This is a genomic window from Streptomyces sp. NPDC022552, from assembly GCF_055561875.1.
Window position 1 is genome coordinate 113,290 of the sequence record NZ_JBVHGJ010000011.1, and the last position, 56,693, is coordinate 169,982.

Sequence of the window (56,693 nt, forward strand, 5' to 3'; positions counted from 1 at the left end):
CGCGGGCATCGAGGCCGAACGGGAGTTCTTCGGCGGCCTCACGGTCTATCTGCGCGGCCTCGGCGACTGACCGGCCCCCGCCCTCTTGCGCGACGCGGGACAATGGAAGACGGCCCGGGTGTCCGGGCCGCGTGTGTGCGAGGAGGAGAAGGACGATGGCGGAATCCGCGGAGCGCAACGAGCAACGGCGGCTCCGGCCGGCACCGCTGATCTTCGAGCCCGCCGAGGCGACCGCCGACCCGGAGCACTTCTTCGACCTGGAGTCGATCGAGGACCCGCGTGAGCTGCTGGCGCGCGCGACCGAGCTGACGCTCGCGTTCCGCGCGGCGACGGACCGGGCCATCGAGTACCAGGCGATGGCGGCGGCCCAGCTCGCCGACCCGCGGCGCTTCGACCGCCTGACGGCTGCGGACGTCGCCGAGCGGGCGGAGTGGACGGAGGACTACGCACGCCGCATGATCGACTTCGGCCGCGATCTCCTCCGCACGACCAGCACCCAGACGGACGACTAGCTCCAACGGCGGAACACGGACCCGGCGGACGACGAGGCGCGACATCGGCCCGCCGGGGGAATGCCCGTTCCGCGGACGGCAAGGCCGGGGACGGCTCACCCCGCCGGACGAACCCCAGCCCCATGAACGACAGCGCACGCCGGACGCCCTGCCCCGGGGGTCAACCAGGTCCGGAGTCGCCCGGCCATGCGGACGACGACCCGCGAACGACTCACCCCGGCACACCCGGGGCGCATTGGAGCCCCAGGGGCGCCTTGGAGCTCGCGGGGCGCGGCGGCGTTCGCGGCGCGCCGGGGCCCGGGCCCATGCCCCGCGCCCCCCTTCGCGCCATGCGCCCCCGCCACCCGCGCCTGGCATATGCCGGGGCGAAAGATACTCCCCTCGCACCACCCTTGTCCGGGTTTCCGGCAACACGCGGAAACGGGATCGTCACTGCCGGTAGATCTGACGTCATGAGTGCATGGCTGCGAGACGAGACACCCCTGAGCCCCGCCCAGAGCGACACCGACGAGCGGCGGACCGACGACGTCTTCCGGTTCCTCCGGGACACCGACGACCGCCGCCATCACTCCGCGCACGTCACCGCCGACGGCGCCGACTGGCTCGCCTCCGCCACCGCGTACCCGCGCTCCACGCTCGCGCTCTGGGAGTCCCGCCCCGCCGCCCCCGCCGTCCTCCCCTGCGGGACGGTCTTCGACGTCGTGAACGTGGAACCGATCTTCGGGCGCCGGATGCTCGACCGGCTCTGGGCGGAGGGTCCGGGTTCCGGGCCCGTCGCCGTCCACCGCGGCCGGATGCTGCTCTTCGCCGCGCCCGGCACCGCCCAGCGTTTACCGGCCCTGCTGCACTGGGAGGAGTGGGGTGACACCGTCCCGCCGCCGCTCTGCCACGGCACCGGCGACGCCGTGACCATCCCCCCGCTGACACCGCAGAACCCGGCCGGCCCCCGCTGGGTCGTCGCCCCCGACACCCGTCACCCCTGGCTGCCGGGCCCCGAGGTCATGCTCTGGGCCTGCGTCCGGGCGGCCCGCACCACCTCCGCCGCCGACGTGCGGATATCGATTTTTCCTCCCGCCGATCAGGATGCTAAGGTCTACGACGTCAGCAGGCGCCGCTAGCTCAGTTGGTTAGAGCAGCTGACTCTTAATCAGCGGGTCCGGGGTTCGAGTCCCTGGCGGCGCACAGACGGAGAAAGCCCCTCGCGAGAGCGAGGGGCTTTTTCGTTGCGACGGCAGCGAGCGTGCGAGCGACGGCTAGAGCGACGGCGGAGGCACCGTCACCTTCACCGTCCACGCCCCCGTCGGCGTCCGGTCCGCGACCTCCACCCGCGTGCCGTCCCCCGGCACCGTGAACGTCTCGCCCACGCGCAGCGGCGCGTCCGCCAGCGGCGGGTACACCGAGCGGTCCCAGCAGGCCTCGGTCCGCGGATGGGTGTCCACGACCTCGATCGGCCCCTCGCCGGACGCCGCCTCGTTCCGTACGCGGTAGATCAGCACACCCTCCTTGCAGGTGTCCTGGTCGTTGCCGGTCGAGCCGCGCGCCTCGATCGCGAGCGCCGTGCCGGGACCCGTCCGTACGACCGCGAGCCGGTTGCCGAGCGTGCCGCCGGCCACCGGCGCCGCCGCCAGCGGCTCCAGGCTGAACAGGCGGGAGCCCGGCCCCTGTACGCATATCACCTGGCGCCGCTCAAGCCAGCCCAGCTTCCACTTGTGCCAGCCGAAGGGCTCGGGGGCGAGGCCGAACTGGCTGCCCATGACGTCCCAGTCCCCCACATGGGTGTCCCAGTCGCCCTTGCCGTCCATCGGCCGGTGGTAGAGGTCCGGCAGGTCGAAGACGTGCCCGGTCTCGTGGGCCAGCACGTTCCGGTCCGGCGGGTGCCGCTCGAAGACCGTGACGACCCGCTTGATCTCGTTGCCGTCGACCGTGACCGGATGCTCCAGGTTGACGACCTTGGTGGCGTCGGAGTCCACGCCCGGCGCGTCGGGGTCTGCGACCAGATAGACGATGTCGTACCGCGAGAAGTCGACCTTCCCGTCGGCCGCCTGGAGCGCGTCGCGCAGATACGCCGTCCGCTTCGCCGCGTCCCAGTCACGCCGTATGGCGTACGACGTCGAGTCCTTCGGCATCGCGGTCCACTCCGGCTGCGTGTCGGCGCGCAGCGCGAAGCGGCCGTACGAGGCGCGCCGGAAGAAGTCGCTGGTGCCGGGGAAGTGGTCGGCGGCCAGGTCAGCGGGTGCGGTCAGCGGGGTGGAGTCCGGGAACGACAGGAAGATCATGACCGCGTCGAGCGAGCGGACGGGCTGCGGGTACGCGCCGTTCCAGGTGTCCAGGCCGAGGGAGTGGTGTGCGGCGGTACGGGGCAGGGCGCACGGCCCCGCCGACGGGGCGCCCACCGCGGGGCCCGCGACGAGCCCGGTCGCGGCGAGTGCCACGAGCGAGGTGAAGGCCGCGGCGGAGGCGCGAAGCCGCGCGCGCTCCACTCCCCCGGGTGGCTGCTGACCCCTCACATGGACCTCCGGCTGCCGAATGCGGGACACCCCACCCACCTTGTGATGGTTTGCGGTATTTCGCACGTTTCCGCTGCCCCAGTCGGGTGAGCGCGCGACATGGCGACGACACGACACGAGCGCGCAACGGTTCACGGAACGTCACAATCGGTCAGGCCCCCTCCGTCCCGCGTCAGACCCGCGCAGAAACGATCGGCCTGATGATGCCGGGGGCAGGCTCACGGCCTCCGCTGGACCGGAGGGCGCCCATGAAGCTGGAATGGCCCTGGGGCCAGCCTCTATGATCGGCACACTTTCCTTGGCCGACCCATCCCGACCACGTCTCTTACGGCCCGACTGCACTACGGGAGCGAGCGGTGAGCGGAACCCCCGAAGGACCGGTGCACACCCAGCTCTCGCCCACACGGGAGCCCGCGCCTCCGATCACGGAGCGTCACGACGAGCTTCCGGTCGACGCAGAAGTCGCAGAAGCCGCAACACCCGGAGCACCCGCGGAGACCGCAAAGCCCGCAGCACCCGCAGAGCCCGCAGCACCCGCGGAGGCCGCCGCGCCCGCAACGCCCACCGCGCCCGCGGACGTCGCGGCGGTCGCCGAGCTCCGTGACCACCGCGCCGCCTTCCGCGTCGCCCAGCTCGCCATGGCCGTCGTCGACCAGGACGGGCTCGTCGTCTCCGCGAACGACGCCCTCGGCTCCCTCTTCGGCACCGAGGCCGGCGCCCTGCGCGAGCAGGCCGCCGCCGACCTCGTCGACCTCGCCTCCGACGGCCGCACCTGGCACGCGTACCGCGAGGTCCTGCGCGGCCGCCGCTCCCGCTTCCGCTGCACGCGCCGGCTCAAGCACCCCGACGGGCGCTCGCTGTGGGCCGAGGTCACCGTCGCTCCCGTGCCCGACAGCCCCCGAGTCCTGCTCTCCGTCGCGGACATCAGCGACCGGCGCGAGCTGCAGGCCCGTCTGCGCCACCTCCAGATGCACGACCCGGTCACCCGGCTGCCCAACCGCACGCTGTTCTTCGAGCGGCTCTCGGCGGCCCTGGAGGCGGCGGCCTGCCTGGACGAGGAGTCGGCGGAGTTCCACGTGCACCCGTCCCACCCGTCGTACGAGTCCTACGAGTCCTACGAATCACACCAGTCGTACAGGGATGGCGGAACAGGGCGGATCGGTCTCTGCTACCTCGATCTCGACGGCTTCAAGGCGGTCAACGACACGCTCGGACACCGGGTCGGCGACCGGCTTCTCGCCGCCGTGGCCGCCCGGCTGACGGAGTGTGCGGACAACGACGGGTACACCAGGAGCGGCGGACACCTGGTCGCGCGGCTCGGCGGCGACGAGTTCGCCATCCTCGTCGAGGACTCCACCGGCACGGAACAGCTCGCGGATCTGGCGCAGTCCGTCCTCTGCGCGCTCCAGCGGCCCTTCGACCTCGCCGGGCAGCGGCTCTCCGTCTCCGCCTCGATCGGAGTGGTGGAGCGCGGTGCCCGCGGGACGACAGCGACGGGTCTGATGCAGGCCGCCGACACCACGCTGTACTGGGCGAAGGCCGACGGCAAGGCGCGCTGGACGCTCTTCGACCCCGAGCGCAACGCCCACCGGATGACCCGGCAGGCGCTCTCCTCCACCCTCCGCCCGGCCGTGGAGCGCGGGGAGTTCGCGCTGGAGTACCAGCCGCTCGTCGGGCTCGCGGACGGCGCGGTGCACGGGGTGGAGGCGCTGGTGCGCTGGAACCATCCGCAGTTCGGCACGCTTCCGCCGAATCGGTTCGTCGGGATCGCAGAGGAGGACGGCTCGATCGTCGAGCTGGGGCGGTGGGTGCTGCGCACGGCGTGCACGCAGGCCCGGCAGTGGCAGAAGGACCATCCGCGCGAGCGGCCGCTGTTCGTGAGCGTCAATGTGGCCGTACGGCAGGTCTGGGACTCCGACCTGGTGGCGGACGTCGCGGGGATCCTGGCGGAGACCGGTCTCGCGCCGCATCTGCTCCAGTTGGAACTGACCGAGTCCGCGGTGATGGGCTCGGCGGGCCGCCCGCTCCAGGCGCTCCAGGCTCTGAGCGACATGGGTGTACGGATCGCCATCGACGACTTCGGCACGGGGTACTCGAACCTGGCGTATCTGAGCCGGCTCCCGGTGTCGGTCCTGAAGCTCGACGGATCGTTCGTCCGCGGCTTCCAGGACGAGGCGCACGCCAACCCGGCGGACGAGCTGATCGTGGAGGCCCTGGTGCAGTTGGCCCACCGGCTGGGTCTGACGGTCACCGCCGAGTGCGTGGAGACCTCGGGTCAGGCGACCCGGCTGCGGCGCATCGGCTGCGACACCGGGCAGGGCTGGCTGTACTCCCGCGCGGTGGCCGCGGACCGTATCGCGGAGTTGATCGGGACCTCGCCGCTCGCGGTCTGAGCCTCACCCGTCGACCGGCATGGAACTGCCCCCGGCCGGAGGGACGTTCCGGGCGGGGGCAGTGGTCATGTGGTGCTCAGCGGGGTACGGACGGGCACCCCACTGAGCGGTCGGGGGTGGCTAGCAGGCGCCCTGGTCCTTCCAGACGCCCCACTCGCCGGTCGTGCCCGGCGTCTCGTTCTGGGTCCACCACTGGGCGAGCCACTTGCGGCCGTTGTGGGAGACGACCGTGCCGCCGTTGTAGACCGTGCCGGCCACGTACGCCGGGACCGAGCCGCAGCCCGTGGGCGGGGTGGTCGGCGGAGTCGTGGGCGGGGTGGTCGGAGGCGTCGTGGGCGGGGTGGTGGGCGGCGTGGTCGGCGGGACGGTGGTGCCGCCGAGGGCGTCGCTGATCTGGTTCAGCAGCGTGATGTTGTTGTCCAGACCGAGGAGCGAGTACATCATCGCCCCGGCCAGGCCGCGCTGCTTGCCGTAGTCCACCCGGGCCTGGATGGACCTCTGGTTCAGGCCGGTGAAGAACTCGCCGTCCTTGTAGAAGTACGAGGACTTGGCCTGGTCGTCCCAGAAGGTGGTCGCCGCGTTGTCGACGATGCCGCCGAGCTCCTTGTAGTGGGCGATACCGGCCTGCTGGCTGAGCGGACGGGCGGCCGAGCCGCCGGTCGCGGACTGGGCGAGGCCGTTGGCGCTGCCGGCCGGGACGCCCTTCCAGCCGCGGTAGTAGAACTCGTAGCCGAGCGTCAGCTTGTTGGCGGGGAAGCCGCCGGCGATGCCGTAGGCCGGCTTGCCGTCGATCCAGGAGTCGATCGCGTTGTCGATCGAGTACTTCTCGGTGCCCGGCGCGATGGGGTCGGTCGGGTCGTTGGAGCCGGAGTGGAGCGGGGACTGGTGGTACGTCGGCCCGTCGCCGTCCCAGGCGCCGTGCATGTCGTACGTCATGATGTTCGCGTAGTCGAGGTACGCGCCGATCTTGTCCGTCTCGATGTGCTTGATCTTGTCCTGGCCGGCCGGGAGGGCCGCGGTCAGCATGTACTTCTTGCCGCCGTTGGCCGCGCCGTACTCGTCGAGCTGCTTGCGGAACTCGGCGAGGAGGAGAGTGAAGTTCTGCTTGTCCTCGGGGCCGTAGTGGTTGCCGAGGTGGCCGCCCTCGGAGCCGGGGTACTCCCAGTCGATGTCGATGCCGTCGAAGATGCCCGCGGCGGTACCGGCGCCGCCGAAGCCGCCCTCGACCGGGAGGTTGCCCTTGAGGTACTGGTCGATACAGGACGAGACGAGCTTCTTGCGGCTGGCGTCCGTCTTCGCGGCGTCGTGGAAGAACTTGGAGTAGGTCCAGCCACCGAGCGAGATGTTGATCTTCAGGTGGGGGTACTTCGCCTTCAGCTCCTTGAACTGGTTGAAGACGCCCACGATCGGCTGGTTCCACGTGTCGGCCACGCCGTCCACGCTGTCGGCCGCGCTGAAGGACTTCTGGTAGTCGGCGTACGAGTCGCCCGCACCGTCGCCCGCGTTGGGGTTGTTGTCGTCACCTGCGGCCTTGTTGGCCATGAAACAGGTGAGGTTGGTGGGGTGGATGTTGCCGAACGAGTAGTTGATGACGTCCAGTTTGCTCGCGATGCCCCGGGTGTCGAGGTGCTTGGGATAGAAGGCGTTCCCGTACACGCTCCACTGGTCGTAGTACGCGATGCGCACGTTGCCGTCGGCGGCTGCGGCGGTGGTCACGGTGTCGGCCGCCTGGGCGGAGCCGAGGCCGACGGTCGCGGCGAGCGCGCCTGCGGCGAGGGCCGTGCTCACGAGCGCGGCGATCAATGGCTTACGGGGGTGCACGTTCGGCCTCCGAGGGGGTGACGCGAGACGGGAGTTGGTGAAGTGATAGCCCGTGTGTGAACAGCACGTCAATGGTCTGAACCAGATCGAGGACTAGACCAATTAGCCGATGAAACCCCTTGTCAGAGCGGTGCAGCACAAAACCGAACCGCCCGCCACCACGGGTGACGAGCGGTTTAAGGTTCACTTAGGGGTGCCGGAGCCTGGTGTTCCGGACTGAACCAACCCCCGACTTTCTCAGCCGAGTTCGGGCAGGCGGTAGGCGTCCGCGATCAACTCGTAGCTGCGCAGCCGGACATCGCCGCCGTGCGCGTTGGCCGTGATCATCAGCTCGTCGGCGCCGGTGCGCTTGCGCAGATCGTCCAGACCTGTCCGGACCTCGTCCGCCGTCCCGTGGACGATGTTCGCGAGCCAGCTCTCGACGAAGTCCCGCTCCGTCGGACTGAAGGGGTACGCCTCCGCCTCCTCGGGCGTCGGGATCAGGCCGGGCCGGCCCATGCGCAGCCGCAGCATCGACAGCGCGCCGGTCATGACCTGACGGCGGGCCTCCTTCGGGTCGTCGGCGGCGAGCGCGGCCACACCGATGAGCGCGTAGGGCGCGTCGAGGACCTCCGAGGGCCGGAAGGAGTCCCGGTAGAGGTCGAGCGCGGGGATCGTGTTCTGGGCGGAGAAGTGGTGGGCGAAGGCGAAGGGCAGGCCGAGCATCCCGGCGAGGCGGGCACTGAAGCCGGAGGAGCCGAGCAGCCAGATCGGCGGGCGCCCGGAAGGCCCCTGGACCGGGCCGGGCACGGCATGGATCCGGGCGTACGGGTGCCCGTCCGGGAAGTCGTCGTCCAGGAACCGGGTCAGCTCGGCGAGCTGCTGCGGGAAGTCGTCCGCGCCCTCGTTCAGGGTCTGCGTCCGGCGCAGGGCCGCGGCCGTGGCACCGTCCGTGCCGGGGGCGCGGCCGAGGCCGAGGTCGACGCGGCCGGGGGCGAAGGCCTCCAGCGTGCCGAACTGCTCGGCGATCACCAGCGGGGCGTGGTTGGGCAGCATCACACCGCCCGAGCCGAGCCGGATGCGGCGGGTGTGGGCGGCGAGATGGGCCAGGATCACGGCGGGCGAGGACGAGGCGACGCCGGGCATGGAGTGGTGCTCGGCCACCCAGTGGCGGTGGTAGCCGCGCCGCTCGGCGAGCTTGCTGATCTCGACGCTGGTGGCCAGCGCCTGGCTCGCGGTCCGCCCGCTGCCGACGGTCACCAGGTCCAGTACGGACAGCGGTACGGGCGAGTCCCCGTGTGCCGTGCCCCGAATCGCGTCGCTCACCGTTGACGACCCTTCTGCCCATAGACGTACGTACGGGAAGTGAGAACAGGAGGCGGTCTCCGGTTATTCCGCGGGCCTTCTGCCGGATCAGGAGGAATGAGCCGTTCGGCTTCGGGTAGCCGCGCGCCCATGCCTCGAACTACGAACCAGATACGGCGGCGGTCGGTGCTGTGGGGGACCGCCGCCGCCGCCGGTGCGGCGGCGGTCGGCGCGTCCGGCTGCGCCCGTGTCGCCTCGGGCGACACGCTCGGCCGGCTCAGATCCCAGGGCACCGTCCGCCTCGGCATCGCGGGCGAGGTGCCGTACGGATACGTCGACGAGCAGGGCGCCTTCACCGGCGAGGCCCCCGAGCTCGCCCGGGTGATCTTCGGGCGGCTCGGCGTGCGTGACGTCCAGCCCGTGGCCACCGACTTCGCCTCTCTGATACCCGGGCTCGGCTCCCAGCAGTTCGACGCCGTCTCGGCCGGGATGTACATCAACAAGGACCGCTGCGCGCAGGTCCTCTTCGCCGATCCCGAGTACCAGATGCTCGACTCCTTCGTCGTCCCCAGGGGCAACCCGAAGAACCTCCGCTCGTACGACGACGTGGTGCGCTCCAAGGCGCGCTTCGCGACCGGCGGCGGATGGGCCCAGATCGCGCACGCGGTGGCCGCCGGGTACCCGGAGAAGGACATCGTGATCCTCCAGGACCAGGTCGCCGGCCTGAACGCGGTCGAGTCCGGCCGTGTCGACGTCTTCGCCGGCACCGCCCTGACCGCCCGCCTGGTGGTCCGCAAGTCCGCCAAGGCCGAGGCCATCGAGCCCTTCGCCGCCGTCGTCGACGGGAAGCGGAAGGTCGACGGCGGCGGCTTCGCCTTCCGCCCCACCGACACCGCCCTGCGGGACGCCTTCAACACCGAGCTGCACCGTATGAAGAAGAGCGGCGAACTCTTCCGGATCCTGCGGCGCTTCGGCTTCACCGAGGCCGAGATGACCACCTTGACCGCCGAGGAGCTGTGCCGATGACCGCGGGACTCTGGCAGAACTGGGTCCTGCCCGGCATCTGGATCACCCTCCAGCTCCTGGTCGCCTCCGCCGCGCTCGCCGCGCTGGTCGCGTTCGCCGTCGGGACCGCCCGCACCCACCGCTCCCCCGTGGTCCGCTTCCTGGCCGGTCTGTACACCGAGGTCTTCCGTGGCACGTCCGCGCTGATCCTCATGTTCTGGCTGTTCTTCGTGCTGCCGCCGCTGGCCGGCTGGCAGCTCGTGCCGATGTGGGCGGCGATTCTCGCGCTCGGCCTGTCCTACGGGGCGTACGGCGCCGAGATCGTGCGGGGCGCCCTGAACGCCGTACCGAAGGCGCAGCGCGAGGCGGGGGTCGCGCTCAGCCTCACGCCCTGGCAGCGGCTGCGGCTCGTCCTCCTCCCCCAGGCCGTGCCCGAGATGATCCCGTCCTTCTGCAATCTCCTCGTCGAGCTGCTCAAGGGCACCGCCCTGGTGTCGCTGCTCGGCGTCGGTGACGTGTCGTTCGCCGCCTATCTGGTGCGGCTCGCGACCCAGGAGAGTGGCGGGATCTACACCGTGACCCTGGTCGTGTACTTCGTGATCGCGCTGGTGATCACCCGCTCGATGAAGGCGCTGGAACGGCGCGCCAAGGCGAACCTGGGGGTGGTGGCCAAGTGAACTGGGACTGGTCCGCGGTGGCGGACTTCCTTCCGCGCTTCTGGGACGGCGTGCTCCTCACCCTCCAGGTGCTGGCGCTCGGCTCGCTGATCTCGTTCACGCTCGGCCTGGTCTGGGCGCTGGGCTTCCGGGCCCCCAGCCGGCTCGTGCGCTGGCCGGTGCACGCCGTCACCGAGTTCATCCGCACGACTCCCCTGCTCGTGCAGCTCTTCTTCCTCTTCTTCGTGCTGCCGGAGTGGGGCTTGAAGCTCTCCGCCCTGGCCACCGGCACGCTCGCGATCGGGCTGCACTACTCGACGTACACCGCGCAGGTCTACCGGGCCGGCATCGACGCCGTGCCGGTCGGGCAGTGGGAGGCGGCGAAGGCGCTCAGCCTGCCGCGCCACCGGACCTGGCTGACGGTGATCCTGCCGCAGGCCCTGCGCCGGATCACCCCCGCGCTCGGCAACTACGTCATCGCGATGCTGAAGGACACCCCGATCCTGGCCGGAATCGGTGTGCTGGAACTGCTCCAGCAGTCGCGGCTCGAGTCCGCGGCCACCTTCCAGTACACCGAGCCGCTCACGGTGGTCGGCGTGGCCTTTGTCCTGATCGCGTATCCCGCTTCTCTTCTCCTCCGCACTCTGGAGCGCCGCCTTGCCCACTGACCAGCTCATCCGATTCGAGAACGTCACCAAGCGCTTCGGGGACCAGACCGTCCTCGACGATCTCAGCTTCTCGGTCCGTCCGGGCAAGCACGTCACCCTGATCGGACCCTCCGGTTCCGGCAAGACGACGATCCTGCGGCTCCTGATGACCTTGGAGAAGCCCGACGCGGGGACCATCCGGGTCAACGGCGGAAAGCTGTACCCGGCGGACGAGAAGCACCGGCGCGAGGTGCGGCGGAAGATCGGGATGGTCTTCCAGCACTTCAACCTCTTCCCCCACATGTCTGTCCTGCGCAACATCACCGAGGCGCCGGTCCGGACGCTGGGGAAGAGCCGGGAGGAGGCCGAGGCGCGCGGGCGCGAGCTGCTCGACATGGTCGGCCTCGCCGACAAGTGCGAGGCCAGGCCCGCACAGTTGTCCGGTGGGCAGCAGCAGCGGGTCGCGATCGCGCGGGCGCTCGCCATGGAGCCGAAGGTGCTCCTGCTCGACGAGGTGACCTCCGCGCTCGACCCGGAGCTCGTCGCGGGCGTCCTGGACCTGCTCCGGGAGATCGCGGCGACGACGGACATCACCATGATCTGTGTGACGCACGAGATGAACTTCGCCCGTGACATCTCGGACGAGGTCCTGATGTTCGACGCGGGACAGGTGATCGAGTCCGGTTCTCCGGAAAAAATCTTCTCGGATCCCGAGCACGCGCGTACTCGCGAGTTTCTCGGCGCGGTGCTCTGACCTCAGACTCTCTTAAGGTGCTGTGACCTTGGCATATGCCAGGGTGGTGCGCCCCAGCGTATGAGGCTGGGGCGCCGCATCAATCTCGCCAACAGCCGCCCCGAAAAGGGAGCTTGACGGCTATCGTGGTACGGAAGCTTGCGGTCACAACCTGGTAGGGGGAAACCGTGGCGCTGAAGCCCGAGCCCACTGCGCCGTTCCACTCGGTGCAATACGCCCTGCGCGTCCTTGAGACGGTCTCACGGCACGGTGGCGGGGTGACGGACGTCCAGATCGCTCGTGAGACCGGTCTGCCCGTCGCCCATCTGTCGTCCCTGCTGCTGATGCTCCGCCGCGAGGGGTACGTCGAGCAGGTCGCCGACGGCGCCTATGTGATCGGCGATTCCCTGGTCCTGCTGGGCTCCGGGCTGACCCGGCGCGAGGCCCTGGAGGGCAAGCTCCAGGAGACGCTGACCGAGCTGCGCGACTCCGTCGGGGCGGCGGTCTACATCAGCCGGTACATCGACGGCGAGGTGAAGATCACCCAGTTCGCCGCGGGCCCCCGCACGCCCGCGGTCAACGAGTGGGTGGACTTCCGCTCCGCGGCCCACGCGAGCGCGGTCGGCAAGTGCCTGCTGACCCAGCTGGACCAGAACGGCCGCCGGGACCATCTCTCGCGCCACAAGATCGCCCGGCTGACCTCCCGGACGATCACCAACGAGAAGGTGCTCTTCTCCAAGCTGGACAGCCAGCCGCCGACCGTCCCGGTCCTCGACCTCCAGGAGTACGCGGTGGGCACGGTCTGCGCGGCGGTGCCGCTGACGGCCGGCGCGGCCGTGGGCTGCCTGGCACTCTCGCTGCCGATCGAGCACGCGCACCGGCTGCGCTCGGCGGCCGACACGCTGAACCGCAGGGCGGCTCCGGTGGTGCTGTCGCTGGCGATCTGACGGAGATCGGAGCCGATCAGGGCCGATCGGGGCTGTGATCCAGTCCTCAGGGGTGGCGGTCGGACCACCCCCGGGGACCATGTAGTATTTTCTCTGTCAGCAGGCGCCGCTAGCTCAGTTGGTTAGAGCAGCTGACTCTTAATCAGCGGGTCCGGGGTTCGAGTCCCTGGCGGCGCACAGACGGAAGAAGCCCCTCGCGGAAGCGGGGGGCTTCTTCGTGCGCCGCCGTCGTCTGCCGCCTTCGTGTCACGCCCGGAGGTAGGTGAGCACGGCCAGAACCCGACGGTGGGTCTCCTCCGCGGGCGGCAGGTCCAGCTTCCCCAGGATGTTCCCGATGTGCTTGCCGACGGCCGCCTCGGTGACGACCAGCCGGCGCGCGATCTCCCCGTTCGAATGCCCCTCGGCGACGAGCCCCAGGACCTCCCGCTCCCGCGGGGTCAGCGCCTCCAGCGGATCGCGGCGGCGGCGCAGCAGCTGCCGGACGACCTCGGGGTCCACGACCGTGCCGCCGTCGGCGACCCGGATGAGGGCGTCCAGGAACTCCTCGACCTGGCCGACCCGGTCCTTGAGGAGATAGCCGACGCCGGTGCCGTCGCCCGCGTCCAGGAGATCGGCGGCGTAGGTCCGCTGCACGTACTGGCTGAGGACGAGGACGGGCAGCCGCGGGCGCTCCGCCCGCAGCGCCACGGCGGCGCGCAGTCCCTCGTCCTGGAAGCCGGGCGGCATCCGCACGTCGGTGACGACGATGTCCGGATCGTGCTCGGCGACCGCCGCGCGCAGTGCGTCCGCGTCGCCGACGGCCGCCACCACCTCGTGCCCGAACCGGGCGAGGAGACCGATCAGGCCCTCGCGGAGGAGGACGCTGTCCTCGGCGAGGACGACGCGGAGAGCTCGGACAGCGGTCGGCACGGGATCTCCACTCCTAGAACGGTCGGCCCGCCCGGCGGGCTCATGATCGTCAGTGTGCCATCGAGGACGGCGAGCCGGTCGGCGAGTCCGGTGAGCCCGGAGCCGCGGACCGGGTCGGCCCCGCCGCGCCCGTCGTCCTCGACGACGAGACGGAGCCGCCGATCCCGGTGGCGGGCGGTGACACGGGCCTGGGTGGCGCCGCTGTGCTTGCCGATGTTGGCCAGGGCCTCGCAGACGGCGAAGTACCCGGCGCTCTCGACGGCGGTGGGCAGCCGGGGCAGGTCGATGTCGGTGTCGACGGGGACGGCGGAGCGGTCGGCGGCGTCGGCGAGGGCCGCGCCGAGGCCGTAGTCCGCGAGCACCTGCGGGTGGATGCCGTGGATGAGTTCGCGCAGCTCGGTCAGGACCCGGCCGGCCTCCGCGTGGGCCTCGGTGAGCCGGTCGGCGAGCGGGCCGGGCGGGGCGTCGAGCCGGGCGAGCCCGAGGGTCATGGTGAGGGCGACCAGGCGCTGTTGGGCGCCGTCGTGGAGATCGCGCTCGATCCGTCGCCGCTCGGCCTCGAAGGCGTCGACGAGCCGGGCCCTGGAGGCGGTGACCTCGCCGATCCGCTCGCGCAGTTCGGCCTCGCGGGGTGCGAGCAGGGCGCGGCTGAGCGCGGCCCGGGCGCCGGCGAGCGCGGCCAGCGGGTAGAGCAGGGCGACGAGAAGGACGGCCCCGAGGAGGGCGGCGGCGAACGCCTGCGGATAGGAGGTGACCAGGTACGCCTTGACGACCTTGGCCTCCTCGCCGTCGACGGCGAGCTGGAGAGGGGTGCTGATCAGGGCGGCGGGCAGTCCGAGGGCGACGGCGAGGACGATCAGGTCGAGCGGCCAGAGGACGGTGGCGTGCAGGACGGCGTACGCGAGCTCCCGCCAGGTGGCCTGCTCCCGGACGCGGACCCTGAGCCAGGCGGCCAGGCCGGGCGCGTCCGGGACGCGGTGCGGGTCGGCGGCGGGGTCGAGGTCGACGAGCCGGAGCCGGCGGCGTTCGATGCCGCCGAGGGCGACGCCGGTGAGGAGGAGCAGCGGGAGCCCGACGAGCACGAGCGAGAAGACGACGAGCAGCAGCAGGACGAGCAGCGCGGGCACGCCGGTGAGCACCCCGGTCGCCAGATACCCGGCGGACCGCCAGGGCCAGACGGTCCGCGGATACCGGGCCCGGGTGAGGGCCTGCCAGGGGGTTGGGGGCGACATGGGGTTCACCGTAGGCGGCGGTCGCGGGGCGGGGCCATCGGTCTGGTGGGTGTACGGAGGTAGGCCTGGCCCTACCCCGGCGGTGCGGGGCCTGGGACTACCCGGGGCCCGCGCCAGGGCCTCGGGGTGAGCGGTCGTGCGCGGCGTACGCGGCCCGGAGGCCGGCGAGGGTGTCCGGGGTCAGGGGCTCGTACGGGCTCCCCGCCGCCGGGCGCCACCAGACCGGGTCCTCGCAGAGGAAGGACTCCCGGCGCAGGGCCACGCGGTGGATCTTGTTCGTGGCGGTCAGCGGAAGCCTCGGGACGACCCGTACGAACCGCGGGGGCATCTTGGTGCCCAGGTCCGGCTGGGCGGCGAGGAACTCCTCGAAGGCGGCCGGGTCGAAGGCGGTGTCCTCGCGCAGGGCGATCGCCGTCATCACCTGGTCCCCGGCGACCGGGTCGGGTATCGCGTACACCGCGACGCCCGCCGCGCGCTCCCAGCGGGAGAGGATCTGCTCGATCACCGCCGCCGCGAGGTTCTCGCTGTCGACGCGCAGCCGGTCGTCGTCCCTCCCCGCGAACCAGAGGAAGCCGTCGGCGTCCCGGTAGAAGAGGTCACCGGTCCAGTACCAGCCTCCGCGCAGCCGGGCGGCCTCGGCCTCGGGGTTGCGCCAGTAGCCCTCGAAGGGGTTCCGGCCGCGGTTGACGAGTTCGCCGATCGCCGCGGAGGCGTTGAGGAGCCGGCCGTCGGGCGAGAGGACGGCGGGCGCGCACTCCTTGCCGGTCGCCGGGTCCACCACGGCCAGGTCGTCCCCCGGCGCGGCCCGCCCGATGGCGCCGGTCGGGGTGTCCGGGGTCCGCTGGATCGCCGCGCCGCCCTCCGAGGAGCCGTAGCCCTCCACGAGCCGGGCGCCGAACCGCGCCTCGAAGCGGGCCGCGTCCACGGCCCCCGCCTCCGTGCCGAAGCCGAGCCGCAGCCGGTGCGCGCGGTCGTCCGGGCGCGGTGGAGTGGCCAGCAGGTACTGGACCGCCCTGCCGACGTAGGTGAAGTAGGTCGCGCCGAACTCCTGGACGTCCGACAGGAAGCGGGAGGCCGAGAACCGGTCGCGCAGCGCCACGCCCGCCCCGGCGGCGAGGGCCGGTGCCCAGTCCGCGATGACGGCGTTGCCGTGGAACATCGGCATGCAGATGTAGTGGACGTCCTCGGGCCGTACGCCGAAGTGGTCGACGAGCGAGCGGCCCGCCGCGGCGAGCCGGCCCTGACTGCAGATCGCCGCCTTGGGGGCGCCCGTCGAGCCGGAGGTGAAGTAGAGGAGCATCCGGCTGTCGGGGCGTACCGGACGGGCCCTGGCCTCCCCCGGCTTCGCGCCCTCGAAGGGGCCGAGCAGGTCCTTGTAGGCGTCGGTGTCGGTCACGAGGACGCGTATGCCCGGCAGGGGGAGCCCGTCGAGCAGGGGAAGGTACGCGCGCTGGGTGACAAGGACACGGCAGTCGGTGTGGACGATGTCACGGGCCAGCTCGGCGCCGCGCCGGGTGGGGTTGATGCCCGCGACGGCGGCCCCGGCGAGGGCCGCCGCGCTCAGCCAGAGCGGGAATTCCGGCGTGTTGTCGAGCAGTACCCCGAGGTGCGGCTCGGCACCCCGGGGCAGCAGATCGACGAGAAGCGCCGCCCGTGCGGCGGCTCCGGCGGCGACCTGGTGATGGGTGAGGACCGTGTCCTCCGTCCTCAGCCCGACCCTGTGGTCGCCCCATTGCCGACGCACGAGCTCCGCCACGGTGGGTTCGGTCATGCACCGGACGGTAACTGACGCTACGTCAGAACTGAACATCCGAGCACGCGTAGAACGCGTTCCCGGTGTCCGCGATCGTCCAGACCGCCAGGATGAGATGCCGTCCGGACTTGCCCGCCGGGATGGCCCCGGAGTGCGAGAGCGTGGCCGGGGGCTGCGCGTTGTTGTAGGGGACGGTAAGAAACGGCTGGGGATCGAGCGAGGCCCTGGTGAGCTTCTGGCTGCCGTTCCAGCCGTTCTTGGTGATGTAGTACTTGAAGTCGGTGGTGCTGTGGCGGGCGGTGAACTGCCAGCGGAAGGTGTGGCTCTGGCCCGCGGTGAGCCGCGTGGTGGGCCAGGCGCCGCCCCGGGGGTCGTCGAGCTGGGAGAACCGGGAGTTCCCGCCGGCACAGATCGTGCCGTCGGCGGGTCCGGCGCCCGGGAAGCCCTTGAGGCCCTCGACCGACTGCGGCTCCCACTGGATGTCGCCGCAGTTGGTCACGGTGCCGTTGGCGCAGAGCTTCTGACGACTGATCGGGGAGTCGGTGTACCCGTGGCTGCTGGCGCTGCTCGTGGCGAAGAGGGAGGCGCCGGCGACGCCGAGCGCCACCGCCGCCACGCCTATCTTTTTGCGCATGCTGTCGCTCCTGATGAACGTGGGGGAGTTCGATGAGCCGTGCTGCACGCGTGCGGGTGGTTCTTGTCGTGCGGGTGGTGCTGTGCGCGCGGTTGGTGAGCTGTTGCGCTTGTGCGGTAGTGCCTATTCCGGTCTAGACCAAGTACCAAGGTATTGACGGAAGTTGAGCATGTCCATACCAGTCACGCGCCTTCCGCGGGCCCGGTGCGGCCGGTGTAGAACGCCACTGTCAGGTCCTTGACCAGCGCCTTGCGCTCGTAGTCGTCCAGCTCGACGAGACCACGCGTGGTCAGCCGGTGGACCACGTCGTCCACGGCATCGATGACGGAGGTCAGCACACTGTCGCGGTGCTTGGCGTCGATCGCGGCGATCCGGCGGCGCTGCATCGCCGCCGCGATCTCGGGGGCGTACTCGATACGGGTCGGCTGCGCCGAGAACACGTCGATCCCCACCGGGGCGCACTCCGCCGAGATCATCCGGGTCAGGGCCTCGCCGACGGCCTCCGCGTCGCGCAGGGTCGGGGCGTCCTCGTGGAAGGCGTCGGCCGGGAGCTGGGACAGGACCCGGGCCATCGCCGCCTCGACCTGCTCGCGCAGGTACTCCTCGTGGCCGTCGACGCCGAGGGCGGCGCGGACGGTGTCGCGGATGCGCCAGACGACGAGGACGACGACGTTGAGCGCGGTGCCCTTGGCGTCGACCGCGGAGAGCGGCTCGCTGCGCCAGTGACGGAGGCGGATGTCCACGCGGCGGCGCAGGAGGAGGGGGCTGACCCAGACGAGGCCGGTACGGCGGACGGTGCCGCGGTAGTCGCCGAAGAGCGTGAGGACCCAGGCGTAGCCGACACGGCCGCGGCCGAGACCGCCGAGGGAGAAGAGGACGGCCAGCACCCCGAGGGCGAGCAGGGCCCACTGGCCGAGGTGGATGCCGTTGTACGGACGCGGGGGCAGCCGGAGCATCTGTGTGAGCTGGTCCGGCACTGCCCCGACCCACCACAGGATCGCGGCGCACCCGGTGAGCGAGAGCGCCCCGGCGACGACCCCGATCCACCCGGGGAGCACGGCCCCGGCCCGCTCGACGAGCTTGGGGTCGGCGGTGGGGGCGGGGCGGGAGGGCTCGGGTCGGGTGGGGGCGGGGATGACGGCCTTGGGGGCGGGGGCGGGGGCGACGGGAGCGACGGTGGCGGGCATGGCGACGGTGGCCGGCCCGCCGTCGTCGTCGGCGTCGGGCTCCTCGCGGAAGAGCAGGTGTACGGGGATGGATCCGGTGGTCTCGGCCCCGATCACGTTCTTCCGCCGCCCCCCGGGCCGCACGGCCACGCGGGTCTCGGCGACGACGGGCACGGCGAGAACCCCGACGTCGCCACGGACGATCCGCCGGGGATCGATCGGCGCCTGACCGGGACGGGCCGCGGACGCCTCCTCGGAGGCGGGTGCGCCGGGGGCGCCGGGTTCGGTGCGGGCGGGGGTGCCGGGGGCGGGGGTGCCGGGCGGGCGGAAGCCGGTCGCCGGAGCGCCGGGCGTGCGGGCTCCGTTCGCCGGAGTGCCCGAGGCGCCCGACGGACCGGCCGTACCGCCGGGGGAAGCCTTCCCAGCCGGGGCACCGGGGACGGCCCCCGCTCCCTCCGTACGGCTCCCTGTCGCGGAAGCACCCGAGGCGCCGGACGGATGAGGCGCCGCGCCGGAAGCACCCGCCACCGACAGGCGGTCGGCGGCGGGACCGGTCGCGCCGCCCGCCGCGCCCGGCGCCACCGGGCGGTCGGCAGAAGCCGTGGCACGGGAGGCGCCTGACGTCGGCGTGCCGCTCGTCGCAGCACCCGGGGCGCTCGACGGACCGGTCGCACCGGCGGAGGAGGCCTTGGTCCCGACACTGGCCGGGGTACCGGGGCCGACCGCAGCCCCCGGCGCGTCCATGTGGGAATCACCGGCAGCCGGCGTACGGGGCCCGGCGTCCGGGTCCGACGGAACGGCCGCGCCGCCCGCCGTATGCGGCGCCGCCGGTCGCCCGGTGGAAGCACTCGCGCCGGGGGCGGAGCCCTCCACGCCGTTCGGGGCGCCGGAAGCAGTCGTCGTACGCGGCGTGCCGTCCGATCCCCCGGGCGCACCCGGCGACGGCGGGCCGGCCGACGCACCCTCAGAAGCCTTCGCGGCAAGGGCGCCTGGGGCGCTCGACGGACCACCGGAAGCAACCGGCGCCGTGCCGAGGCCATCCCGCACGGCGTCCGGGCGGGGCTCCGAAGTGTCCGCGCTCGGGGCGGCAACCGCCCCAGGCGTGACCGAGCCGGGCTCGCCGGTCCCGGCCGTCGGTGCCGAACCACCCACAGGCGCAGTTCCAGGCGTGACCGGTCCTCCGGCGGCCGGCGCCGAACCGTCCAGAGGCGCTGCCCCCGGCGTGACCGGTCCTCCAGCGACCGGCCCCCCGGCGACCGGCACCGGTGCCGTCGCCGCACCGGCCGACGGTGCCGCACCCTGGGCGACCTGGGCTCCGGTGTCCGTCCCCGGTGCCGTCGCCGGACCGGCCGAAGCAGCCGTGCCCGTCGGGGCCGACCCCCCGACGCCGGGCGCCGGACCGGACGTGGCGGCCGCGCCCTGCGGGGCCGGGCCGCTCGTGCCGGCGGGCTCGGTGGCCGTGCCCGACGCCGCGCCGGCCTCGCCCGTCGCCTCCGGCGGGCGGGCCGACGGTCTCGGGCCGCGCGGCTCCGCCGTCAGGCGGCGTGCCGTGCGGGCCGCGTCACGGCTGGCCGCCGCGCCCGAGTCGGGATGTGGCGTCGATGCGGTCATGGAGTCCACCTCATGCTCTCGGGGTCATCGGAACAAGCGCCGCCAGGTCTCCGGGCCCGGATAGCCGTCGGCCGCGCCGCCGCGCCATCCCTGTGCCCGCTGGAACGCCTCGACATTGCGACGGTCCGCCTCGCTCCAGCGCGGACCGGGACCCGACAGGTAGTGCTTGCCGTAGCCCCGCTTCACCAGCTGTTTGCCCAGCTTCTCCACATATGCGTTGGATTGGCCCGGACGGAAGTAGCCACGCCCGGGGAACCCCGCCACATTCGCGCTCGAACCCCCCGAACCACTCGAACCGCCGATGCTCCGGCCCTTGCCCGTCACCAGCAGGCGCCAGGTGTGCGGCCCGGGCATACCGTCCGCCTCCTTGCCCTTCCAGCCCTGCGCCCGCTGGAACGCCGCCGTCGCCCGGCGGTCCGCCTCGCCCCAGCGCGGGCCCGGGCCCTGGCGGTAGTACGTCTTGGCGCCGCGCTCCAGGAGCAGCCGCCCGAGCCGGGTGACATGCGCGTTGTTCGCGCCGGGTCCGAACATCGCCGTACCCGGATACGCCGTCGCCGTCGCCGTCGAACCACCGGCGCCACCGGCAGCACCGGAGCCGGAGCCGGCGCTGACGCCGCTGATCACGCCCTTGTAGCGGTAGGCGACATAGCGGTCGGAGTTCTTCCAGTACGCCAGCGGTGTCGCCTGCCGCCTCGTGCGCGGCTTGGTCTGCTCGTACGCGATGTACGACGTGTGTGTGTAGTCCGTCCAGCCTCCGAAGACCGTGACGTGCGAGCCCTTCGTCGGATTGGCCGGGTTGTGGAAGAGCAGGATGTCGCCGGCCTGGAGCTCGCTGCGGTCGATCCGCACCCCGAAGCGGTCCAGGCTGCCGGTCCACTCGTTGGCGCGCAGGTTCCACACCATCGAGACGTAGCCCGAGCAGTCCTGGCGGTAGCCGTCGGACCAGTACCGCTCCATCGAGTACGGGACCTGGGCGTTCACCCATCGCTTGGCACGGTTGACGATCTGGGCGCGGGTGGTCTTCCGCAGGGACTGGGTGGTGATCTGACTGCTCGTCGGGGTCGCGTCGGGCGACGGCTGCGGGCCCGGCCCGGGCGGCGCTCCGTGCAGTGGCCCCGCGCTGCCCTGCGGCGTGTCGGGCCCCGGCGCGGCGGCGCCCCCCGACTCCTCCGCCACGCCCGCCGGAGTGAGGGGCATGGTGGAGTCGGGGTGCTGGGCGAGCGCGCTCGCTCCCCCGCCGCCGAGGACCACCCCCGCCGCGGTCACCAGAACCAGCGCGCGGCGCGCTCCGTGCGCCGCCGGGTGACCGCCTGCCCGGACGGGCAGGCCAAGGGCGAGATCGCGCCGCTGCTGGGCACAGCCCGCGCAGCCGCAGTCGGCCGCGGGCTCGAATTCTTCGAAGACCGGCACGCTCATGCGATTCCCCTCCACACTCGTCAAGATCTCTTGGCGCTGGTGCACGGGCGCCAGTGTCTCAACTGTCCGGACATATCGCATTTTGACGGATCGAAGGCCTGATACGACCATCCGACAGGCCGGAAGGACCGGCATTGGTCAGGAGCACCCTCGGACGTCGGGTAGAGTTATGCAGGTCAGCAGGCGCCGCTAGCTCAGTTGGTTAGAGCAGCTGACTCTTAATCAGCGGGTCCGGGGTTCGAGTCCCTGGCGGCGCACGCAGAGTCAAGGCCCCCTCACCGATGGTGAGGGGGCCTTGATCGTTCCCGGGTGCTCCCCCACCCCCAACCATCCGCCGCAGGTGCCGGGTTGGACCGTGCGCACGCCTCCCCGGACCGTACGGAACCGGTCGATCTCCACCTGTCCCCGAGGTTTTCCGGACCCCGGCCGGGTGCCCGTTCTAGAGTTGCGGAACCCGAACCTCCCGCGGCGGCGCCGGGCTTCTCCCGCAGCCCGTGCGCCCGCGGTCGAGGACCGGCCCGGCCGCCGGGCGCGTGGTCCGCCAGACGGACCCGACGATTCAGTTGCCCGTCGGCCGGGCCCGGGCCGAGCCCTCCCCCGACGGCGGCCACGCCCGGACGATCACGCCCGAACCGTCATGCTCCAGCCAACCCCGTCACGCCCCGGCCGCCCCCGTCGCCCCCGTGAGGTACGCGGACACGACCACGTTCGCCGTGTACGTACCGGACTCGCGGTCGAAGGTCCCGCCGCACGTGATCAGGCGCAGTTCCGCCCGGTCCGCCTCGCGCTGCCCGTACACCTTCCGCGCGTCGAAGCGCTCCCGGGGGAAGACCTGCACGTCGTCCACCGTGAACACGGCGACCGAGCCGTCCGTACGGGTCACCTTGACCGTGGCACCCGGGCGCGCCGAGCTCAGGCCGTAGAAGACGGCGGGCGTGGTCTGCGTGTCGACATGGCCGACGAAGAGCGCCGCGCCCTCCGCGCCGGGCCGGGTGCCGGTGCGGAACCAGCCGACCGAGTGGGGCATCTCGTACGGCGGCGGGTCCACCGCTCCCGTACCGTCCAGGCCGCGCCCGACGACCGGCGCCGCGATCCCGAGCGACGGGATCTCGACCCGTCGCGGCTCGGCGGGCTTCAGGGGCCGGTGTGCCGGGGGCAGGGCCGCACCGGCCGGGCGGCCGACCGCGGCTATGTCGCCGGCGGTGGGGGCGGAGGTGCCACCCGGCCCCTCGGTGATCTCGCGGCCCCAGAGCCAGAGTCCGAGCAACAGGACCGCCCAGGCCACTCCGGTCAGCATCCTCCCGTTGCCGGACCCGGCGGACCCGGCGGACACCTCAGTCGCCCGCCCTGCGGCGCCGCGCGCTGCGGACGGCGACGGCCACCGAGGCGATCCCGGCCAGCACGAGGCCGACCAGGGTGTACGGGGTGCCGAGACCGTTCGCGCTGGTGGTCTGGGCGACACCCGGGGCCACGGGGGGTACGGCCGGGCCCGCCACGGCCGCGCCGCCGCCACCGGCCCGGACCGGGGCGTACGGGCTCGGGTGGTGCGTGGGCTCGTGGGTCGGCTCGTACGTGGGCTCGTGGGTGGGACGGTGGGTGGGCTGCGGCTTGTGCTTCTCGACGTGGACCACGCCGACGTCACGGTGCTCACGGCCGTCGCAGGTCACGCTGACCTTGTAGGCGCCGCTCGCCAGTCCCGACCTGATCGTGGTGTCGCCGTGGAGGGCGTGGGCGCTTCCGTCACGGCCCGTGAGATCGGCGTCCGCCACGAAGGCCTTGGACGCGGCGGCGCCGGTGGTGCCCTTGCAGCCCTGGACGCGGACCTCGACATCGGCGCCGGGCTTGGCGGTGGACGGGGTGACGGTGGCCTTGACGCCGTCCCCGGCGAAGGCGGTACCGGCCGCGGGCGCCAGCACCAGGATGGCGGCCGCCCCTGCGGCACGGAGAGCAATGGGACCTGAACGCATCGTGACCTCCTGATACAGGCAGGGTCACCCGGTTCGGCCGCGCTCGCATCCGCAGGGGCCCGGTCGGGCGTCCGACCAGCGGCTTCTCAGCCCTACACCCGGTCCACGAGGTCGGCGATCGACTTGACGATCTTGGAGGGGCGGAAGGGGTAGCGGTCCACCTCCGCCTGCGACGTCAGACCGGTGAGGACCAGGAAGGTCTGCATCCCCGCTTCCAGACCCGCCAGGATGTCGGTGTCCATCCGGTCGCCGATCATGGCGCTGGTCTCGGAGTGGGCCCCGATGGCGTTCAGGCCGGTGCGCATCATCAGCGGGTTCGGCTTGCCCGCGAAGTACGGGTCCTTGCCCGTGGCCTTGGTGATCAGCGCGGCGACGGAGCCGGTGGCCGGCAGCGGGCCCTGGAGGGAGGGGCCGGTCTCGTCGGGGTTGGTGCAGATGAAGCGGGCGCCGGCGTTGATGAGCCGGACGGCCTTGGTCATGGCCTCGAAGGAGTACGTCCGGGTCTCGCCGAGGACCACGTAGTCCGGGTCGTGGTCGGTGAGGACGTAGCCGATGTCGTGCAGCGCGGTGGTCAGGCCGGCCTCGCCGATGACGTAGGCGGTGCCCCCGGGGCGCTGGTCGTCGAGGAACTTGGCGGTGGCGAGCGCCGAGGTCCAGATGTTCTCCACCGGCACCTCCAGGCCCATGCGGGCGAGGCGGGCGTGCAGGTCGCGGGCGGTGTAGATCGAGTTGTTCGTGAGGACCAGGAAGGGCTTCCCGGTCTCCCGCAGCTTCTTGATGAACGCATCGGCGCCGGGGATCGGGACACCCTCGTGGATGAGGACTCCGTCCATGTCGGTGAGCCAGGATTCGATCGGCTTGCGCTCTGCCATGTGCGGGGACTCCTGCCGTACAGAAATCGTGCGGTGTGCTGGGGGCGCCGCGACAGCGCTGTGGCGACGCCCCCAGCCTAGGCCCTGCCCGCCCGCGCCGGCCGGGCCCAGCCGGCGCGGGTGGGGAGGGGCTGAATCAAGAGGTCGTGACCTTGACCCCGTCGATCACCCAGTACCAGTTGTTGGACCCGGTGTAGCGGAACCGGAAGCTCACACTGGACGCTCCGGAGGGGACGGTCACGGTGAGCGACTGCGGCTGGGAGATCACGTCGGCGGTGTAGCTCTTGACGACGGTCGGCGTGCCGCCGTTGAAGACCGCCTGGACCTGGGCGGTCTGGCTGCCTTCCTGGCGGTAGAAGGTGGTGAAGTCCAGGGTCGCCCGCGTCCTGCCGGAGACGTTGTACGCGGGAGTGACCAGCGTCGAGTCGTACGTACCGGAGAAGGTCTTGTCGGACCACTCGTCGGAGTCGGCGACGGCGAAGACGCCACGGGAGCGGATGTTGAGCTCGCGGGACTGGTCGCGCTGGGTCCGGGACCAGAACTCGTCGGTGGCGAAGGCCCAGCCGCGCCACTCCGTCATGCCGCCGGTGCCCATGGCGTTGCTGATGACCGACCAGCCGCTCGGCGCGGTGTGGGTGAAGCCGAGGACTCCGGCCGGGATGCCGGTCTCGTCGACACGGCCCGAGAGGGACGGGTGCAGTGCGTCGAAGGGGTCGGTGGAGCGCTGCTGGATCGGCTTGCCGTCCAGGCCCCAGGCGGGGTCGGGGGCGATGCCGAGCTGGTGGAAGACGGTCGCGGCGACGTCGACGAGCCGGGTGTCGACGGGGCGGGCGCCCGCGGCGATGCCGGGGCCCTGGGCGAGGACGAACGTACGCCGCTCCTCGATGGCGGAGCCGCCGTGGCCGCCGCCGTCGGTGTGGCCGTGGTCGGTGGTGACGATGACCGTCCAGCGCTCGGTGGCGTAGGAGGGGCGGGCCTTGATCGCGGCGAGGAGGCGGCCGAGGTAGCCGTCCTGGACGTCGATGGCGTCCAGGTACTTCTGGCTGGCGGCGCCGTAGGAGTGGCCCATCTCGTCGGTCTCGCCGAAGTAGACGAAGAGGACGTCCGGGTTCTGGTTCCGGAGGATGTCCTCGGTGGCGTCCGTGATGATCTTGTCGTTGACGGCGTAGTCGTTGTTGTGGACCAGCTTGGCGTCGGCGCCGGGGGTGACCGTGCCGTGCGTGTCGAGCTCGGGCCAGTCGACGGCCGCGAAGAGCGAGAGGCCGGGGCGGACCTGGTTCAGCCGGGCAAGGAAGCCGGGGTACTTGGCGTAGTTCTTGCCGGCGAAGGTGTTGTCCCTCACCCCGTGCTTGTCGGGCCACACACCGGTCGAGACGGTCGACCAGCCAGGGCCGGAGGAGGTGGCGGCCATCGGGTTGGCGTAGAGCAGCGACAGGCCGTACGTGCCGTTCGCCATCAGGGACTTGAGGGTCGGGGCCTTGGCCGCGTCGATCCGGTCGTGGCGCAGGCCGTCCATGCCGACGACGAGCACCTTGTCCTTGCTGGTGCCGTTCGGGAGCGTGGGCGCGGCGGTGGCGGCGTGGGCGGCGGGCGCGGTGGCCGCGCCTGCGGCGGCAAGAGCCGCGGTCGCGCCGGCGGCGGCGAGCACGGTGCGGCGGGGGACGCCGGTGGACAGGGCCGTGGACATGCCGGTGATCGGCATCTGGATCCTCCGTAGAAGGGGGCGAGGAGGGTGCGAGGACACGCCAACGCCCCCGATTCCTCGGGGGCGTTGGTCCGTACCCGTTATCCTTCCGCTACATGCGAAGGGATTCCAGGGGCCGTGCGGTGAACTCTTGGAAGCCCGCGGTTAGCTTCCGGTGGCCGTCTTCCAGGCGTCGACGTACGTGGTCAGGTTCTTGTCGATGTCGGCCCAGTCCGGCTCGAAGATCTCGACGCCTTCGATCAGCTTGGCCAGCTCGATCGCGTTGGCGTCGGTCGCCTTGATGTCCTTACGGGCCGGGAAGCCTCCGCCGATCGAGCTGACCTCGCGCTGGGCCTGCTCGCCGAGCATGAAGTCGAGCAGCTTCTTGCCGTTCTCGGTGTGCGGGGCCTTGGCCACCAGACCTGCGGCGTACGGCAGGGCGAAGGTGGTCGGCTCGGCGCCGTCCTTGGCCGGGAACCAGATGCCGAGGTTCGGCATGGACTTCGACTGGGCGAAGTTCATCTGGACGTCGCCGTTGGCGACGAGGATCTCGCCCTTGTCGACCTTCGGGGCGAGCTTGGAGGTGGAGGAGGACGGGCCGACGTTGTTGGCCTGGAGCTTCTTCAGGTACTCCATCGCCGGCTCCTGGCCGCCGAAGTCGTTCATCGCCTTGATGACGACGGCCGTGCCGTCACCCGCGACGCCGGGGGTCGAGTACTGGAGCTTGTTCTCGTACGTCGCGTCGAGGAGCTCCTCCCAGGTCCTGGGGGCCTCCTTCAGCTGCTGCTTGTTGTAGACGAAGCCGAAGTAGTTGTTGACGACGGAGGTCCACTTGCCGTCGTCGGCCTTGTCGGCGCCGCTGACCTGCTCGGAGCCCTTCGGGGTGTACGCCTGGAGCAGCCCCTTGGAGTCGGCCTGCTGGATGAAGGGCGGCAGGGTCACGATGACATCGGCCTGCGTGTTGTTCTTCTCGCGGACGGCGCGCTGCACCATCTCGCCGGAACCGCCCTCGACGTACTTGACCTTGATGCCGGTCTCCTTCTCGAAGTCGGCGAAGACCTTGTCGTACCAGCCGTCGCCCTTCTCGCCCTTGAGGCCGTCCGCGCTGTAGACGGTGACGACCTTCTCGTCGGAGGCGGTGGAGGAACCGCCGCAGGCGGTGAGGCCGGCGGCGAGGGCGAGGCAGCCGGTGAGGGCGGCGATCGGCTTGATGATCGTGGACGAGGTACGCATAACGTCGTTCTCTCCTGGGTGACTCAGCGGTAGGACGCCTTGGTACGGATACGGGAGACGGCGAGCAGGACGAGCAGGGTCGTGACCATGAGGACCACGGCGAGCGCCGAGCCGGTGAAGAGGGAGCCGCGGTCGGTGGCGGTGAAGATCAGCACCGGCAGCGGCAGCCAGTCCGGCGGGTAGAGCATCATGGTGGCGCTCAACTCGCCCATGGACAGGGCGAAGCAGAGCCCGGCGGCCGCGTTGAGCGACGGCAGCAGGAGCGGCAGTTTCACCCGGAGCAGGACGTACGCGGGGCGGGCGCCGAGGCCGGCCGCCGCCTGCTCGTACATCGGGTCGAGACGGAGGATGGCCGCCGAGACCGACTGATGGGCGAACGCCGTGACAAGAACGGTGTGCGCGAGGATCACGATCCAGCGCGTGCCGTTCAGAAGCACGGGCGGCTGGGAGAAGGCGACCAGGACGGCCAGGCCGACGACGACCGAGGGCACGGCGACCGGCAGCATGAACAGCGCGTCGAGGAAGCGACGGCCGTTCTTCCGCAGGGAGTCGGCGGCGAGCGCCGCCCAGGTGCCGAGGGTCAGCGCGAGCAGGCTGGCGGTGACGGCGGTGACCAGGCTGGTGGTCAGCGCCTGGAGCGACTCGCCGCGCACGGCGGCCGTGTAGTGCTCCGCGGTCGGCCCGGAGGGAAAGGCCCCGGACCAGTTCGTGGAGAACGACGCGGCGACGATCACCAGGAGCGGGAGCGCGAAGAGCGGGACGAAGAGGACCGCGAAGAGGGTCCAGGCCGTCCACTTTCCGGTACGGCTATGCACCAGCACGACGACTCACCACCCGGTAGAGGCCGTAGAGGCCCACGGAGATCGCGACGTTGACGACGGCGACGACACAGGCGGCGGCGTAGTCCGATTCGAGGATGGCCTTGCCGTAGACGAGCATCGGGAGGGTCGTGACGCCCTTGGCGCCGGTGAAGAGGACGATCCCGAACTCGTTCAGGCACATGACCAGGACGAGACTTCCGCCGGCGGCGAGCGTGGGCAGCGCCTCGGGCAGGATCACCTGCCGGACGATCCGCAGCGGCTTCGCCCCGAGGGAGGAGGCGACCTCCAGCTGAGCGGTCTCCATCTGCGAGAACGCGGCGAGGAGCGGGCGCATCACGAAGGGCGTGAAGTACGTGATCTCGGCGAGGAGGACACCCCACGGCGTGGTCAGGAACTGGAAGGGCCCCGACTCGGCGCCCGTGACGTCCGTCCACAGCCCGTTGGCCACGCCGACCGTGCCGTACAGGAAGAGCAGCGCGAGGGTGATGAGGAAGGAGGGGAAGGAGAGGAAGACGTCGATGAACTTCGACACCGCCTTCCCCCCGGGGAACGGCACGAACGCGATGACGAGCGCGAGCACGAACCCGAGGACGAGGCACCCGACGGTGGCCCCGACGGCCAGCCACACGGTGGTGACGAGCGCGTCCCGGAAGGCCTGCGACCCGAAGACATCGGCGTAGGCACCGGGGGCGAGGGACTCCTGGACGACGAGAGCCAGGGGATACAGGAACACGAGCGCGAGCACGGCGACGGGAGGCAGGGCCCAGACCCAGGCGGGTACTTTCCGGGAAGCCATTGTGGGCATGCGTTCCGCCGGGGCGGAAGGAGTGGGCACGACACCGCGGTCCCGCTCGGCGGTCATGACCGGCGCGCCGGGGCTACCCATCGGACACCCCGGCCCCCAGCAGCACCCCGTCCTCGGGCGCGAAGTGCAGCGTGACCTCGTCCCCGAGCGCCGGCGTCTCCCGGAGTTCCCGCACGTCCGCCTTGAGGCGGTGCCCCTCCACATCCACGTACAGCCGGTGCGTCGACCCCCGCCACTGCACCTCGGCGATCCGCCCCCGCAGCGCGTTCGGGCCCTCGCCCAGGCCGACGAGGTGCGGCCGTACGCAGAGCGTGGCGCCCACGCCCGGGGCGACACCGTCCGTGGCGACCTTCAGCTCGGTGCCGCCGAACACCACCCCGCCCGCACCCACCGTCACCGGCAGCAGGTTCGCGTTGCCGACGAACGACGCCGTGAACTCCGTACGCGGACGGCGGTACAGGTCCTGCGGCGTGCCGCAGTCCTGGAGCCGGGCCTTGTCCATGACGGCGATCCGGTCGGCGAGGGTCAGCGCCTCGACCTGGTCGTGAGTGACGTACAGGATCGACACGTCGGGCAACTCCCGGTGCAGTCGCGCCAGTTCCGCGAGCATCCCGGAGCGCAGCTGCGCGTCGAGCGCGGACAGCGGCTCGTCGAGGAGCAGGACGTTCGGCCGGATGGCGAGCGCCCGCGCGATCGCGACACGCTGCTGCTGTCCGCCGGACAGCTCGCGCGGGTAGCGCTTGGCGTAGGCCGCCATCCCGGTCATCTCCAGGGCCTCGGCGACCCGCCCCGGTACCTCGGCCTTCGGCTCCTTCTGCGCCTTCAGGCCGAAGGCCACGTTGTCCTCGACCCGCATGTGCGGGAAGAGGGCGTACTGCTGGACGACCATCCCGATCCCCCGCCTGTGCGGCGGGAGGGCCGTGACGTCACGGTCGCCGATGAACACCCGGCCGGAGGCCGGCTGCACGAACCCGGCGACGGCACGCAGCGCGGTGGTCTTGCCGGAGCCGGAGGGCCCGAGGAGGGCCATGACCTCGCCGGGCTCGACGGTCAGGTCGAGGGAGTCGAGGACGGTGTTGCCGCCGTAGGCGACGGAGACGGAGTCGAAGCGGATCCCGCTACGGGTGTGCCCCCCACCGGCCGCCGCGGTGGCGCGCGCCGTCACCGGTCCGCCTCCGCCCGTGCTATCGCCGCCGGCAGATCCGCGACCGACGCGAGGACGTGCGTGGCGCCGTGCCCCTTGAGCGCGGCCTCGTCGTGCGCCCCCGTCAGCACGCCCGCCACGATCCCGGCGCCCGAGCGGACCCCGCTGAGCATGTCGTACGAGGTGTCGCCCGCGACCGCGATCTGCCGGACGTCGTCGACGACACCCGTGCGGAGGAAGGCGCCCAGGACCATGTCCGGGTACGGGCGCCCCCGGCCGCCCGCGTCCGCCGGGCAGAGGGTCAGCTCGACCAGGTCCCGCCAGCCGAGCGCGTCGAGGATGGAGTCCTGGGTGACGCGTGCGAAGCCTGTGGTCAGGACGACCGTCCTGCCCTCCGCCCTCAGCCGGTCGATGGCCTCGGCCGCGCCGGGGACCGGGGCGATCAGGCCGCCGGCGACCAGCTCGCCGTACGCCTCCTCGAAGGCGACGTTGGCCTGCTGGGCGCGGGTCTCGTCGCCGCCGAAGAGGTGGCGGAAGACGGAGATCTTGGATTCGCCCATGGTGGCGCGGACGTAGTCGATCATCGTGGCCGGGTCCTCGCCGAGGCGCTCGGCGGCGGCGCCGAACGCCCGCTCGACGAGGCCGCCGTCGGCGACGGTGGTACCGGCCATGTCCAGTACGACGAGGTTGTGCTTGTGGTTCTCGGTCATGGTGTTCACCAGCCCAGTTCGTCGGCGGTCGTCTCGGCGATGGCGGGCGAGCACGTCATGCCGCGTCCGCCGGGGCCCGTCACCAGCCACACGCCTTCGCGGACCTTCTGGCGGTGCACGACCCGGCTGGTGTCCGTGCACTGCGCGTACACGCCCGCCCAGCGCCGCCGGATCGTCGGGAGCGGGCGGCCGAGGAAGGACTCGACGACGCGGACGAGGTGCTCGTAGGGGTCTTCGAGGGTGTCGAAGGCGAAGGGGTGCTCGTACTCGTGGGTGTCGCCGATGGTCAGTCCGCCGTCGAGGCGCTGCACCATCAGGAGCTGCATCTTGTGCGCCGCAGCGGTCGGGTCCTGTGCCTGGCCCTCGTCCAGGGCGTCCAGGGCGTCCGACGCGTACGCCGGGTAGTAGCGGAAGGAGTCGGCGTCGGCGACGGACGTGGTCAGCGGCTCGCCGAGCGGGTCGGTCTGCATCATCTGCAGCCGGACCCGGCGGACCGGGATGTCGCCGGCGATCTCGCGGACGAGACCGCTGAGCGCGGCGCCGGTGGCGAGCACGACGGCGTCGCCGGTGTGGATCTCGCCGCGGTCGTCGCGGACGGCGGCGCTCGCCGTGCCCTCGGCGCCGGAGACGTCACGGACCTCGCGGTTCGGCAGGAAGGTGTACTTCCCGGAGGCCAGCAGCGCCTTGCGCAGGGCGAGTTGCGCGGTGCGGGGCTCGACGGCCGCGTCGCGCTCGCAGAACAGGGCGGCCTGGAACTCGCCGCGGAGGGCGGGGTTGACCTGCCGCGCCTCGTCGGCGGTGAGCAGCTTGTAGCCGCGGGCGGCCGCGTCGGGGCGGGCGAGGGCGGCCTCGGCGACGGCCAGCTCCAGGTCGTTGCGTACGGGGGTGAGCGAGCCGATGGCCCGGAAGCCCAGCTCCGGGACGCGGGCGCCGATGCCCTCCCAGAGTTCGCGGGCGCGCAGCGCGGTGTCCAGCTCCTCTCCGCCCGCGCGGCCGCTCACCCATATCTGGCCGAAGTTGCGGAGCGAGGCTCCGCGCGCCTCGGCCTCGCGCTCGATGTGTACGACCTCGTGGCCGCGTTCCACTGCGTGCCAGGCGTGCATGGTTCCCACCACGCCGGCTCCTACGACGATCACCTTCATGCCGTTCACGGTCCTGGCGGTGAATGACTCGGAGCGATCCGAACGGCAACGGGACGGTGAACGGGGTGACAAGGTTGGCCTAGACCCGTTACCTTTCCGTTATCGACGGAGCGACGGGTCGGCGGCCGGCCGGGTCAGCCCTGCTGCCCCAGGTGCGCGGTGAAGCTGAACCGGTCGCCGCGGTAGAGCGTGCGGACCCGCTCCAGCGGGCGGCCCGCGGTGTCCCGGGAGAGGCGGTGGATCAGCAGCATCGGGAGCGCGGGCGGGGTGCCGATGAGCAGGGCCTCGCGCGGGGTGGCGAGCACGGTCTCGATCCGCTCGTCGGCGTCGCCGAAGCCGATGCCGAGCTTCTCGCTGAGGTAGCGGTAGAAGGAGGAGTCGGGGTCGAACTCGCTGTCCAGACCCGGAACTCGGGCCACCGAGACGTACGTGCTCTCGAGCCCGACCCGCTCGTCGTCGGCGAGCAGTACGCGCTCCATGTGCCAGACGGGCTCGCCCCGCTCGACGCCGATCTCGGGCGCGAGCGCGTCGGGGCAGGAGAAGCGGTCGAGGGAGATGAGGCTACGACCGGGCCGGCGCCCCTGCCGCCGTACGCCTTCGGTGTAGCTGGCGAGCGAGAGCGGCTGCTCCAGCTTGGGCCCGGCGACCACGGTCCCGCGCCCCTGGCGGCGCAACCGTCCTTCGAGGAGCAGCTCGCGCAGGGCCTGACGGACCGTCTCGCGCGAGACCTCGTAACGGACGGCGAGGTCCCGCTCGGTGGGCAGCAGCCCGCCCTCGCCCAACTCGTCTATCAGTGAGGCGACTTTCGACTTCACCGCGTAGTACTTGGGGATGCGGCCGTGCTCGGGGATGCCGGAGCGGATGGGTGCGCCAGGTGCCTGGTCGTTCGGGTAGTCCACCGGGGGATGCTCGCAGATGGGAATGAACGGGAGGGTGTACGGAGAGTGACTCGCGGGTTCGGAGCGTCTAGGCCTGCCGCCGTCGCCCGCGCCGGGAGGCGGCGACGAGTGACGCGCCCGTGAGGAGCAGCGCGCCGGAGGCGGGGGCGAGGAGTGCGGTCGACTCGGGTCCCGTATGGGCGAGTTCGGGGCGCGCCGGTGCGGGCGGGAGGCCGGTGTCGCCGCCCTCAGGCGGGGTGGTCCGGCTGGGCGCGACCTCCGGATTCGCCTCCGGGTTTCCTTCGGAGTTCTCCTGGGGGTTCGCCTCGGAGTTCGTTTCGGAGTTCGCCTCGGAGTTCGCTTCCGTGCCCTCGGGCCCGATGGTCAGGCGGAAGTCGTCGGACTCCCCGACCCAGTCGCCGTCGGCCCCCTGGCGCTGCACGATCGCCGCGTTGGCCACGACCTCGTTGGGGGCGGTGTCCTCCCGGAACGCGAGCCTGAGGGGGACGGTGACCGTGCCGCCCGCGGGGACGGTGAAGCCGGAGAAGTCGGTCAACACTCCGACGTTCTCGTCCTCCTCGGTCGCCTCCAACGCCACCGGGCGCCAGATGCGGGCCTCGGAGTCGTAGAAGTCCAGCCGGATCTGCTCGGGCCTGAGCACCCGGTCGCGGTCGGCGAGGGCCAGGACGGGGTGGATGCTGCGGCAGGCCTCGGTGGTGGTGTTGGTGAGGTCGACCTCGAAGGTACGGAAGCCGGCGCCGGGGACGAACACGCCGGGGCGGCCCTGGATCCGGGTGTCGATCGGGAACTCGGGGTCGGTGACCTTGCCGCAGGTGGAGGGCTGCTGCTGATGCCGGGTCCCGCTTCCGGAGTCGGCACCGGGGCCGGGGGTGGGGCCTGGGCCGGAGTCCGCGGCGGGCTCGACGCCGGATCCGGCGTCGGGGCGGGACCTGGCCGCGGAGTCGGAGGCGGTATCGGCGTCGGCGTTCGTCCTGAGCCGGAAGCCGGAATCGGTATCAGCCCTGAGCCCGGCACCTGACCCGGGGTTCAGACCGGAACCGGGGTTCAAGCCGGGACCGGGGTTCAGGACGGACGCGGAGTCGGATCCGGCCTCGGCCTCGGAACCGGATCCGGGCCCGGGGTCCGGGCCGGGCTCCGCCGAGGACGGGCCCACGGCGAGCGCGAGGACGGCGGTTCCGGTCGTCGCCGCGGTCACACCGAGGGCGAGGGCGTTGCGCAGTCGCATGGGACGGGTGCCTTTGCTGCTCGCGGGCGTACGGGACGGCCGCGACGCTGCCAGGTGGGCGCGGCGGTTCCGGGAAGCGACGCGGCACGTGACCCCCGGGCGGCCCACCCGTTCCGCCCAATCAGCCTATTTTCCGAAGATCGGAGCGAGGATCAGCTGCGCGGCCCCCTCGGCGACGGCGTACGGGGAGGTGGCGCCGGAGACCGGAGTCCCGAGGCCCGCCCCGGCGAGGACCGCGCCGACGCCGCCGACGAAGGCCTCGGGCTCGGCGGCCACGACCCGGCCGCCGAGGACGACGCGGTCGATGTCGAGGAGCCGTACGAGATTCGCGGCGCCCGTACCGAGGACCCGCGCCGCCTCGGGCACGTCACCGCGCGCGACGGCCCCGAGGCAGAGGACCTCCAGACAGCCGCGGCCGCCGCAGTCGCAGGGCGGCCCGTCGAGCAGGACGGTCTGGTGCCCGAACTCCCCGGCCCCGGTCCTGGCCCCCCGGTGGAGGGCGCCGCCGAGCACGAGCCCGGAGCCGAGCCCCGTACCGAGGTGGAGGTACGCGAACGAGTCGGAGGCGGGGGCCCCGGGGTGGAGGGCAAGGCCGAGCGCGGCGGCGTTGGTGTCCTTGTCCAGGGCGACGGGCAGCCCGAGCCGGCGCGTGAGCTCGTCCCGTAGCGGAACGCCCTCCCACCCGGGACAGCCGGTGACGCGCCCGGGCGTGCCGGCGAGGTGGTCGAGCGGCCCGGGCATCGCGACCCCGACACCGAGGACGGCGGGGCCCGGGGAGGGCACCTCAGCGTTCCCGCCCGGGCGCGCCTCGCCCCGTACGACGCCGGCCTCCGGTACCGCGCCGGCCTCCCTCCCGACACCCGCCTCCCGTACGGCGCCGACCTCGTGCTCCACCGCGGCGAAGACGGCCTCCGCCCCCGCGCCCAGATCCAGCGGGGTCCGCCGCACCGCGACCCGTACGCCCGCCAGGTCCACCAGGACGGCGGTCAGTTCGTCACGGTCCAGGTGCACGCCCACCGCGTACGCCGCCGTGGGGACGAGCCGCAGGACGGTACGCGGCTTCCCGCCGGTCGAGGCGCGGTGACCGGCCTCCCGCGCCAGGCCCTCCACCCGCAGTCGCGCCGTGATCTTGCTGACCGCCTGCGGGGTGAGCCCGGTGCGCTCGGCCAGTTCGAGGCGGCTGATCCCGGCCTCCCCCGCCGTCCGCAGCAGATCGAGGACGAGCGCCGCGTTGTGGCTGCGCAGCGCCGGCAGATTGACGCCCGCCTCGTTCCTGGCGCTCCCGGCACCACTGACACTCCTGTTCACCACCCCATTGTCCCCGTCGCTTGCACTTTGGCAACACCGTTGCTTAAGTGGGTCCCATGACTGGCACCGACACCGCCCCCCTCCGCGTCGGACTCGTCGGCTACGGCCTCGCGGGCTCCGTCTTCCACGCCCCGCTGATCGCCGCCACCGAAGGCCTCGTCCTCGACACGGTCACGACCGGCAACCCGGTGCGCCAGGCACAGGCCCGTGCCGCGCACCCCGGCGTACGGGTCGCGGACTCCCCCGAGGAGCTGTGGGCGCGGGCGGACGAGCTCGATCTGGTCGTCGTCGCGTCCCCCAACAGGACGCACGTCCCGATCGCCACCGCCGCCCTCACCGCCGGGCTCCCGGTCGTCGTGGACAAGCCGGTCGCGGGCACGGCCGCCGAGGCGCGCGGGCTCGCCGCCCTCGCCGAGGAGCGGGGCCTGCTCCTGTCGGTCTTCCAGAACCGCCGCTGGGACAACGACTTCCTGACCCTGCGCCGGCTCCTCGCGGACGGCACCCTCGGTGAGGTCCAGCGCTTCGAGTCCCGGTTCGAGCGCTGGCGTCCGCAGCTCAAGGGCGGCTGGCGCGAGTCCGGCGCCCCGGAGGAGATCGGCGGTCTCCTCTTCGACCTCGGCAGCCATGTCGTCGACCAGGCGCTCGTGCTCTTCGGCCCGGCCGTGCGGGTGTACGCCGAGTCCGACGTCCGCCGCCCCGGCGCCGAGGCCGACGACGACACGTTCATCGCGATCACGCACGCGAACGGCGTGCGCTCGCATCTGTACGTGAGCGCCACCACCGCCCAACTCGGCCCCCGCTTCCGCGTCCTGGGTTCGAGCGCCGGCTTCGTGAAGTACGGCCTCGACCCCCAGGAGGCCGACCTGCGCGAGGGCCTGCTGCCGGAGCCCGGCACGCCGTGGGGCGTGGAGCCGGAGTCGCTGTGGGGCCGGCTCGGCGCCGGGGAGTCCCCGCTGACCGGCGGCGGGACCCCGGTCGAGACGGTGCCGGGCGACTACCCGGCGTACTACGCGGCCGTCGCCGCCGCCGTCCGCGGCACCGGTACGAACCCGGTCACCGCCCACGAGGCCGCTGCCGCCCTGGACGTACTGGAGGCGGCGAGGCGTTCCGCCCGCGAGGGAATCACGGTGACGCTGTGAGCGAGGCCGCCACGCTGGAGGCCCAGGAAGCCCGCCTGGTCCTGCCCCGCTTCACGTACGAGGACGCCTGGGCTCTCGGCTCCCTCCTCGTCGAGCTGGCGCGCGAGCGCCGGGCGCCGGTCGCGATCGACATCCGGCGCGGCGCGCAGCAGCTCTTCCACTGCGCGCTGCCGGGTTCGAGCGCGGACAACGACGCCTGGATCGACCGCAAGCGGCGGGTCGTCGAGCGGTACGGGGAGAGTTCGTACCTGGTCGGCGCCCGCTTCCGGGCCAAGGGGACGACGTTCGAGGAGTCCTCGCGTCTCGACCCCGACCGGTACGCCGCCCATGGCGGATCGTTCCCGGTCGCGGTCGAGGGCGCGGGGGTGATCGGCTCGGTGACGGTGTCGGGGCTGCCGCAGGCAGAGGACCACGCGATGGTCGTGGAGGCGCTGGGCCGACTGCTGGCCGACCTCACGGCCCCCACCGGCCTCACGGCGCCCACCGCCCCCACCGACCTCGCCGGCTGAGACGGAGGGGGCGACGACCGGACCCGACGACCGAGCCCTGACGACCGAGCCCTGACGATCCGGCCGCTACGCGTCCTTGAGCTCCTGGCGCTGGCGGCCGAGCCCGTCGATCTCCAGCTCCACCACATCGCCCGCCCGCAGGTACGGCTTCGGCTCGGGCTGGCCCATCGCGACGCCCGCCGGGGTGCCGGTGTTGATGATGTCGCCCGGGTACAGGGTCATGAACTGGCTCACGTACCGTACGACCTCCGCGACGCCGAAGATCTGGTCCGAGGTGTTGCCGTCCTGCTTCAGCTCGCCGTTGACCCAGAGCCTGAGCGAGAGCGCCTGCGGGTCCGGCACCTCGTCGGCGGTGACCAGCCACGGGCCGAGCGGGTTGAACGTCTCGCAGTTCTTGCCCTTGTCCCACGTGCCGCCGCGCTCGATCTGGAACTCGCGCTCCGAGACGTCGTGGGCGACGGCGTACCCGGCGACGTGCGCGAGGGCCTCCTCGTCGTTCTCCAGGTAGCGGGCGGTCCGGCCGATGACGATGGCGAGCTCGACCTCCCAGTCCGTCTTGGTGCTGCGGCGGGGTACGAGCACGGTGTCGTCGGGGCCGACGACCGTGTCGGCGGATTTGAGGAAGACGACCGGCTCGGCCGGGGTGGCCGCGCCGGTCTCGGCCGCGTGCCCGTGGTAGTTCAGCCCGATGCACACGACCTTGCCGATGCCGCCGACGGGCGGGCCGATCCGCAGCCCGGTCGCGTCGAGGGCGGGCAGCACGCCGGCGCCGACGGCGGCCCGGATCCGGTCGAGCGTGGACGCGTCGGCCAGCAGGCTGCCGTCGACGTCGCCGACCAGGGCCGACAGGTCGCGGAGCGTCCCGTCCTCGTCGAGCAGGGCGGGACGCTCGGCTCCCGCCGGACCGACTCGCAGCAGCTTCATGGTCTTCTCCCTGTGGTCGAGGTGGGCCCGGGGGCGGGCCCGGCAGAGCCCCGGCCGATGGAGTGCGGCCATCGGAGATATCGGAGGATTGGTCGATCCTCCAAGAGTCTCGACCAGTCGGCAAGACCCCGTTCACGGACTGGACCCTTACGCGCCGGTAGCAAGGACCTCCGCGGGGCGCTGCTCCCGGAAGAGGGCGGCACGCTCGACGACGGTCCAGGTGGTGCTGGTGACGACGTAGAGCGCGGCGGCGAGCGGCACGACGGCGACCGTGATCAGGGTGGCGAAGGAGAGCAGCGGCATCACCTTGTTCATCGTGTCCGCGCCGGGCGTAGCGGGCAGTCCGGTGTCGAGCGGCTGCGCGGCGAGCTGACGCTTCGTACGCCGGAAGTTGAAGGCCGCGACGGCGGCGACGATCGCGAAGAGGACGAGATAGACCTGGCCGGCGGGCCCGAAGACCCCGCCGGCCGCGAGGGCGTCGGCCCAGTGGTCGCCGAGCGGGGCGGCGAAGAGGGTGTGCCCGGCCATCCGGTCGCCGGCGAACAGGTGGTACATGAGGAAGAAGGCGGGCGCCTGGAGCAGGCTCGGCAGGCAGCCGGCGAAGGGCGAGACCTTCTCCTTCGCGTGCAGCTCCATGACGGCCTTCTTGAGCCGCTCGGGGTTCTTGGCGTGCTTGGCGCGCAGCTCGGCGAGTTGCGGGGCGATGCGGGTACGGGCCTTCTGACCGCGGGCGGCGGCCCGCGAGAGGGGATGGATCGCGAGCCGTACGACCATCGTGAACAGGATGATCGCGGCGGCGGTGGAGGCGGTGGCGAAGAGCGGCTGGAGCAGGTCGGCGAGCTGCTCGACCAGGGAAGCGAAAACGGACATGGGAGCCCTCCGAGGGGTCTCGTCGTGCCGGAATGGAGAACGTCGGCATGACGGATCCGCGCAGGGGGTCTGGTCTCGCTACGCGGCCGTCGGGAGGGGACGGCCGGGTGCCCGGGGCCTGCGGCGCCCGGAGGCGTCGGGATCGCGCTGGGGCAGGAAGGCGGTACGCCGTTCACGGTCGCGGAGGGCGGTGCGTACCCGCGTAGGGGGTACGGGCGGGGCCGCGGGGGCGCCGATGAGGGCGCACACGACGGTGGTCGCGGCGAGGGCGACGGCGGCGGAGACGCCGGAGCCGTCGGAGAGCAGCAGATCGCCGAGGGCGATGAGGGAGAACAGCGGGGCGAGCAGGCGCAGAACGAACTCCTTGCCGATCAAGCTGCCACTCCTCTCACTGGTCTCCTAGACGTTATACACGCTCGGCCGCTATGCCCGCTTGGCCCAGACGACAAGCCGGTAGGCGGAGCTGAACTCGGGGGTGCAGGTGGTCAGGGTGAGGTAGGCGCCGGGGTCGGAGTAGCCGTAGGAGGGCTTGACGAGGGAGCGGGGCACGGGCTGGATGACGCCGGTGTCGCGGGGTGCGGTCCTGGCGAGGACCTGATCGACGACGTACGTGTACTCCCGCTCCCGGGTCTGGATGCGGATGGTGTCGCCCTTGCGCAGCCGGTTGATGTACCGGAAGGGCTCGCCGTGGGTGTTGCGGTGGCCGGCGAGGGCGAAGTTGCCGGTCCGGCCGGGCCCGGCGGTGCCCGGGTAGTGCCCGACGTAGCCGCGGTCGAGGACGGACCGCTTGGAGACGCCGCGGGCGATGGGGGCGGTGAGGCCGATGCGGGGGATGCGGATGATGGCGTACGCGGAGGAGGCGGAGGCCTCGGGCGCCGGGCCGGGAGAGGCCGGGCCCTCACCGGGGGACGGTGCGTGGGACTCCACCCCGCGAGAGGGCTGGATCTCCACCACAGGCGCCTCAGGAGTGACGGGGGGTGATCCGGCCCACTCCCGCTCCAGGACGCGCACCTGCTCGCCGGCCTGGGCGCGGGCCTGCTGGTTGGTCCACCAGAGCTGGTGGACGACGAGGAGCAGGAGGACGACCCCGCAGGTGACGACGGCCTCGGCGCACACCCACAGCACACGCGCGGGCGTGCTCCGCACCCCGCGCGTCTGGACGACGACCGGCACCCTGCCACGCACCCTGTCCCGCACGCGGGGCACGATAAGCGCTGACGCGCCAACTCTCCAGGGCCGTACAGCAGTACGGTGTTCAGCATGCGCCCCGACACGCCTGCAGCCCACGCCACCGAAGCCGAGCGCCTGCTGCGCACCGCCGAGCTGTATCCCGAGGACCGCGAAGCCCTGCTCCTGCGGGCGGCGGCGCACCTGGAACTGGCGGGGGACCGCGCGGCGGCGACGGCCCTGTACGACTCGCTCCTGTCGGAGTCTCCGGAGGACCCCCACCTGATCCGCTCCCTCAAGGCGGCGAACCTGTGGGAGTACGGCCACGAGGCGGAGGCACGGGCGATCATCGAGGGCCTCCGCGCCTCGGCGCCGTCGGAGGCGGCGCCGTGGGAGATCGTCGTGGAGACCCTGGAGGTCCACGACGAGCTGGAGCTCGCGGAGGCGATCGCGACGGAGGCGGCAGGCCTCCTGGCCCCGGAGTCCTCACCCACGGACCTCCCGCACCCCACGCAGTCGCTCCTGGTGACCCGCCACCGGATCCGCCGGATGCTGGCGCTCCCCCACGACGACTGGGACACCCTGGCGGACACCCTCCACACGGCGGAGGTCCCCCTGGACGAGCTGCACGACCCGAAGCGCCTGTGGTCGCTGGGCTCGTCGGACCCGGCGGAACTCCAGGCGGAGATCACCCGCCTCCGCAGCGAACTGGGCTCCTACCGCACGGCCCTCTCCCGCCCCTTCCCGGTGGCGGTCCTCCACTGGCCGGAAGCGGAACTGGACGAGCTCCTCACCTCGTACCCGGAGCTGGAATCCGAGTACCCCACGTACCGCGCCCACCTCACGGACATCGAAGCCTCGCTCCGCGAACTGTCCGCAGCGGGCACCCCCAACCTGGGCATCGTCCCGGCCACGGTCCCCTCCTACGAAGCGTTCGCCGCCTCGGAATCCTCGGCCCCCTCGAACGCCGACCTGCTCCCCCAGTACGCCACGACCCTGGCCGCCCGCGGCCGCGCCACAGCCTGGCCACCGGCACGGGGGGCGGGCTGCTGGTGCGGGTCGGGGCGGACTTATGGGGAGTGCCACGGCTCGGAGTGACCCAGCCGGATATCCCCAAGTCGTGATCGAACTGTCTGTGACGCCTGATATCACTGGGAGGGTCTGAACGGGGAGGGGACGACAATGGGCGGTCCGATCGATGCCAACGAGCCGATCTCGGGACTCTACGAACAGCTCATCACCTTGCGCCTTGAGAATCAGCTCAAGGGGCTGGCAGACCAGGGCTGGCATGCGATCGATGACACCGTGGGCCCCGCTTCAGCGCCTCACGTCATCGCCCGGCATGTTGCGGACACAGCCCGGCGCATCCTTGAGCAGCTGCCCGCAGCGGAGCGGGTCCACGCGGCCAACCACATCCTCGAGTCGATGAGCAGTATCGAGGGCGCGCGCGAGTGGGTCGACCTCGTGTCCGACGGCCCCCGCCAGCTCCTCGCGATCGCAGAGCAAGAGGCCAAAGGGGTCTACCGGATCAGACCCGCGACGCCTCTCTCAGAGACCGCGCTCATCACCAACTCACCCGAAGACCCGAGCCTCGGCTTTGAACTCCGGGCCGAGCTCGCCACCGCTGACCGTGTTGATCTCCTGTGCGCCTTTGTGAAGTGGCACGGCCTTCGCGTCATCGAGCAGTCGCTCGAATCGGCCCACGCACGTGGGGTCCCCATCCGGGTCATCACCACGACCTATATCGGCGCCACGGAGCGACGGGCCCTCGACCGTCTTGTGCAGCGCTTCAACGCCCAGGTCAAGGTCAACTACGAGCTCCGCTCCACGCGTCTCCATGCCAAGGCCTGGCTGTTCCGCCGGAACAGCGGCTACGACACTGCGTACGTAGGCAGTTCCAACCTGTCCAAGGCCGCCCTTCTTGACGGACTGGAGTGGAACGTCCGCCTCTCGTCCGTCGCAACGCCCGATGTCCTCCGCAAGTTCGAAGCGACCTTCGACTCCTACTGGAGTGACTCGGCGTTCGAACCGTATGACCCCGAAACCGACTCCAAGCGCCTTGACGAAGCCCTCCATGTCGCCGGCCGCGGAACGAACAACACCACAGGCCGCCACATCACTCTCTCTGGCCTCGAAGTGCGCCCCTACCCTCACCAGCGGGACATGTTGGAGCGTCTCGAAGTGGAACGTGAGGTCCACGGCCGCCACCGCAACCTGTTGGTTGCGGCCACCGGCACCGGCAAGACCGTGATGGCGGCGCTCGACTACAAGCATCTGCGACAGAAGTACGGCCGCGACCTGAGGCTCCTCTTCGTCGCCCACCGGCAGGAGATCCTGCGCCAGTCGCTCCGCACGTACCAAGACGTGCTCGTGGATGCCAACTTCGGTGAAGAGCTGCACAGTGGCCTCGCCCCGGAACAGTGGAACCACGTCTTCGCCAGCGTCCAGTCGCTCAACACGCGCACGCTGGAGCGGCTTGCCCCCGATCACTTCGACGTCATCGTCATCGATGAGTTCCATCACGGTGTGTCGCCCACCTATCGGAAGATCATCGATCACTTCACGCCCGCCGAGCTGCTCGGTCTGACCGCCACGCCAGAGCGCATGGACGGGCGGAATGTTCAGGACGAGTTCTTCGACGGCCGCATCGCAGCGGAGATGCGACTCTGGGAGGCGTTGGAGAACGACCTCCTGAGTCCGTTCCACTATTTCGGTGTCACAGACAACACCGACATGAGCACCATCACCTGGAAGCGCGGCGCTTACGACGCCACCGCCCTTAGCAACCTGTTCACAGGCAACGACGCTCGCGCACGACTCGTCGTCCAGGCGGTGATGGACAAGGTCACTGACCCGGGCTCCATGCGCGCCCTGGGCTTCTGCGTCTCAGTGGCCCACGCCCGCTTCATGGCGGACTTCTTCCGCCGTGCTGGCCTCAACGCTGTGGCGCTGTCGGGGGACTCGCCACGAGACGAGCGCAGGGATGCCCTCGCTGCGTTGAGCTCCGGGAGCCTGCAAGTGATCTTCTCCGTCGACCTCTTCAATGAGGGCTTGGACATCCCGGACGTCGACACGCTTCTTCTGCTGCGCCCAACGTCCAGCGCCACTGTCTTCCTCCAGCAGTTGGGGCGCGGGCTTCGCCGCAGCGAAGGCAAGGCCGTGCTGACTGTTCTGGACTTCATCGGCCAGCACCGCAAGGAGTTCCGCTTCGAGGAGCAGTTCCGCGCGCTGACCAACCTCACGAGGAACCGTCTGCTCGCGAATATCGAGCATGACTTCCCCCAACTTCCTTCTGGCTGCCAGATCATCCTTGAGTCCAAGGCCAAGGAGCTGATCATCGACAACATCCGCAGCCAGCTCAGCGTCAACGTGACTCAGCTTGCCCGCGAGGTCGGCCAGTACGGCGAACCCCGTCTGGCGGACTACCTCAAAGAGAGCGGGCGCGAGCTCAAGGAGATCTACCGCGGCAACGGGAACTCCTGGACCGGCCTTCTTCGCCGGTCAGGCTTGCTCCCCCACTCTGGTCCGCAGAGCGAGGACGCCCTCCTCAAGCGCGTCTCCGCGTTCCTTCACGTCGACGATCCCCGGCGAGTGGACACCTACACGAGGCTGCTCGCCAACGACGCCCCCACCTACAGCGAGCTCAGCGAGATCGAGCGGGCTTACGCCCGCATGCTCTTCTTCTCGCTGTGGCCTCTGGGCGGCGGCTACTCCGACTACCAAGACGCGCTGGACGCTCTTCGCCCCCAGCACGCCTTCCGCGACGAGCTCCGCCAGGTCCTGGCGTATGCCCTCGACCGAACCGACCACATCCCGGTACCCCTCCTCGGCCCGCTCGCCAACCTCCCCTTGACGGTCCACGCCTCCTACAGCCGCGAGGAAATCCTGCCGGCTCTGGGCCAGTCCTTCATCGGCGGCTTCATGCCGGGCCACTTCCGGGAGGGGGTGAAGTGGTGCGAAGACATCCAGACGGACGCGCTGCTGATCACGTTGGAGAAGGACGAGAAGGACTTCTCCCCGCAGACCCGTTACCGGGACTACGCGCTGAACGAATCACACTTCCACTGGGAGTCGCAGAACCAAACGTCGGAAACTTCGCCGACAGGCATCCGATACAAGAACCACAAGACCTTCGGTAGCCATGTCCTCCTCTTCGTCCGCCGCCACAAGAAGACGGACATCGGCGGCCCCCAGCCTTGGATGCTCTGGGCCCGGCCGAGTACGTCGAGCACAAGGGAAGCAATCCCATGGGGATCACATGGAAACTCCGACATGAGCTCCCTGCGGACGTCTGGACCTACTCGACCATCGCCGCCGGCTAGCAGAGCAAGCCACTCCCACAAGCCGAATCGCATCAAGCAGCCCAAACATCCCTCGCGACGGAGCAGCCATCAATGGAATCCAGCGAAGCGCCCTCGAAGAAGCAGCTCTCCACACCCGACACGCCATCTATCAACGAACTAATGGCGGATATTCGGCGAGGTAGGCTCGCGATACCGGACTTCCAGCGAAGTTTCGTGTGGGATCCTTCGGACACCCAGAAGCTCCTCGTGTCCATCATCGCTCGATATCCGGCCGGAACCCTTCTCTTTTGGGAACAGAAGACACCTCAGATCAGGCGCCGCGGGTTCGAAGGGTTCGAAAATGCAACCCTACGGGACAACGCTGCGCTTGTTCTCGATGGCCAACAGAGAATGACGTCCATCTTCCGCGCGCTCAGCGGAGTCGGCTCACAAAAGTTCTACGTCGACCTTAACGCCCTCCAAGGGCTGCACTTCGACCACGACGGGCCGCTCGACGCGAGCCGGTTGGACGACGTCATCGTGTACCGCGAGGATAATGCACGCTCCGCCAGCAAGCGCCCCCCAGCAAGCGCGGCAGATGAGATCAAAATGGGATTGTTCCCTCTCGCTCTCATTGAATCAGACAGGATCGAAGAGTGGCTCGATGAGATGGAAGGAGCAGCCGACCTCTTCGAAGACTGGCGAGAGCGGCGACAGAAGCTTCGCGAGCTGATCCGCAACTATTTGCGCCCTATCGGGAACTACCGCTTCCCCGTTGTGGAGCTCCCCGAGAGCACGCCGCTCGACGCAGTATGTCGCATCTTCGAGACGTTGAACCGGACGGGTATCAAGCTAACTGTATTTGAGCTTTTGGCGGCCCGATTCTGGCCGGCCGGAGTAGACCTCAGAGAAATGTGGGAGACAGCCCGACAGAAGCACCCTATCCTCAGCGCCTTCGACGTCGACGCCTACTCCCTTCTACAGGCTGTTTCGCTCCTAGCCACAACACGGAGGGCGAATCCGTTCGGAAGGACCAGGAGAACAGCCTCAGCGCAACGAAGCGACGTCCTGGAACTCAAGCCCGAGGAGCTCGAGCTTCACTGGGAACGCGTAGCCCAGGGGGCAGCCAGGGCACTCACCTTCCTGCGGGACGAGTGTGGGGTCCTTGCCCCCAAGTGGCTTCCGTACTCGATGATGATCGTCCCTCTCGCGGCAGCATGGAACGACGTCGAAGAAAAGCGCGGCGCGGAGAACGGTGCAGCCCTCCTGAAAATCCGCCGGTTCTTCTGGTGCTCAGTATTCAGCCGGAATTACGACCAAGGAGGAAACAGTCAGGCTGGGCGAGACTTCACAGATCTGACCGCCTGGCTTTCCGGAGAAGAGGCGATTCCAGAGGCCGTTCGAGACTTCTCCTTCTCAGACGACGTCCTCGACTCTGCTCGAACAAACCTTCAGGCCCTCTATAAGGGAATCATGGCGCTAACCCTCAGCGCTGGCGCACGGGACTTCCATACCGGATCGATCCTGACGCCTGAGAAGATCCTTCAGGAAAACGTCGACGCTCACCATGTGTTCCCTAAGAAGTATCTTGAATCGAGCCATACCACGGCCAGCTCAGAGCTCATCCTGAACCGCGCATTGATCGACAAGAGAACCAATCAGAGCATCGGAAGTCGTGCGCCCTCGACGTACATCGCCACAATGAGCGAGGCAATGGGTGAGGAAGAGGTTTCCGGAATCCTCCAGTCCCACCTACTTCCTACAGGTGAGAGATCCCCTCTTTCTTCAGATGACTACGATCAATTCTTGAGCGACCGAAAGAAGCTCATATTGACGGAAATTCGACGCGCAACGGATGCCAGTTCGGAGCAATAGCCTGCTTGCGGTGCCACATTCGACAAGGACGAGGCACCTCTTGCGCAATTGGAGGAGTCCACAGGAAACCTGCGGACTCCTCCACCACCCGTTTCCAATTCTGAGGGCGATCGAGTACCGCCTCCGGGTCCTACGAGCGACTGTCGCGCGCCCTCATCACTCGCCCAGCTGATCAAGATGCTGCTCAAGGACTACGCAGGATGCCCAACGCCTCTCATGCGCCCCACCCGTTGAACCACCACTGGTTCACGCCCTCGCACAGCAACGGCTCAGGCGGCGAGTGCGTGGAGTGCACCGGGTGGTCGGCGCCCCGCTTGGCGGCCCTCAACGTAGAGAAGATGATCTTCACTTGGAATTCATGATTCCACCACATCTCTCTCATGAGCGTGGCAGCATCAGTGCCTTCTCCGTCTCCGGAAATGCCGTGGGGGCTTGTTGTGCGTGTGCGAGAGATGTGCCTCGGGCGTAGAGCGAGGGTTGGGACGGCCGCGGCGTTGGCTGTCGTGGTGCTCGCGGGGTGTGGGGGTGGCGGGGCCGGTGAGGGCGGGTCGGTGGACGCGGTGGCTGCCAGTGCCACGCCCACGCCGGGGATCGCCCTGAAGCTGGTTGATGATGTCGAGGACGCCGCGGCCTCGGAGATCGTCGTCGACGTGCTCGCCAACGACACCGCGACCGAGGCGGCGGGCGGTGGGGAGCAGTCGCTGGCCAGTGTGTGGGGCGGGAGCGAGTACGAGCTGACCGTCGACGCGCCGCCCGGCCATGGGACTGCCGCCGTCGAGGGGGACTCCATCACCTACACGCCGGCAGCGGGGTACGTGGGGGAGGACGAGTTCACCTATCGGGTCGAGCAGCGCTCCCCCGGCACAGCCAGTGGCACCGCGGTCGTGCGCATCACCGTCGCCGCGCCCGTCGTGACACCCAGCCCCACCCCGAGCCCCACCCCCACTCCCACCCCGAAGCCCACCCCGGCCCGTACCCAGAAGCCGGCGCCGCCCGTCGTCTCCTACCGGAACTGCGACGCCGCACGTGACGCGGGCGCGGCGCCCGTGCGGCGTGGTGATCCCGGGTACGGGAGCCACCTCGATCGCGACGGAGACGGAGTGGGGTGCGAGCCGTACTCCGGGGGCTCCGGGGGTTCCGGAGGCTCCGGTGGGTCCTCCACTGGAGGCAGCGGTGGCGGGAGTACGTACTACGCGAACTGCAGCGCCGCCCGGGACGCCGGCGCCGCGCCCGTGCGCCGCGGTGACCCCGGGTACGGGCGGCACCTCGACCGGGATGGGGACGGCGTCGGGTGTGAGGGGTGAAGTTAGGCTCGTACGCGTAGACGTCCCGTCGTCCGAAAGGCCGCCCTCATGCCCCGCATCCCCTCCCCCGCCATAGCCGCCGCCCGGCTCGTCGGTGGGTATGCCGTCGCTCGGTGGACCAAGAAGCGGCCCCTCGGGGGCGTCGTGCTGGCCGCCGCCGGGGGCCTTGCCGCACGGGAGTGGCAGCAGGTGGCCGGAGGGAAGGCCGCTGCCGCGCTGACCGGTGCGTATGTCGCCGCGTTCGCCGGGTCGCATCCGCTCGCCAAGAAGGTCGGCGCCTGGCCCGCCGTGTTCTCCGTCGCCGGGGCCATGGCCGGCGCCTCCTGGGCCGTCACCCGTAACAAGGGCTGAAGTCCGAAGGGCGTTGAACGCCCCGGGACTTCCGCCCGTATTACTCGGTGCCCTCCCCATGAGCGCTGGGCGGGTGGGTTCCCCTACCTCCCTACCCGCCCAGCGCACCCCCCGAGGTCCGGCCCTGCTACCCGCCCAGCGCGTGGCTCACCGTGTAGATCAGCAGGCCCGCCAGCGCGCCCACCACCGTGCCGTTGATGCGGATGAACTGGAGGTCCCGGCCGATGTTCGCCTCGATCTTCTTCGACGTCTGGTCCGCGTCCCAGCTCGCCACCGTGTCGCTGATCAGTGACGTGATCTCCGTCCGGTACGTCGTGACCACATAGGCCGCCGCGTCCTCCGCCCACCCCTCGACCTTCGTCTGCAGGCGCTTGTCCGTCACCAGCCGGCCGCCCAGGGAGATCAGGGACGCCCGCGCCCGCAGGCGGAGCTGGCTGTTCTCGTCCTCCGCCGCCGCGATGATGACGCCACGTACCGACGCCCACGCCGAGGCGATGATGTCCTGCACCTCCGGACGCGCCAGCAGCTCCCCCTTCAGGCGTTCCACCCGCGCACGCGTCTCCGTGTCCCCCTGGAGGTCGGCCGCGAAGTCCGTCAGGAAGCGGTCGATCGCGCCGCGCGCCGGGTGCCCCGGCATGTCCCGCATCTCCGTGACGAAGCGCAGCAGCTCCTTGTAGACCCGCTCGCCCACCTTGCGGTCCACGAAACGCGGCGTCCAGCCCGGCGCACCGCCCTGGACCGCGTCCATCACCGAGTCCCCGTGGAAGACCAGCCAGTCGTGCGCCCGCGCGCACACCAGGTCCACCGCCCGGTGGTGCGCCCCGTCCGTGACGATCTTCTCCAGGGTCTTGCCGATGCCCGGCGCGACCTCCACCGCCTCCGCCCGCCGCGTGATCGCCTCGCCGACCACCGCCTGGACGTCCGCGTCCCGCAGGACCGTCAGAGCGCCCCGCAGAGCCGTCGACAGTTCGCGCGTCACCCGGTCCGCGTGGTCCGGGTCCGCCAGCCACGCGCCCAGGCGGCCCGCGATGCCGAGCGCGTGCAGCCGTCCCCGTACGACATCCGCCGACAGGAAGTTCTCGCCGACGAAGGACCCCAGCGTGGTCCCCAGCTGGTCCTTCTTCGTCGGGATGATCGCCGTGTGCGGGATCGGCAGACCCAGCGGCCGCCGGAACAGCGCCGTCACCGCGAACCAGTCCGCCAGCGCACCCACCATGCCGGCCTCCGCCGCGGCCGCCACGTAGCCGGTCCAGGCCCCCCAGCCCGCGTTCTCCGCCCACGTCGCCAGCGCGTAGATGACCGCCACCAAGACCAGAAGGCCCGTGGCGAGGCTCTTCATGCGGCGCACGCCTCGGTGCCGCTCCGCGTCCGCCGCCGTGTACGAGAACGCGACCAGCGGTGTCTTCGTGTCGCTCATCACCCCACCTCCCTACATCAGGGACTTCCCGGGCGCACCTCAAGTTCCCGATCCCCGTACATCTTCGCGATCACGGCCTCGATGTCCGGTTCCCGCACCGACAGATCCACCAGCGGGTAGGCCCGTGCCACCGCCGCCACGAGCGGCGCCGCCGATGCCGAGGCGGGGAAGGCGAGGACCTGCCGCACCCCGCCGCCCTCCGACCGTACGAAGCGCGCCCCCGGCAGCTCGATCGGCGGCAGCTCCCGTTCCAGGTCCACCACCAGTTGACGCTCACCGGCCCCCACCTCGTGCAGCCCCGCCAGCTCCCCGTCGTACATCAGCCGCCCGTGGTCGATCACCATCACCCGCTTGCACAGCTGCTCGATGTCCGTCAGATCATGCGTCGTCAGCAGGACGGTCGTGCCCCGCGAGGCGTTGAGCTCGCGCAGGAACTCCCGTACCCGCGCCTTCGACACCACATCCAGGCCGATCGTCGGCTCGTCCAGGTACAGCACATCCGGGTCGTGCAGCAGCGCCGCCGCGATGTCGCCGCGCATCCGCTGGCCCAGCGACAGCTGCCGTACGGGTACGTCGAGCAGCTCACCCAGCTCCAGGAGCTCCACGCAGCGCGCGAGATTGGCGGCGAACCGGTCGTCCGGGATGCGGTACATCCGGTGCATCAGCCGGTACGAGTCCTTCAGCGGCAGGTCCCACCACAGCGTCGTCCGCTGGCCGAACACCACCCCGATCCGCTGCGCGAGCCGCGTCCGCTCCCGCGCCGGGTCGATGCCCGCGACCCGCAGCCGTCCCCCGCTCGGTGTGAGGATGCCCGTCAGCATCTTGATCGTCGTCGACTTCCCCGCGCCGTTCGGACCGATGTAGCCGACCATCTCGCCGCGCTCCACACCGAAGCCGATCCCGTCGACCGCCCGCACCTCACGCTTCTCGCGGCGCAGCAGCCCCGCCCGTCTGCGCACCGTGAAGACCTTCTCCACACCGTCCAGCTCGATGAAGGCCATGCCTCAGCTCCCTGTGCTTCGGTACGAACGGAGTCCGGCGCGCCACGCCCACCCCGCGAGGACACACGCCACCAGCGCCACCAGCGGCGACGCGAACGCCAGCGCGGACGGCACACCGGCCGGAGCGGGCCGCCCCAGCACGTACAGCGCCGGCAGCCAGTTCACGAACGCCAGCGGTACGACGTACACGACACCCCGCACCAGGTCCTGCGCGAAGATCGCCGGCGGGTACTGCAACAGCGTGTTCCCGCCGTACGTGAACGCGTTGGTCACCTCCGCCGCGTCCTGCGCCCAGAACAGCGCCGACGCCCCCACCACCATCACCGCCGCGAAGATCACCGCGCCGCTCACCAGCATCACCGGCAGGAGCAGCACCTTCACCGCCGTCCACTCCACGTCCAGGACGAGCAGCGCCCAGACCAGCACGAACAGACCCTGCGCCACCCGGCCGAGCCGCCGCAGCGCGAACTTGTCCGCCGCCACCTGCGCGAGCACCGGCGCCGGACGCATCAGGAACAGGTCGAGCGAGCCGTCCCGCACCCGCCTGCCCATCCGCTGGAGCGATCCCATCGTCAGGTCCGCGATCCCGAAGGACGTGCCGGCCGTCCCGTACAGGAACGCGACCTCGGCGAAGGAGAAGCCGCCCAGACCCTTCACCTGACCGAACATCAGCAGGATGACGACGAAGTCGAAGAACGTGACGCAGAAGGAGGTGACGAGGGTCAGGGCGAACGACGTGCGGTACGTCATCGTCGAACGGATCCACATCCCGGCGACCATCCGGTACGTACGCCAGGACATGCGCCAGGACGAGCGCCAGGACGTGGGCCACGGCTCCCCGGGCGTCGGCAGCGTCCCGTCCGAATCCCCGGAGTCCGTACGCCGGGAGTCCGTATCCCCGGAGTCCGTACGCCAGGACTCCGTGCTCCCGGAGTCCGTACCACCGGAGCGCGTACTCCCAGAGTCCGTATCCCCGGAGCCCCTACCCCCGGAGCCCGTACGCCCCGGGTCCTGGAGCTCGGACGTCTCACCCACCCTGCACCACCACCTTCCGCGTCGCCAGCGACTGCGCGACCCGGCCCGCGAGCAGCAGCACCGCCGCCCAGCACAGCTGGAAGCCGTACGCCCCGAGGAGCCCCCACCCCTCGTACCGCTCCAGGTACACGTCCGCCGGGATCTGGAGCAGCGACGCCCACGGCAGCACCCGCGCCACCTCGCCGAGCGCGCCCGGGAAGACGTTCAGCGGCAGCAGCATCCCGGAGAAGAACAGCCCGCCCAGCCACGCCACCTGCACCACCCCCTGACCGTCCATCAGCCAGAAGGCGGACATCGCGACCAGGTACCAGATCGCGAAACCGACCGTCGCCCCCAGCGCGATCGCCAGCAGGAACGCGAGCCAGGTCGACGGCCGCGACGGCAGACGGAAGTCGAAGGCGAGCGCCCCGACCGCCATCGGCGCCACACCGCGGCCGAGCAACTGATACGCGCACCGGCCCGCGTTGGCCGAGAACCACCAGGCCTGGAGGTCCGCCGGCCGGTACAGGTCGACGGCGATGTCACCCGTACGGATGCGCTCGATCAGCTCGTCCTCGAACCCGCCGCCCATCAGCCCGCACACGGTGATCAGCCCCTGGCCGATCCACACATAGGCGAGCGCGTCCGCCATGTCGTAGCCGCCCAGCTGGGGTCGCGCGTCCCACAGGGCCATATAGGTGTACGCCAGGATGAAGCCGAAGACGGTGTTGGTGAACACCCCCGCCGCCGTCGCCAACCGATACGTGGCATGGCGCCGGAAGCCACCCGCGGCCACCGTCGCATACAGCCGCAGCATGTCGCGTCGCCCCTCCTCCTGGCACCGAACCCACACCAAAGCGCCCGACCCTAGCGGCCCGCACTCCGCCACCGCGAGTCGTTTTCGAGTCGCATTCATCAGGTTCCGTCCTGATACGTGCACTATGGGGAAGGTCATGCCTCCTTCATCCGGTACGGGAGTTCCAGACATGCGCGACGACCAGCCAGCCCCTCCACACCGGCCCGGCTGGACGCCGAGGGACCCCACCGTCCCCGCCACACCCCCGCCGCCACCCGGGAAGCCCCGGCGCGCCCGGCGCTCACGCCCCCGGCGCATCCTGCGCGCGCTCCTGCACACCGCCCTCTTCGGCACCCTGCTGCTGGCCGCCGGATTCGTCGCCGGCTACCTCCTCGTCGATATCCCGCCCGCCAACGCCGCCGCGACCGCCCAGTCCAACGTGTACCTCTACCGCGACGGCACCCAGATCGTCCGCGACGGCGAGGTCAACCGCGAGAACGTACGCCTCGCGCACATCCCCCTCACCGTCCAGCAGGCCGTGCTCGCCGCCGAGGACCGCGACTTCTCCTCCGCGCGCGCCGTCGACCCCAAGGCCATGGTCCGCGCCGCCTGGAACACGCTCACCGGCAAGGGCCGCCAGTCCGGCTCCACCATCACCCAGCAGTACGTCAAGAACTACTACCTCGGCCAGGAACAGACCGTCACCCGCAAGGTGAAGGAGTTCTTCATCGCGATCAAACTCAACCGCGAGAAGAGCAAGGACGAGATCCTCGAGGGCTATCTGAACACCAGTTACTTCGGCCGCAACGCCTACGGCATCCAGGCCGCCGCCCGCGCCTACTACGGCAAGGAGGCCGCCGAACTCGACACCGCCGAAGGCGCGTACCTCGCCTCCCTCCTCAACGCCCCCAGCGCCTACGACGTCGCCACCCACCCCGAGAACCGGCCCCGCGCGCTCGCCCGCTGGAACTACGTCCTGGACGGCATGGTCAAGGAGAGGTGGCTCTCCCGCGCCGACCGCGCCGACGCCGTCTTCCCCACGCCCCAGACCGCGCGCCCCGCCACCGGGCTCTCCGGACAGCGCGGCTACATCGTCCAGGCCGTCGAGGAGTACCTCGCCTCCCACGGCGTCCTCGACGAGAACACCCTCGCCCGCGGCGGCTTCCGCATCACCACCACCCTGGAGAAGGACAAGCAGGACGCCTTCGTCACCGCCGTCGACGACAAGGTCATGTCCCGGCTCGACCCCGCGCGCAACCCCGTCGACCGCTTCGTACGGGTCGGCGGCGCGGCCATCGAGCCGTCGACCGGCCGCGTCGTCGCGATGTACGGCGGCGTCGACTACACCAGGCAGTACGTCAACAACGCCACCCGCCGCGACTACCAGGTCGGCTCCACCTTCAAGCCCTTCGTCCTCACCGCCGCGATCGAACACGCCTCGCTCACCCAGGACGGCGAGCCCATCACCCCGAACACCTACTACGACGGCGCCGACAAGCGCCCCGTGCAGGGCTGGCACGGCGCCCACTACGCCCCCGCCAACGAGGACGACGCCTCGTACGGCGACATCACCGTCCGGACCGCCACCGACAGCTCGGTCAACACCGTGTACGCGCAGATGGCCGTGGACGTCGGACCCGCGAGGGTCAAGGAGACCGCCGTCGCCCTCGGCCTGCCCGCCCGCACCCCCGACCTCAACGGCTCCCCCTCCATCGCGCTCGGCCCCGCCACCGCGAGCGCCCTCGACATGGCCGAGGCGTACGCCACCCTCGCCAACCACGGCCGCCACGGCACGTACACGCTCGTCGAACGGGTCACCAAGGACGGCCAGGACCTGAACCTGCCGTCGTCCGACACCCGGCAGGCCGTGAGCAGGGAGGCCGCCGACACGACGACGCACGTCCTGCGCAGCGTCGTGGAGAGCGGTACGGGAACGGCGGCCCTGACCGCGGGCCGCCCGGCCGCCGGCAAGACGGGCACCGCCGAGGACGACAAGGCCGCCTGGTTCGCGGGCTACACCCCGGACCTCGCGACGGTCGTCACGGTGATGGGCCAGGACCCCGACACGGGCGAGCAGAAGCCGCTGTACGGCGCGCTCGGGCAGAACCGGATCAACGGAGGCGGGACGCCGGCGGAGATCTGGGGGCACTTCACCCGGGAGGCGCTGGCGGGCACGGAGGCGCGGGAATTCGAACTCGAGCCGGGCGAGGGGGCGGAGGAGTGGCTGGCACCCCTGCGACCTCCTCAGCCGGACGGACCGGAGGGCCCGGACGGACCGGCCGAGGAGGGTTGGGAGGAGCGGGAGGATCAGGAGGAACCGGAGGAGGAGCAGCTGGGCCAGGCGGGACCGAAGGGCCCGCGGCAGCCGCGCCTTCCTGAGGCGCCCCAGCTGCCTCAGGTGCCTCAGACACCTCAAGCGCCTCAGCTACCGCGTCCGGAGAAGGAACCGCAGCCCCGCCTTGAGACGGTCCAGCCGGAGCAGCAGCCCCCGCGACCCGGGACGGGAACACCGGACCACCAGATCCTACGATCAGAGCCGGCCGCGCAGCCGGAGGAGCAGCTGCCGCGTCAGTGACCCGAGGTCGCCTTCAGCCCCACCACGGCCACCAGCAGCAGACAGACGAAGAAGATCCGCGCGGCGGTCGCCGGCTCACCGAGCACCACCATGCCGAGCACCGCCGCGCCGGCCGCGCCGATACCGACCCACACGCCGTACGCCGTACCGATCGGCAGCGTCCTGGCCGCGTGCGACAGCAGCAGCATCGAGGCGACGATCCCGGCGCCCGTGAAGACGCTCGGCCAGAGACGGGTGAACCCGTCCGTGTACTTCATGCCGATGGACCAGCCGACCTCGAGCAGACCGGCGACGATGAGAAGAACCCAGGCCATGACGACGAACACCTCCGCGAGACGGAACAACAGGAGTGCGTCGTCTTTGCGTACTGCCCGGTACGGCGCGTCTCGTCGGGTGTGTCCAAGGTAGCAAGGAAGAGACGAAAGGCCTGGTGACACCGGTCACCAGGCCTTCGCGCGGAGCGCTGTGCGGCGTCCTACAGGTACAGCCCGGTGGTGTCCTTCGAACCCTCGAACCGGTCCGCGGCCACCGCGTGCAGGTCGCGCTCCCGCATCAGGACGTACGCGACACCCCGCACCTCGACCTCGGCGCGGTCCTCCGGGTCGTACAGCACCCGGTCACCCGTCTCGACCGTACGGACGTTCTGGCCGACCGCGACGACCTCGGCCCAGGCCAGTCGGCGGCCGACGGCGGCGGTCGCCGGAATGAGGATGCCGCCGCCCGAGCGCCGCTCCCCCTCCGGGGTGTCGGTCCGGACCAGGACACGGTCGTGGAGCATCCGGATGGGCAGCTTGTCGTGGGTGTTGTCGCTCACGACTCGAACCTACCTGTCCGGGCGTGTCGTCCGTACCCGGGAGGGGTCATCCCTTGCGCTTGCGCGTCGTCATCGCGAGCAGCCCGACGAGGGCCACGGCGACCAGCGCCACCGGAACCACCCGCTCCAGACGCGGCGCGCCGTCGTCGCCGACGAACCGGGCCTTCACGTCGGACACGGTCCGGTTGACGGCGACGAACGCCCGCCCGGCGGTGTGGTCGACCGTGGAGGCGACCTTCGCCTTCGCGTCACCGATGATCGTCTTCGGGTGCATCCGGATGCCGATCTCGTCGAGAGTCTCGGCAAGCTGCTCGCGCCGGCGGACGATGTCCGCCTCGATCTGCGCAGGGGTCCTGGCCTCCGACACCGCGCTGCCTCCGTAGTCGTAATCGGTCGTTGACGGACAGTCTCTCAGTTTCTCCGCCCGCGGTCTGTCTCAGGCCCCCATTAGGCTCGGTCGTGTACGCGCAGACACCCCGAGGAGAGCCATGAGCGAGCGACTTCAGCCCGGCGACACCGCCCCCGCCTTCACCCTGCCCGACGCCGACGGCAACGAGGTCTCGCTCGCGGACCACAAGGGCCGCAAGGTCATCGTCTACTTCTACCCCGCGGCGCTCACTCCAGGCTGCACCAAGCAGGCGTGCGACTTCACGGACAACCTGGAGCTGCTGGCGGGCGCGGGCTACGACGTCATCGGCGTGTCGCCCGACAAGCCGGAGAAGCTGGCGAAATTCCGCGAGCAGGAGCACCTGAAGGTCACGCTCGTGGGCGACCCGTCGAAGGAGACCCTGGAGGCGTACGGCGCCTTCGGCGAGAAGAAGCTGTACGGCAAGACCGTGACGGGCGTGATCCGCTCGACGGTGATCGTCGACGAGGACGGCAAGGTCGAGCGAGCGCTGTACAACGTGAAGGCGACGGGCCACGTAGCCAAGATCATCAAGGACCTGGCCATCGAGGCCTGAGCCTGCGACACCCTGGGCGACACCGGCACCGGGGGCCCTGAGGGCTCCGGGTCCTGAGGGCTCCGGGTCCTGAGGGCTCCGGGTCCTGAGGGCTCCGAGCCTTGAGGTGCCCCCGCACCTGCCCCCCGCCCCGTGAGGCCTCCGTCGGGAACGTGACGGAGGCCTCAATTCCGGCGCGTTTCCGTTTGTGATCGGCCTGACCGCGCAGACGTCCTTCCTGGAACTGCCCCCCGAGAAAGGACGTACGGTCATGTCGGCGACCGATCGCACCGCCCCCGCGGCCGACCAGGAAGCCCGCAGACGGCATCCGCGGCTGTTCCGGGCCATCACGAGGCGGCAGCAGCCGCCCCTGCGACGGTCGGACATCACGGTGACCGACGACGCGGCCGTCAGGCGCGCCGTGAAGGCGGCCTCCCTGGGCAATGCCATGGAGTGGTTCGACTTCGGCGTCTACGCCTACCTCGCCGTCACGCTCGGCCACGTCTTCTTCCCCGCCGGGAACGAGACCGCGCAGCTGCTGTCGTCGTTCGCGACCTTCGCGGTCGCGTTCCTCGTGCGCCCCCTGGGCGGCATGGTGTTCGGCCCGATGGGTGACCGGATCGGCCGCAAGAAGGTCCTGGCCATGACCATGATCCTCATGGCGGTCGGCACGTTCG

At 71.0% G+C, this 56,693-nt stretch carries 51 protein-coding genes, 3 tRNA genes, 1 pseudogene and 1 riboswitch (2 of these 56 only partly in view); of the genes and pseudogenes, 22 read left to right on the forward strand and 33 right to left on the reverse strand.

Annotation, left to right across the window (positions count from 1 at the left end; genetic code table 11):
- The 4 genes from ACZ3OF_RS26150 to ACZ3OF_RS26165 all read left to right on the forward strand — a co-directional run.
- Positions 1–70: the final stretch of a TetR/AcrR family transcriptional regulator gene (locus tag ACZ3OF_RS26150; RefSeq protein ID WP_361673553.1), read on the forward strand. 545 nt of this gene lie to the left of the window's left edge; 70 of the gene's 615 nt are visible here — the last part of the coding sequence; the start codon falls outside the window, past its left edge; its stop codon occupies positions 68–70.
- An 85-nt stretch (positions 71–155) separates the two neighbouring features.
- Positions 156–512 carry a hypothetical protein gene (locus tag ACZ3OF_RS26155; protein WP_361673555.1) on the forward strand — a complete coding sequence of 119 codons (357 nt, stop codon included), beginning with the start codon at positions 156–158 and terminating at the stop codon, positions 510–512.
- A 452-nt stretch (positions 513–964) separates the two neighbouring features.
- Positions 965–1,630: a bifunctional DNA primase/polymerase gene (locus tag ACZ3OF_RS26160; protein ID WP_361673558.1), complete on the forward strand. Its 666-nt coding sequence runs from the start codon at positions 965–967 to the stop codon at positions 1,628–1,630.
- Positions 1,621–1,694: transfer RNA gene (locus tag ACZ3OF_RS26165), tRNA-Lys, on the forward strand. The genes ACZ3OF_RS26160 and ACZ3OF_RS26165 overlap by 10 nt, the downstream gene beginning before the upstream one ends.
- Before the next feature lie 71 nt (positions 1,695–1,765).
- Here ACZ3OF_RS26165 and ACZ3OF_RS26170 read toward each other — a convergent pair.
- Positions 1,766–3,049: a M6 family metalloprotease domain-containing protein gene (locus tag ACZ3OF_RS26170; protein ID WP_467307123.1), complete on the reverse strand. Its 1,284-nt coding sequence runs from the start codon at positions 3,047–3,049 to the stop codon at positions 1,766–1,768.
- Between the two features lie 326 nt (positions 3,050–3,375).
- On the opposite strand from ACZ3OF_RS26170, the gene ACZ3OF_RS26175 reads away from it, so the two are divergent.
- Positions 3,376–5,412, forward strand: coding sequence for a putative bifunctional diguanylate cyclase/phosphodiesterase (locus tag ACZ3OF_RS26175; RefSeq protein WP_467307124.1), 2,037 nt, complete (start codon positions 3,376–3,378; stop codon positions 5,410–5,412).
- A gap of 120 nt (positions 5,413–5,532) precedes the next feature.
- Here ACZ3OF_RS26175 and ACZ3OF_RS26180 read toward each other — a convergent pair whose 3' ends face one another.
- Together ACZ3OF_RS26180 and ACZ3OF_RS26185 are read right to left on the reverse strand one after the other, a co-directional pair.
- Positions 5,533–7,233, reverse strand: a complete 1,701-nt coding sequence (locus tag ACZ3OF_RS26180; protein ID WP_467307125.1) for a glycosyl hydrolase family 18 protein — start codon at positions 7,231–7,233, stop codon at positions 5,533–5,535.
- 237 nt (positions 7,234–7,470) lie between these two features.
- A complete protein-coding gene (locus tag ACZ3OF_RS26185; RefSeq protein ID WP_467307127.1) occupies positions 7,471–8,538 on the reverse strand; it encodes an LLM class flavin-dependent oxidoreductase in 1,068 nt (355 codons plus the stop codon).
- Positions 8,539–8,667: 129 nt separating this feature from the next.
- On the opposite strand from ACZ3OF_RS26185, the gene ehuB reads away from it, so the two are divergent.
- The 6 genes from ehuB (at position 8,668) to ACZ3OF_RS26215 (ending at position 12,682) form a co-directional block, all read left to right on the forward strand.
- Positions 8,668–9,543 (forward strand): ectoine/hydroxyectoine ABC transporter substrate-binding protein EhuB, encoded by an 876-nt coding sequence (ehuB, locus tag ACZ3OF_RS26190; protein WP_361673566.1) that lies wholly within the window; start codon positions 8,668–8,670, stop codon positions 9,541–9,543.
- Positions 9,540–10,199 (forward strand): ectoine/hydroxyectoine ABC transporter permease subunit EhuC, encoded by a 660-nt coding sequence (ehuC, locus tag ACZ3OF_RS26195; RefSeq protein WP_361673568.1) that lies wholly within the window; start codon positions 9,540–9,542, stop codon positions 10,197–10,199. The genes ehuB and ehuC overlap by 4 nt, the downstream gene beginning before the upstream one ends.
- Positions 10,196–10,846, forward strand: coding sequence for an ectoine/hydroxyectoine ABC transporter permease subunit EhuD (ehuD, locus tag ACZ3OF_RS26200; RefSeq protein ID WP_361673570.1), 651 nt, complete (start codon positions 10,196–10,198; stop codon positions 10,844–10,846). The genes ehuC and ehuD overlap by 4 nt, the downstream gene beginning before the upstream one ends.
- The gene (ehuA, locus tag ACZ3OF_RS26205) at positions 10,836–11,579 is read left to right on the forward strand and encodes an ectoine/hydroxyectoine ABC transporter ATP-binding protein EhuA (RefSeq protein WP_361673573.1); all 744 of its coding nucleotides are present in this window, start codon (positions 10,836–10,838) and stop codon (positions 11,577–11,579) included. Before ehuD ends, ehuA begins: the two co-directional genes overlap by 11 nt.
- A 167-nt stretch (positions 11,580–11,746) precedes the next feature.
- On the forward strand, positions 11,747–12,505 hold the full coding sequence (locus ACZ3OF_RS26210) for an IclR family transcriptional regulator (RefSeq protein ID WP_260229692.1): 759 nt from the start codon (positions 11,747–11,749) through the stop codon (positions 12,503–12,505).
- A 103-nt stretch (positions 12,506–12,608) separates the two neighbouring features.
- Positions 12,609–12,682 (forward strand) — tRNA-Lys (locus ACZ3OF_RS26215).
- 69 nt (positions 12,683–12,751) lie between these two features.
- Here the strand turns inward: ACZ3OF_RS26215 and ACZ3OF_RS26220 are convergent.
- From ACZ3OF_RS26220 to ACZ3OF_RS26245, 6 genes are all read right to left on the reverse strand, one after another.
- Positions 12,752–13,414, reverse strand: a complete 663-nt coding sequence (locus ACZ3OF_RS26220; RefSeq protein WP_361673576.1) for a response regulator transcription factor — start codon at positions 13,412–13,414, stop codon at positions 12,752–12,754.
- The gene (locus ACZ3OF_RS26225; RefSeq protein WP_361673579.1) at positions 13,345–14,646 is read right to left on the reverse strand and encodes a sensor histidine kinase; all 1,302 of its coding nucleotides are present in this window, start codon (positions 14,644–14,646) and stop codon (positions 13,345–13,347) included. The genes ACZ3OF_RS26220 and ACZ3OF_RS26225 overlap by 70 nt, the downstream gene beginning before the upstream one ends.
- A gap of 97 nt (positions 14,647–14,743) precedes the next feature.
- Entirely contained in the window at positions 14,744–16,417 is a 1,674-nt protein-coding gene (locus tag ACZ3OF_RS26230) for an AMP-binding protein (protein WP_467307135.1), read from the reverse strand.
- A 25-nt stretch (positions 16,418–16,442) separates the two neighbouring features.
- A complete protein-coding gene (locus ACZ3OF_RS26235; RefSeq protein ID WP_361673583.1) occupies positions 16,443–17,033 on the reverse strand; it encodes a lytic polysaccharide monooxygenase auxiliary activity family 9 protein in 591 nt (196 codons plus the stop codon).
- A 182-nt stretch (positions 17,034–17,215) separates the two neighbouring features.
- A complete protein-coding gene (locus ACZ3OF_RS26240; RefSeq protein WP_467307138.1) occupies positions 17,216–18,943 on the reverse strand; it encodes an SPFH domain-containing protein in 1,728 nt (575 codons plus the stop codon).
- Between the two features lie 891 nt (positions 18,944–19,834).
- On the reverse strand, positions 19,835–21,226 hold the full coding sequence (locus ACZ3OF_RS26245; RefSeq protein ID WP_361673590.1) for a peptidoglycan-binding protein: 1,392 nt from the start codon (positions 21,224–21,226) through the stop codon (positions 19,835–19,837).
- A gap of 183 nt (positions 21,227–21,409) precedes the next feature.
- On the opposite strand from ACZ3OF_RS26245, the gene ACZ3OF_RS26250 reads away from it, so the two are divergent.
- Positions 21,410–21,483: transfer RNA gene (locus tag ACZ3OF_RS26250), tRNA-Lys, on the forward strand.
- Positions 21,484–21,881: 398 nt separating this feature from the next.
- Here ACZ3OF_RS26250 and ACZ3OF_RS26255 read toward each other — a convergent pair.
- The 13 genes from ACZ3OF_RS26255 to ACZ3OF_RS26315 form a co-directional block, all read right to left on the reverse strand.
- Positions 21,882–22,523: a class F sortase gene (locus ACZ3OF_RS26255; RefSeq protein WP_361673592.1), complete on the reverse strand. Its 642-nt coding sequence runs from the start codon at positions 22,521–22,523 to the stop codon at positions 21,882–21,884.
- A gap of 37 nt (positions 22,524–22,560) precedes the next feature.
- Positions 22,561–23,193, reverse strand: a complete 633-nt coding sequence (locus tag ACZ3OF_RS26260) for a hypothetical protein (protein WP_361673595.1) — start codon at positions 23,191–23,193, stop codon at positions 22,561–22,563.
- 92 nt (positions 23,194–23,285) lie between these two features.
- Positions 23,286–24,065 (reverse strand): HAD-IIA family hydrolase, encoded by a 780-nt coding sequence (locus ACZ3OF_RS26265; protein WP_361439595.1) that lies wholly within the window; start codon positions 24,063–24,065, stop codon positions 23,286–23,288.
- A 136-nt stretch (positions 24,066–24,201) separates the two neighbouring features.
- Positions 24,202–25,767, reverse strand: coding sequence for an alkaline phosphatase family protein (locus ACZ3OF_RS26270; protein WP_467307141.1), 1,566 nt, complete (start codon positions 25,765–25,767; stop codon positions 24,202–24,204).
- Between the two features lie 147 nt (positions 25,768–25,914).
- Positions 25,915–26,982, reverse strand: coding sequence for a 2-aminoethylphosphonate ABC transporter substrate-binding protein (locus tag ACZ3OF_RS26275; protein ID WP_361673600.1), 1,068 nt, complete (start codon positions 26,980–26,982; stop codon positions 25,915–25,917).
- Positions 26,983–27,005: 23 nt separating this feature from the next.
- Entirely contained in the window at positions 27,006–27,803 is a 798-nt protein-coding gene (locus ACZ3OF_RS26280) for an ABC transporter permease (RefSeq protein ID WP_467307144.1), read from the reverse strand.
- Positions 27,790–28,608, reverse strand: a complete 819-nt coding sequence (locus ACZ3OF_RS26285) for a 2-aminoethylphosphonate ABC transporter permease subunit (RefSeq protein ID WP_467307146.1) — start codon at positions 28,606–28,608, stop codon at positions 27,790–27,792. The genes ACZ3OF_RS26280 and ACZ3OF_RS26285 overlap by 14 nt, the downstream gene beginning before the upstream one ends.
- A 73-nt stretch (positions 28,609–28,681) precedes the next feature.
- Entirely contained in the window at positions 28,682–29,773 is a 1,092-nt protein-coding gene (locus ACZ3OF_RS26290; RefSeq protein WP_467307148.1) for an ABC transporter ATP-binding protein, read from the reverse strand.
- Positions 29,770–30,462: a phosphonatase-like hydrolase gene (locus ACZ3OF_RS26295; RefSeq protein ID WP_361673608.1), complete on the reverse strand. Its 693-nt coding sequence runs from the start codon at positions 30,460–30,462 to the stop codon at positions 29,770–29,772. The genes ACZ3OF_RS26290 and ACZ3OF_RS26295 overlap by 4 nt, the downstream gene beginning before the upstream one ends.
- Positions 30,463–30,467: 5 nt before the next feature.
- Positions 30,468–31,604 (reverse strand): TIGR03364 family FAD-dependent oxidoreductase, encoded by a 1,137-nt coding sequence (locus ACZ3OF_RS26300; protein ID WP_467307150.1) that lies wholly within the window; start codon positions 31,602–31,604, stop codon positions 30,468–30,470.
- A 134-nt stretch (positions 31,605–31,738) separates the two neighbouring features.
- Entirely contained in the window at positions 31,739–32,503 is a 765-nt protein-coding gene (locus ACZ3OF_RS26305; RefSeq protein WP_467307152.1) for a GntR family transcriptional regulator, read from the reverse strand.
- Between the two features lie 67 nt (positions 32,504–32,570).
- Positions 32,571–33,728, reverse strand: coding sequence for an LPXTG cell wall anchor domain-containing protein (locus ACZ3OF_RS26310; protein ID WP_467307154.1), 1,158 nt, complete (start codon positions 33,726–33,728; stop codon positions 32,571–32,573).
- A gap of 126 nt (positions 33,729–33,854) precedes the next feature.
- Positions 33,855–35,036 (reverse strand): ROK family transcriptional regulator, encoded by a 1,182-nt coding sequence (locus ACZ3OF_RS26315; RefSeq protein WP_361673616.1) that lies wholly within the window; start codon positions 35,034–35,036, stop codon positions 33,855–33,857.
- Between the two features lie 56 nt (positions 35,037–35,092).
- Between ACZ3OF_RS26315 and ACZ3OF_RS26320 the strand changes: the two genes are divergently transcribed.
- Both ACZ3OF_RS26320 and ACZ3OF_RS26325 read left to right on the forward strand, forming a co-directional pair.
- Positions 35,093–36,175, forward strand: coding sequence for a Gfo/Idh/MocA family oxidoreductase (locus tag ACZ3OF_RS26320; RefSeq protein WP_467307157.1), 1,083 nt, complete (start codon positions 35,093–35,095; stop codon positions 36,173–36,175).
- Entirely contained in the window at positions 36,172–36,684 is a 513-nt protein-coding gene (locus tag ACZ3OF_RS26325; RefSeq protein ID WP_361673620.1) for a heme-degrading domain-containing protein, read from the forward strand. Before ACZ3OF_RS26320 ends, ACZ3OF_RS26325 begins: the two co-directional genes overlap by 4 nt.
- A gap of 66 nt (positions 36,685–36,750) precedes the next feature.
- Here the strand turns inward: ACZ3OF_RS26325 and ACZ3OF_RS26330 are convergent, their stop codons facing one another.
- The 4 genes from ACZ3OF_RS26330 to ACZ3OF_RS26345 form a co-directional block, all read right to left on the reverse strand.
- A complete protein-coding gene (locus tag ACZ3OF_RS26330; protein WP_467307160.1) occupies positions 36,751–37,608 on the reverse strand; it encodes a fumarylacetoacetate hydrolase family protein in 858 nt (285 codons plus the stop codon).
- A gap of 147 nt (positions 37,609–37,755) precedes the next feature.
- On the reverse strand, positions 37,756–38,478 hold the full coding sequence (locus tag ACZ3OF_RS26335) for a YidC/Oxa1 family membrane protein insertase (protein WP_361673624.1): 723 nt from the start codon (positions 38,476–38,478) through the stop codon (positions 37,756–37,758).
- A 78-nt stretch (positions 38,479–38,556) separates the two neighbouring features.
- Entirely contained in the window at positions 38,557–38,853 is a 297-nt protein-coding gene (locus ACZ3OF_RS26340) for a DUF6412 domain-containing protein (protein WP_361673626.1), read from the reverse strand.
- Positions 38,854–38,901: 48 nt separating this feature from the next.
- The gene (locus tag ACZ3OF_RS26345; protein ID WP_361673628.1) at positions 38,902–39,675 is read right to left on the reverse strand and encodes a class E sortase; all 774 of its coding nucleotides are present in this window, start codon (positions 39,673–39,675) and stop codon (positions 38,902–38,904) included.
- A 63-nt stretch (positions 39,676–39,738) separates the two neighbouring features.
- On the opposite strand from ACZ3OF_RS26345, the gene ACZ3OF_RS26350 reads away from it, so the two are divergent.
- The 5 genes and pseudogenes from ACZ3OF_RS26350 (at position 39,739) to ACZ3OF_RS26370 (ending at position 47,458) form a co-directional block, all read left to right on the forward strand.
- Complete coding sequence (locus ACZ3OF_RS26350) at positions 39,739–40,743, forward strand: SEC-C metal-binding domain-containing protein (protein ID WP_467307164.1); 1,005 nt, start codon at positions 39,739–39,741, stop codon at positions 40,741–40,743.
- Positions 40,744–40,827: 84 nt separating this feature from the next.
- Positions 40,828–43,967 (forward strand): annotated as a pseudogene (locus ACZ3OF_RS26355) (DEAD/DEAH box helicase).
- A 72-nt stretch (positions 43,968–44,039) separates the two neighbouring features.
- Complete coding sequence (locus ACZ3OF_RS26360; protein WP_467307165.1) at positions 44,040–45,803, forward strand: GmrSD restriction endonuclease domain-containing protein; 1,764 nt, start codon at positions 44,040–44,042, stop codon at positions 45,801–45,803.
- 560 nt (positions 45,804–46,363) lie between these two features.
- The gene (locus ACZ3OF_RS26365; protein WP_467307167.1) at positions 46,364–47,107 is read left to right on the forward strand and encodes an excalibur calcium-binding domain-containing protein; all 744 of its coding nucleotides are present in this window, start codon (positions 46,364–46,366) and stop codon (positions 47,105–47,107) included.
- A gap of 48 nt (positions 47,108–47,155) precedes the next feature.
- Complete coding sequence (locus ACZ3OF_RS26370) at positions 47,156–47,458, forward strand: hypothetical protein (protein WP_467307169.1); 303 nt, start codon at positions 47,156–47,158, stop codon at positions 47,456–47,458.
- A gap of 127 nt (positions 47,459–47,585) precedes the next feature.
- Here ACZ3OF_RS26370 and ACZ3OF_RS26375 read toward each other — a convergent pair whose 3' ends face one another.
- The 4 genes from ACZ3OF_RS26375 to ACZ3OF_RS26390 form a co-directional block, all read right to left on the reverse strand.
- The gene (locus ACZ3OF_RS26375; protein WP_361673655.1) at positions 47,586–48,875 is read right to left on the reverse strand and encodes a DUF445 domain-containing protein; all 1,290 of its coding nucleotides are present in this window, start codon (positions 48,873–48,875) and stop codon (positions 47,586–47,588) included.
- A gap of 17 nt (positions 48,876–48,892) precedes the next feature.
- On the reverse strand, positions 48,893–49,876 hold the full coding sequence (locus tag ACZ3OF_RS26380) for an ABC transporter ATP-binding protein (RefSeq protein WP_361439535.1): 984 nt from the start codon (positions 49,874–49,876) through the stop codon (positions 48,893–48,895).
- Between the two features lie 3 nt (positions 49,877–49,879).
- Positions 49,880–50,677, reverse strand: coding sequence for an ABC transporter permease (locus tag ACZ3OF_RS26385; protein ID WP_361673657.1), 798 nt, complete (start codon positions 50,675–50,677; stop codon positions 49,880–49,882).
- A gap of 226 nt (positions 50,678–50,903) precedes the next feature.
- Entirely contained in the window at positions 50,904–51,704 is an 801-nt protein-coding gene (locus ACZ3OF_RS26390; protein ID WP_361673844.1) for an ABC transporter permease, read from the reverse strand.
- A 172-nt stretch (positions 51,705–51,876) separates the two neighbouring features.
- Here ACZ3OF_RS26390 and ACZ3OF_RS26395 point away from each other — a divergent pair, with 172 nt between their 5' ends.
- Positions 51,877–54,261 (forward strand): transglycosylase domain-containing protein, encoded by a 2,385-nt coding sequence (locus tag ACZ3OF_RS26395; protein WP_467307172.1) that lies wholly within the window; start codon positions 51,877–51,879, stop codon positions 54,259–54,261.
- Here ACZ3OF_RS26395 and ACZ3OF_RS26400 read toward each other — a convergent pair.
- From ACZ3OF_RS26400 to ACZ3OF_RS26410, 3 genes are all read right to left on the reverse strand, one after another.
- Entirely contained in the window at positions 54,255–54,575 is a 321-nt protein-coding gene (locus ACZ3OF_RS26400) for a DMT family transporter (RefSeq protein WP_361673661.1), read from the reverse strand. The two genes, ACZ3OF_RS26395 and ACZ3OF_RS26400, sit on opposite strands and share 7 nt — an antisense overlap.
- Positions 54,576–54,609: 34 nt before the next feature.
- Positions 54,610–54,675, reverse strand: a riboswitch (guanidine-III (ykkC-III) riboswitch).
- A 61-nt stretch (positions 54,676–54,736) separates the two neighbouring features.
- Entirely contained in the window at positions 54,737–55,075 is a 339-nt protein-coding gene (locus tag ACZ3OF_RS26405; RefSeq protein ID WP_361673663.1) for a GroES family chaperonin, read from the reverse strand.
- Positions 55,076–55,121: 46 nt separating this feature from the next.
- A complete protein-coding gene (locus ACZ3OF_RS26410; RefSeq protein ID WP_361673665.1) occupies positions 55,122–55,442 on the reverse strand; it encodes a DUF3618 domain-containing protein in 321 nt (106 codons plus the stop codon).
- A gap of 121 nt (positions 55,443–55,563) precedes the next feature.
- Between ACZ3OF_RS26410 and bcp the strand changes: the two genes are divergently transcribed.
- Both bcp and proP read left to right on the forward strand, forming a co-directional pair.
- A complete protein-coding gene (bcp, locus tag ACZ3OF_RS26415) occupies positions 55,564–56,037 on the forward strand; it encodes a thioredoxin-dependent thiol peroxidase (protein WP_361439529.1) in 474 nt (157 codons plus the stop codon).
- Positions 56,038–56,287: 250 nt separating this feature from the next.
- Positions 56,288–56,693 carry the start of a glycine betaine/L-proline transporter ProP gene (gene proP, locus ACZ3OF_RS26420; protein WP_361673667.1) on the forward strand. It continues 1,094 nt past the right edge of the window, so the window shows 406 of its 1,500 coding nt (coding positions 1–406); the start codon lies at positions 56,288–56,290; the stop codon falls past the right edge of the window.

What these genes read in the sequence shown, in the direction of transcription:
- ACZ3OF_RS26155 (WP_361673555.1), top strand. Translation starts at nt 156, where the DNA reads ATGGCGGAATCCGCGGAGCGCAACGAGCAACGGCGGCTCCGGCCGGCA.
- ACZ3OF_RS26275 (WP_361673600.1), bottom strand. Translation starts at nt 26,982, where the DNA reads ATGCGTACCTCGTCCACGATCATCAAGCCGATCGCCGCCCTCACCGGC.
- ACZ3OF_RS26235 (WP_361673583.1), bottom strand. Translation starts at nt 17,033, where the DNA reads ATGCGCAAAAAGATAGGCGTGGCGGCGGTGGCGCTCGGCGTCGCCGGC.
- ACZ3OF_RS26240 (WP_467307138.1), bottom strand. Translation starts at nt 18,943, where the DNA reads ATGGACGCGCCGGGGGCTGCGGTCGGCCCCGGTACCCCGGCCAGTGTC.
- ACZ3OF_RS26160 (WP_361673558.1), top strand. Translation starts at nt 965, where the DNA reads ATGAGTGCATGGCTGCGAGACGAGACACCCCTGAGCCCCGCCCAGAGC.
- ACZ3OF_RS26225 (WP_361673579.1), bottom strand. Translation starts at nt 14,646, where the DNA reads ATGTCGCCCCCAACCCCCTGGCAGGCCCTCACCCGGGCCCGGTATCCG.
- ACZ3OF_RS26335 (WP_361673624.1), bottom strand. Translation starts at nt 38,478, where the DNA reads ATGTCCGTTTTCGCTTCCCTGGTCGAGCAGCTCGCCGACCTGCTCCAG.
- ACZ3OF_RS26270 (WP_467307141.1), bottom strand. Translation starts at nt 25,767, where the DNA reads ATGCCGATCACCGGCATGTCCACGGCCCTGTCCACCGGCGTCCCCCGC.
- ACZ3OF_RS26360 (WP_467307165.1), top strand. Translation starts at nt 44,040, where the DNA reads ATGGAATCCAGCGAAGCGCCCTCGAAGAAGCAGCTCTCCACACCCGAC.
- ACZ3OF_RS26330 (WP_467307160.1), bottom strand. Translation starts at nt 37,608, where the DNA reads ATGAAGCTGCTGCGAGTCGGTCCGGCGGGAGCCGAGCGTCCCGCCCTG.
- ACZ3OF_RS26300 (WP_467307150.1), bottom strand. Translation starts at nt 31,604, where the DNA reads ATGAAGGTGATCGTCGTAGGAGCCGGCGTGGTGGGAACCATGCACGCC.
- ACZ3OF_RS26255 (WP_361673592.1), bottom strand. Translation starts at nt 22,523, where the DNA reads ATGCTGACCGGAGTGGCCTGGGCGGTCCTGTTGCTCGGACTCTGGCTC.
- ACZ3OF_RS26285 (WP_467307146.1), bottom strand. Translation starts at nt 28,608, where the DNA reads ATGCCCACAATGGCTTCCCGGAAAGTACCCGCCTGGGTCTGGGCCCTG.
- ACZ3OF_RS26265 (WP_361439595.1), bottom strand. Translation starts at nt 24,065, where the DNA reads ATGGCAGAGCGCAAGCCGATCGAATCCTGGCTCACCGACATGGACGGA.
- ACZ3OF_RS26375 (WP_361673655.1), bottom strand. Translation starts at nt 48,875, where the DNA reads ATGAGCGACACGAAGACACCGCTGGTCGCGTTCTCGTACACGGCGGCG.
- ACZ3OF_RS26245 (WP_361673590.1), bottom strand. Translation starts at nt 21,226, where the DNA reads ATGAGCGTGCCGGTCTTCGAAGAATTCGAGCCCGCGGCCGACTGCGGC.
- ACZ3OF_RS26380 (WP_361439535.1), bottom strand. Translation starts at nt 49,876, where the DNA reads ATGGCCTTCATCGAGCTGGACGGTGTGGAGAAGGTCTTCACGGTGCGC.
- ACZ3OF_RS26395 (WP_467307172.1), top strand. Translation starts at nt 51,877, where the DNA reads ATGCGCGACGACCAGCCAGCCCCTCCACACCGGCCCGGCTGGACGCCG.
- bcp (WP_361439529.1), top strand. Translation starts at nt 55,564, where the DNA reads ATGAGCGAGCGACTTCAGCCCGGCGACACCGCCCCCGCCTTCACCCTG.
- ACZ3OF_RS26400 (WP_361673661.1), bottom strand. Translation starts at nt 54,575, where the DNA reads ATGGCCTGGGTTCTTCTCATCGTCGCCGGTCTGCTCGAGGTCGGCTGG.
- ACZ3OF_RS26230 (WP_467307135.1), bottom strand. Translation starts at nt 16,417, where the DNA reads ATGACCGAACCCACCGTGGCGGAGCTCGTGCGTCGGCAATGGGGCGAC.
- ACZ3OF_RS26260 (WP_361673595.1), bottom strand. Translation starts at nt 23,193, where the DNA reads ATGCGTTCAGGTCCCATTGCTCTCCGTGCCGCAGGGGCGGCCGCCATC.
- ACZ3OF_RS26370 (WP_467307169.1), top strand. Translation starts at nt 47,156, where the DNA reads ATGCCCCGCATCCCCTCCCCCGCCATAGCCGCCGCCCGGCTCGTCGGT.
- ehuC (WP_361673568.1), top strand. Translation starts at nt 9,540, where the DNA reads ATGACCGCGGGACTCTGGCAGAACTGGGTCCTGCCCGGCATCTGGATC.
- ACZ3OF_RS26350 (WP_467307164.1), top strand. Translation starts at nt 39,739, where the DNA reads ATGCGCCCCGACACGCCTGCAGCCCACGCCACCGAAGCCGAGCGCCTG.
- ACZ3OF_RS26385 (WP_361673657.1), bottom strand. Translation starts at nt 50,677, where the DNA reads ATGTCCTGGCGTACGTACCGGATGGTCGCCGGGATGTGGATCCGTTCG.
- ACZ3OF_RS26320 (WP_467307157.1), top strand. Translation starts at nt 35,093, where the DNA reads ATGACTGGCACCGACACCGCCCCCCTCCGCGTCGGACTCGTCGGCTAC.
- ehuB (WP_361673566.1), top strand. Translation starts at nt 8,668, where the DNA reads ATGCCTCGAACTACGAACCAGATACGGCGGCGGTCGGTGCTGTGGGGG.
- ACZ3OF_RS26310 (WP_467307154.1), bottom strand. Translation starts at nt 33,728, where the DNA reads ATGCGACTGCGCAACGCCCTCGCCCTCGGTGTGACCGCGGCGACGACC.
- ACZ3OF_RS26295 (WP_361673608.1), bottom strand. Translation starts at nt 30,462, where the DNA reads ATGACCGAGAACCACAAGCACAACCTCGTCGTACTGGACATGGCCGGT.